The 57,671-nt window shown below is 61.7% G+C and carries 49 protein-coding genes, 5 tRNA genes and 2 pseudogenes (1 of these 56 running past the window's edge); 43 read left to right on the top strand and 13 right to left on the bottom strand.

Annotated elements, in window-relative coordinates:
• Positions 1 to 2,001 carry the 5' portion of a phosphoketolase gene (locus tag BE0216_RS02350; RefSeq protein ID WP_094636106.1) on the bottom strand. 477 nt of this gene lie to the left of the window's left edge, so 2,001 of the gene's 2,478 nt are visible here — the first part of the coding sequence; the start codon lies at positions 1,999 to 2,001; its stop codon lies off the left edge, out of view.
• Between the two features lie 450 nt (positions 2,002 to 2,451).
• On the opposite strand from BE0216_RS02350, the gene guaA reads away from it, so the two are divergent.
• The 9 genes from guaA (at position 2,452) to BE0216_RS02305 (ending at position 12,120) form a co-directional block, all read left to right on the top strand.
• Positions 2,452 to 4,014, top strand: a complete 1,563-nt coding sequence (guaA, locus tag BE0216_RS02345) for a glutamine-hydrolyzing GMP synthase (RefSeq protein WP_072724158.1) — start codon at positions 2,452 to 2,454, stop codon at positions 4,012 to 4,014.
• A gap of 103 nt (positions 4,015 to 4,117) precedes the next feature.
• Positions 4,118 to 5,362, top strand: coding sequence for an ATP-binding protein (locus BE0216_RS02340; protein WP_094636107.1), 1,245 nt, complete (start codon positions 4,118 to 4,120; stop codon positions 5,360 to 5,362).
• A 176-nt stretch (positions 5,363 to 5,538) separates the two neighbouring features.
• Positions 5,539 to 6,822, top strand: coding sequence for an ATP-binding protein (locus BE0216_RS02335; RefSeq protein WP_211279911.1), 1,284 nt, complete (start codon positions 5,539 to 5,541; stop codon positions 6,820 to 6,822).
• A gap of 170 nt (positions 6,823 to 6,992) precedes the next feature.
• Positions 6,993 to 8,357, top strand: coding sequence for an ABC transporter permease (locus BE0216_RS02330; protein ID WP_094636109.1), 1,365 nt, complete (start codon positions 6,993 to 6,995; stop codon positions 8,355 to 8,357).
• A gap of 32 nt (positions 8,358 to 8,389) precedes the next feature.
• Positions 8,390 to 9,022, top strand: coding sequence for a response regulator transcription factor (locus tag BE0216_RS02325; RefSeq protein WP_274536725.1), 633 nt, complete (start codon positions 8,390 to 8,392; stop codon positions 9,020 to 9,022).
• A 70-nt stretch (positions 9,023 to 9,092) separates the two neighbouring features.
• Positions 9,093 to 10,256 (top strand): sensor histidine kinase, encoded by a 1,164-nt coding sequence (locus BE0216_RS02320; RefSeq protein ID WP_143249263.1) that lies wholly within the window; start codon positions 9,093 to 9,095, stop codon positions 10,254 to 10,256.
• 54 nt (positions 10,257 to 10,310) lie between these two features.
• Positions 10,311 to 10,910, top strand: a complete 600-nt coding sequence (locus BE0216_RS02315) for an ABC transporter permease (protein WP_094636112.1) — start codon at positions 10,311 to 10,313, stop codon at positions 10,908 to 10,910.
• Positions 10,911 to 10,922: 12 nt separating this feature from the next.
• Positions 10,923 to 11,555, top strand: a complete 633-nt coding sequence (locus tag BE0216_RS02310) for an ABC transporter ATP-binding protein (protein WP_094636113.1) — start codon at positions 10,923 to 10,925, stop codon at positions 11,553 to 11,555.
• Positions 11,556 to 11,700: 145 nt separating this feature from the next.
• Positions 11,701 to 12,120 (top strand): peptide deformylase, encoded by a 420-nt coding sequence (locus tag BE0216_RS02305; protein WP_094636114.1) that lies wholly within the window; start codon positions 11,701 to 11,703, stop codon positions 12,118 to 12,120.
• A gap of 25 nt (positions 12,121 to 12,145) precedes the next feature.
• On the opposite strand, the gene BE0216_RS02300 is transcribed toward BE0216_RS02305, so the two are convergent.
• From BE0216_RS02300 to BE0216_RS02290, 3 genes are all read right to left on the bottom strand, one after another.
• On the bottom strand, positions 12,146 to 12,937 hold the full coding sequence (locus tag BE0216_RS02300) for a YdcF family protein (RefSeq protein WP_094636115.1): 792 nt from the start codon (positions 12,935 to 12,937) through the stop codon (positions 12,146 to 12,148).
• 59 nt (positions 12,938 to 12,996) lie between these two features.
• Positions 12,997 to 13,809, bottom strand: a complete 813-nt coding sequence (locus BE0216_RS02295) for an oxidoreductase (RefSeq protein ID WP_158217169.1) — start codon at positions 13,807 to 13,809, stop codon at positions 12,997 to 12,999.
• Positions 13,810 to 13,899: 90 nt separating this feature from the next.
• Positions 13,900 to 14,655, bottom strand: coding sequence for a carboxymuconolactone decarboxylase family protein (locus BE0216_RS02290; RefSeq protein WP_094636117.1), 756 nt, complete (start codon positions 14,653 to 14,655; stop codon positions 13,900 to 13,902).
• A gap of 155 nt (positions 14,656 to 14,810) precedes the next feature.
• On the opposite strand from BE0216_RS02290, the gene BE0216_RS02285 reads away from it, so the two are divergent.
• The 10 genes from BE0216_RS02285 (at position 14,811) to BE0216_RS02240 (ending at position 23,399) form a co-directional block, all read left to right on the top strand.
• Positions 14,811 to 15,449, top strand: a complete 639-nt coding sequence (locus BE0216_RS02285) for a TetR family transcriptional regulator (RefSeq protein WP_094636118.1) — start codon at positions 14,811 to 14,813, stop codon at positions 15,447 to 15,449.
• Between the two features lie 315 nt (positions 15,450 to 15,764).
• Positions 15,765 to 17,606 (top strand): acyltransferase family protein, encoded by a 1,842-nt coding sequence (locus BE0216_RS02280; RefSeq protein ID WP_094636119.1) that lies wholly within the window; start codon positions 15,765 to 15,767, stop codon positions 17,604 to 17,606.
• Positions 17,607 to 17,802: 196 nt separating this feature from the next.
• The gene (locus tag BE0216_RS02275; protein WP_072724181.1) at positions 17,803 to 18,825 is read left to right on the top strand and encodes a ribose-phosphate diphosphokinase; all 1,023 of its coding nucleotides are present in this window, start codon (positions 17,803 to 17,805) and stop codon (positions 18,823 to 18,825) included.
• Between the two features lie 115 nt (positions 18,826 to 18,940).
• A tRNA-Gln gene (locus tag BE0216_RS02270) sits at positions 18,941 to 19,011 on the top strand.
• 103 nt (positions 19,012 to 19,114) lie between these two features.
• Complete coding sequence (gene glmU, locus BE0216_RS02265; protein ID WP_094636120.1) at positions 19,115 to 20,500, top strand: bifunctional UDP-N-acetylglucosamine diphosphorylase/glucosamine-1-phosphate N-acetyltransferase GlmU; 1,386 nt, start codon at positions 19,115 to 19,117, stop codon at positions 20,498 to 20,500.
• A 2-nt stretch (positions 20,501 to 20,502) separates the two neighbouring features.
• The gene (rsfS, locus tag BE0216_RS02260; RefSeq protein WP_072724185.1) at positions 20,503 to 20,910 is read left to right on the top strand and encodes a ribosome silencing factor; all 408 of its coding nucleotides are present in this window, start codon (positions 20,503 to 20,505) and stop codon (positions 20,908 to 20,910) included.
• 48 nt (positions 20,911 to 20,958) lie between these two features.
• Positions 20,959 to 21,657 carry a histidine phosphatase family protein gene (locus tag BE0216_RS02255; protein WP_094636121.1) on the top strand — a complete coding sequence of 233 codons (699 nt, stop codon included), beginning with the start codon at positions 20,959 to 20,961 and terminating at the stop codon, positions 21,655 to 21,657.
• A gap of 136 nt (positions 21,658 to 21,793) precedes the next feature.
• Entirely contained in the window at positions 21,794 to 22,993 is a 1,200-nt protein-coding gene (locus BE0216_RS02250) for a hypothetical protein (protein WP_094636122.1), read from the top strand.
• Positions 22,994 to 23,169: 176 nt separating this feature from the next.
• Positions 23,170 to 23,242, top strand: a tRNA-Ala gene (locus BE0216_RS02245).
• Positions 23,243 to 23,326: 84 nt separating this feature from the next.
• Positions 23,327 to 23,399: transfer RNA gene (locus BE0216_RS02240), tRNA-Ala, on the top strand.
• A gap of 171 nt (positions 23,400 to 23,570) precedes the next feature.
• Here the strand turns inward: BE0216_RS02240 and BE0216_RS02235 are convergent.
• On the bottom strand, positions 23,571 to 23,789 hold the full coding sequence (locus BE0216_RS02235) for a helix-turn-helix transcriptional regulator (protein ID WP_072724191.1): 219 nt from the start codon (positions 23,787 to 23,789) through the stop codon (positions 23,571 to 23,573).
• Positions 23,789 to 24,178, bottom strand: coding sequence for a DUF6442 family protein (locus tag BE0216_RS02230; RefSeq protein ID WP_094636123.1), 390 nt, complete (start codon positions 24,176 to 24,178; stop codon positions 23,789 to 23,791). Before BE0216_RS02230 ends, BE0216_RS02235 begins: the two co-directional genes overlap by 1 nt.
• A gap of 219 nt (positions 24,179 to 24,397) precedes the next feature.
• On the opposite strand from BE0216_RS02230, the gene BE0216_RS02225 reads away from it, so the two are divergent.
• From BE0216_RS02225 to BE0216_RS02210, 4 genes are all read left to right on the top strand, one after another.
• On the top strand, positions 24,398 to 25,510 hold the full coding sequence (locus BE0216_RS02225) for an NAD(P)/FAD-dependent oxidoreductase (RefSeq protein WP_094636433.1): 1,113 nt from the start codon (positions 24,398 to 24,400) through the stop codon (positions 25,508 to 25,510).
• Between the two features lie 96 nt (positions 25,511 to 25,606).
• Complete coding sequence (locus tag BE0216_RS02220; RefSeq protein ID WP_226805677.1) at positions 25,607 to 26,377, top strand: DUF1287 domain-containing protein; 771 nt, start codon at positions 25,607 to 25,609, stop codon at positions 26,375 to 26,377.
• 133 nt (positions 26,378 to 26,510) lie between these two features.
• Positions 26,511 to 26,915, top strand: coding sequence for a pyridoxamine 5'-phosphate oxidase family protein (locus tag BE0216_RS02215; RefSeq protein ID WP_094636124.1), 405 nt, complete (start codon positions 26,511 to 26,513; stop codon positions 26,913 to 26,915).
• 261 nt (positions 26,916 to 27,176) lie between these two features.
• On the top strand, positions 27,177 to 28,217 hold the full coding sequence (locus BE0216_RS02210) for a hypothetical protein (protein WP_143249264.1): 1,041 nt from the start codon (positions 27,177 to 27,179) through the stop codon (positions 28,215 to 28,217).
• A 21-nt stretch (positions 28,218 to 28,238) separates the two neighbouring features.
• On the opposite strand, the gene BE0216_RS02205 is transcribed toward BE0216_RS02210, so the two are convergent.
• Complete coding sequence (locus BE0216_RS02205) at positions 28,239 to 29,492, bottom strand: class I SAM-dependent methyltransferase (RefSeq protein WP_094636126.1); 1,254 nt, start codon at positions 29,490 to 29,492, stop codon at positions 28,239 to 28,241.
• 128 nt (positions 29,493 to 29,620) lie between these two features.
• On the opposite strand from BE0216_RS02205, the gene BE0216_RS02200 reads away from it, so the two are divergent.
• From BE0216_RS02200 to leuS, 3 genes are all read left to right on the top strand, one after another.
• Entirely contained in the window at positions 29,621 to 30,913 is a 1,293-nt protein-coding gene (locus BE0216_RS02200) for an Mbeg1-like protein (protein WP_094636127.1), read from the top strand.
• 170 nt (positions 30,914 to 31,083) lie between these two features.
• Complete coding sequence (locus BE0216_RS02195) at positions 31,084 to 32,034, top strand: magnesium transporter CorA family protein (RefSeq protein WP_072724205.1); 951 nt, start codon at positions 31,084 to 31,086, stop codon at positions 32,032 to 32,034.
• A gap of 78 nt (positions 32,035 to 32,112) precedes the next feature.
• On the top strand, positions 32,113 to 35,058 hold the full coding sequence (leuS, locus tag BE0216_RS02190; protein ID WP_094636128.1) for a leucine--tRNA ligase: 2,946 nt from the start codon (positions 32,113 to 32,115) through the stop codon (positions 35,056 to 35,058).
• An 81-nt stretch (positions 35,059 to 35,139) separates the two neighbouring features.
• Here the strand turns inward: leuS and BE0216_RS02185 are convergent, their stop codons facing one another.
• The 4 genes from BE0216_RS02185 to BE0216_RS02170 are packed head-to-tail and all read right to left on the bottom strand — an operon-like array spanning position 35,140 to position 38,049.
• Entirely contained in the window at positions 35,140 to 35,820 is a 681-nt protein-coding gene (locus BE0216_RS02185; protein WP_094636129.1) for an ABC transporter ATP-binding protein, read from the bottom strand.
• Between the two features lie 11 nt (positions 35,821 to 35,831).
• Complete coding sequence (locus BE0216_RS02180) at positions 35,832 to 36,533, bottom strand: hypothetical protein (RefSeq protein ID WP_094636130.1); 702 nt, start codon at positions 36,531 to 36,533, stop codon at positions 35,832 to 35,834.
• Between the two features lie 12 nt (positions 36,534 to 36,545).
• A complete protein-coding gene (locus BE0216_RS02175) occupies positions 36,546 to 37,247 on the bottom strand; it encodes a hypothetical protein (protein WP_143249265.1) in 702 nt (233 codons plus the stop codon).
• Entirely contained in the window at positions 37,234 to 38,049 is an 816-nt protein-coding gene (locus BE0216_RS02170) for a hypothetical protein (protein ID WP_094636132.1), read from the bottom strand. Before BE0216_RS02170 ends, BE0216_RS02175 begins: the two co-directional genes overlap by 14 nt.
• Before the next feature lie 259 nt (positions 38,050 to 38,308).
• Between BE0216_RS02170 and BE0216_RS02165 the strand changes: the two genes are divergently transcribed.
• The 13 genes and pseudogenes from BE0216_RS02165 to BE0216_RS02110 all read left to right on the top strand — a co-directional run bounded on the left by BE0216_RS02165 (position 38,309) and on the right by BE0216_RS02110 (position 49,919).
• Positions 38,309 to 39,463: a sensor histidine kinase gene (locus BE0216_RS02165; RefSeq protein ID WP_094636133.1), complete on the top strand. Its 1,155-nt coding sequence runs from the start codon at positions 38,309 to 38,311 to the stop codon at positions 39,461 to 39,463.
• 1 nt (position 39,464) lies between these two features.
• Positions 39,465 to 40,166, top strand: coding sequence for a response regulator (locus tag BE0216_RS02160; RefSeq protein WP_094636134.1), 702 nt, complete (start codon positions 39,465 to 39,467; stop codon positions 40,164 to 40,166).
• 674 nt (positions 40,167 to 40,840) lie between these two features.
• Positions 40,841 to 41,038, top strand: a pseudogene (locus BE0216_RS12290) (ComEA family DNA-binding protein); the annotation flags it as partial.
• Positions 41,035 to 42,600, top strand: a pseudogene (locus BE0216_RS12115) (ComEC/Rec2 family competence protein); the annotation flags it as partial. The pseudogenes BE0216_RS12290 and BE0216_RS12115, both read left to right, overlap by 4 nt.
• Before the next feature lie 172 nt (positions 42,601 to 42,772).
• Positions 42,773 to 43,753, top strand: a complete 981-nt coding sequence (holA, locus tag BE0216_RS11925; protein ID WP_226805676.1) for a DNA polymerase III subunit delta — start codon at positions 42,773 to 42,775, stop codon at positions 43,751 to 43,753.
• Positions 43,753 to 44,334, top strand: coding sequence for a tRNA (adenosine(37)-N6)-threonylcarbamoyltransferase complex ATPase subunit type 1 TsaE (tsaE, locus tag BE0216_RS02145; RefSeq protein WP_094636138.1), 582 nt, complete (start codon positions 43,753 to 43,755; stop codon positions 44,332 to 44,334). The genes holA and tsaE overlap by 1 nt, the downstream gene beginning before the upstream one ends.
• Positions 44,331 to 45,155, top strand: a complete 825-nt coding sequence (gene tsaB / locus BE0216_RS02140) for a tRNA (adenosine(37)-N6)-threonylcarbamoyltransferase complex dimerization subunit type 1 TsaB (RefSeq protein ID WP_094636139.1) — start codon at positions 44,331 to 44,333, stop codon at positions 45,153 to 45,155. Before tsaE ends, tsaB begins: the two co-directional genes overlap by 4 nt.
• A gap of 9 nt (positions 45,156 to 45,164) precedes the next feature.
• Positions 45,165 to 45,689, top strand: a complete 525-nt coding sequence (gene rimI, locus BE0216_RS02135) for a ribosomal protein S18-alanine N-acetyltransferase (RefSeq protein ID WP_094636140.1) — start codon at positions 45,165 to 45,167, stop codon at positions 45,687 to 45,689.
• A complete protein-coding gene (tsaD, locus tag BE0216_RS02130) occupies positions 45,686 to 46,729 on the top strand; it encodes a tRNA (adenosine(37)-N6)-threonylcarbamoyltransferase complex transferase subunit TsaD (protein WP_094636141.1) in 1,044 nt (347 codons plus the stop codon). The genes rimI and tsaD overlap by 4 nt, the downstream gene beginning before the upstream one ends.
• 169 nt (positions 46,730 to 46,898) lie before the next feature.
• A tRNA-Asn gene (locus tag BE0216_RS02125) sits at positions 46,899 to 46,971 on the top strand.
• A 44-nt stretch (positions 46,972 to 47,015) separates the two neighbouring features.
• Positions 47,016 to 47,091: transfer RNA gene (locus BE0216_RS02120), tRNA-Asn, on the top strand.
• 222 nt (positions 47,092 to 47,313) lie between these two features.
• Positions 47,314 to 48,093, top strand: coding sequence for a M23 family metallopeptidase (locus tag BE0216_RS02115; RefSeq protein ID WP_226805675.1), 780 nt, complete (start codon positions 47,314 to 47,316; stop codon positions 48,091 to 48,093).
• A gap of 14 nt (positions 48,094 to 48,107) precedes the next feature.
• Positions 48,108 to 49,919, top strand: a complete 1,812-nt coding sequence (locus BE0216_RS02110; RefSeq protein ID WP_094636142.1) for an AMP-dependent synthetase/ligase — start codon at positions 48,108 to 48,110, stop codon at positions 49,917 to 49,919.
• A gap of 2 nt (positions 49,920 to 49,921) precedes the next feature.
• Here BE0216_RS02110 and BE0216_RS02105 read toward each other — a convergent pair whose 3' ends face one another.
• Both BE0216_RS02105 and BE0216_RS02100 read right to left on the bottom strand, forming a co-directional pair.
• On the bottom strand, positions 49,922 to 51,631 hold the full coding sequence (locus BE0216_RS02105; RefSeq protein ID WP_169714242.1) for a substrate-binding domain-containing protein: 1,710 nt from the start codon (positions 51,629 to 51,631) through the stop codon (positions 49,922 to 49,924).
• A gap of 144 nt (positions 51,632 to 51,775) precedes the next feature.
• Positions 51,776 to 52,996: an NADP-dependent isocitrate dehydrogenase gene (locus BE0216_RS02100; protein ID WP_072726151.1), complete on the bottom strand. Its 1,221-nt coding sequence runs from the start codon at positions 52,994 to 52,996 to the stop codon at positions 51,776 to 51,778.
• Positions 52,997 to 53,135: 139 nt separating this feature from the next.
• Between BE0216_RS02100 and BE0216_RS02095 the strand changes: the two genes are divergently transcribed.
• The 4 genes from BE0216_RS02095 to def all read left to right on the top strand — a co-directional run bounded on the left by BE0216_RS02095 (position 53,136) and on the right by def (position 57,594).
• Positions 53,136 to 54,260, top strand: a complete 1,125-nt coding sequence (locus tag BE0216_RS02095) for a GuaB3 family IMP dehydrogenase-related protein (protein ID WP_094636143.1) — start codon at positions 53,136 to 53,138, stop codon at positions 54,258 to 54,260.
• 125 nt (positions 54,261 to 54,385) lie between these two features.
• The gene (locus BE0216_RS11920) at positions 54,386 to 54,910 is read left to right on the top strand and encodes a hypothetical protein (RefSeq protein ID WP_226805674.1); all 525 of its coding nucleotides are present in this window, start codon (positions 54,386 to 54,388) and stop codon (positions 54,908 to 54,910) included.
• An 89-nt stretch (positions 54,911 to 54,999) separates the two neighbouring features.
• A complete protein-coding gene (locus BE0216_RS02085) occupies positions 55,000 to 57,105 on the top strand; it encodes an AMP-dependent synthetase/ligase (protein WP_169714243.1) in 2,106 nt (701 codons plus the stop codon).
• Between the two features lie 3 nt (positions 57,106 to 57,108).
• Positions 57,109 to 57,594, top strand: coding sequence for a peptide deformylase (def, locus tag BE0216_RS02080; protein WP_094636144.1), 486 nt, complete (start codon positions 57,109 to 57,111; stop codon positions 57,592 to 57,594).
• The last annotated feature ends 77 nt before the right edge of the window (positions 57,595 to 57,671 follow it).

The following is a 57,671-nucleotide window of genomic DNA, read 5'->3' as shown; positions in this document are numbered from 1 at the left end:
GACGCCCAGCTCGTTGAGCTTGTCGGCGGCGGCCATGATCTCCTGAGCGGGGACATCGCCGGCGGAGGCGAGCACGATCTCGGCTTCGTCGTTGGAGGCGGCGGTGGAGGCCCACTTCCACTCGGCGGCACCCTTGGCGAGCTCCTCACGGGCCTCGTCCAGGGTCAGCCAGGTGGCGGCCGGCTGCTTGCCGGCGATGATCGCGTTGATCATGTTGGTGGACTTGTAGCACTTCTCGGCGACGGCCAGTAGCATGTTGGAATCCACCGGGAAGTAGATGCCGATGACGTGGTCGTTGTTGAAGCACTTGTTCAGCAGCACGGAGGTCACGCCCGGATCCTGGTGCGAGAAGCCGTTGTGATCCTGACGCCACACGTGCGAGGAGACCAGCAGGTTCATCGAGGAGATCGGCTTGCGCCACGGGATCTCACGGACGGTGGCCTCGAGCCACTTGGCGTGCTGGTTGAGCATGGAGTCGATCACGTGCACGAAGGACTCGTAGGAGCTCCAGATGCCGTGACGTCCGGTGAGCAGGTAGGCCTCGAGGAAGCCTTCCATCTGATGCTCGGACAGCTGCTCGGTGACCTGGCCGGTGACGGCCATGTGCTCGTCGACCAGCTCGGAGAGGTAGCCGGCGTCCCACTGCTTGTTGGTCACCTCATAGGCGGCCTGCAGACGGTTGGAAGCGGTCTCGTCCGGTCCGAAGATGCGGAAGTCGTCCGGGTTGTTCTTGATGATGTCGCGGGTGTAGGTGCCCAGGCGACGGGTGGCCTCGAGCTGGCCCCAGCCGTGGCCGAACTCCTTGACTTCCTTGACCTCGTAGGCGTCGAGCTCGGGCAGGACCAGATCCTTGCGGATCACGCCGCCGTTGGCGTTCGGGTTGGCACCGATACGCAGCTCGCCCTCCGGCATGAAGGCGGTCACATCGGCCTTCACGGTGCCGTTGGCGTCGAACAGCTCTTCCGGCTTGTAGGACTCGAGCCAGTTCTTGAGGACCTCGAAGTGGGCCTCGGTGTCGCGGGCGGAGGCCAGCGGCACCTGGTGCGAACGCCAGGAGCCCTCGGTCTTCTTGCCGTCGATGTACTTCGGGCAGGTCCAGCCCTTCGGGGTGCGGAAGATGATCATCGGGTAGAACGGACGATGCATGTCGTCGGTCTGGGCCGCGGCCTTGATGTCGCAGATCTCGTCGAAGACGGTCTCGAACAGCTCGGCGAAGCGACGGTGGATCGACATGTGGTCCTCATCGTCGAAGCCGGCGACGAACTCGTAGGGCTCGTAACCCATGCCGTGGAAGAACTCGTGGAGCTCCTCGTCGGAGATGCGGGCCAGCAGGGTCGGGTTGGCGATCTTGTAGCCGTTGAGGTGCAGGATCGGCAGCACGATACCGTCGGTGCGCGGGTTCACGAGCTTGTTGGACTGCCAGCCGGTGGCCAGCGGGCCGGTCTCGGCCTCGCCGTCGCCGACGATGGCGGGCACGAAGAGGGACGGGTTGTTCATCACGGCGCCGTAGGCGTGAGACAGGGCGTAGCCCAGCTCGCCACCCTCGTGGATGGAGCCCGGGGTCTCCGGAGCGTAGTGGGAGGGGATGCCGCCCGGGTAGGAGAACTGGCGGAAGAACTTCTGCAGGCCAGCCTCATCCTTGGTGATCTTCGGGAAGGTCTCCGTGTAGGTGCCGTCGAGGTAGGACTGCGACGTACCCGCCGGGCCGCCGTGGCCCGGGCCCATGATGATCACGGTGTTCTGGCCGTGGTCGGCGATGAGGCGGTTGATGTGGCCGATGAGGAAGTTCAGACCCGGGGTGGTGCCCCAGTGGCCGACGAGACGGTGCTTGACGTCTTCGCGGGTGAAGGGCTCCTTCATCAGCGGGTTGCTGCGAAGGTAGATCTGGCCGATGGACAGATAGTTAGAGGCGCGCCAGTACTTGTCAACGCCTTCCAGGGCTTCCTCGGAAACCGGGGTGTCCAGCTTCTTCCAGGGGGTGCCAATAACAGGATTCGTCATGTGTACTCCTGTACTCCTGCACTGTGTAGTGCTGTTGGTTATTATGGTTCGGTTGCGAGCCCCTAGAAACCGTGTGGTTTCGCGGATTCTCACTCCCAATCGCTCATAATCCTACGGGGACAACACGACTTTTGGCAGTTTTTTTGCGTGTGTGTTCGAAAATGTTGCGCTTTCTGCGCATTTTGTGCGATTCGAGCGGATGATTGTCCATATTGGTTTTTGCCCTGAAGAGTGGAGAAATGGCTCTATGACAACGAAAATCAGCTGTCGAACGCGTTTGTTCACGTTCGTTTCGAGATGTGAAGATTCGGCGTGTTGTGGTGCGGCTCGTATGGATATTGTTCGTTTTGCGAACACGCGCGTCGCCTTTTATCGCCTTGTCGTGTTGGCCGACGATAATCGTTGGGTTACACCTTAAGAACCATCCCGATGAACGTTAGGGGAATACCAATGGCAAACGGTCCTGTGCTCGTCGTCGACTTCGGCGCCCAGTACGCCCAGCTCATCGCCCGCCGCGTGCGCGAGGCGAACGTCTACTCCGAGCTGGTGCCACACTCCATGCCCGTCGACGAGATGCTGGCCAAGGATCCGAAGGCGATCATCCTGTCCGGCGGCCCGGCCTCCGTGTTCGAGCCCGGCGCGCCGACCATCGACAGGAAGGTGTTCGACGCCGGCGTTCCCGTGCTCGGCATCTGCTACGGCTTCCAGGTCATGGCCCACGAGCTCGGCGGCGACGTCGACAAGGCCGCCCTCGGCGAATACGGCAAGACCCCGACCGCCATCGACAAGGCCGACGGTCTGCTCGCCGGATCCCCGGCCGACCAGAACACGTGGATGAGCCACGGCGTGGCCGTCAAGCAGGCCCCTGAAGGCTTCGAGGTGCTCGCCCACACCGAAGGCGCGCCCGTCGCCGCCATGCAGGACCCCGCCCGCAAGCTCTACGGCGTGCAGTGGCATCCGGAGGTCAAGCACACCCCGCTCGGCCAGAAGCTCATTGAGACCTTCCTGCACGAATGCGCCGGATTGGGCGACGATTGGGACGCCTCCAGCATCATCGAGGACCAGGTCGCCAAGATCCGCGCCCAGGTCGGCGACGCCCAGGTCATCTGCGGCCTGAGCGGTGGCGTCGACTCCGCCGTGGCCGCCGCCCTCGTGCACAAGGCCATCGGCGACCAGCTCACCTGCGTGTTCGTGGACCACGGCCTGCTGCGCAAAGGCGAGGTCGAACAGGTCAAGCACGACTTCGTCGAGGCCACCGGCATCAAGCTCATCGCCGTCGACGCGGCCGACGACTTCCTCGAGGCGTTGAAGGGCGTCTCCGAGCCCGAGCGCAAGCGCAAGATCATCGGCGAGAAGTTCATCCGCACCTTCGAGAAGGCGCAGCGTCAGGTCATCGCCGAGGCGGGGGAGAGCGGCAAAGAGGTCAAGTTCCTCGTGCAGGGCACCCTCTACCCGGATGTCGTCGAATCCGGCGGTGGCGACGGCGCGGCCAACATCAAAAGCCACCACAACGTCGGCGGCCTGCCCGACGATCTCAAGTTCGAACTCGTCGAGCCTCTGCGCACCCTCTTCAAGGACGAGGTGCGCGCCATCGGCACCGAACTCGGCCTGCCCGACGAGATGGTCTGGCGCCAGCCGTTCCCCGGCCCGGGCCTGGGCATCCGCATCATCGGCGAGGTCACCAAGGAGCGCCTCGACCTGCTGCGCGAGGCCGACGCCATCGCCCGCGAGGAGCTTTCCAAGGCCGGTCTCGACCGCGACATCTGGCAGTGCCCGGTCGTGCTGCTGGCGGACGTCCACTCCGTCGGCGTGCAGGGCGACGAGCGCACCTACGGCTCGCCGATCGTGCTGCGCCCCGTCAGCTCCGAGGACGCGATGACCGCCGACTGGTCGCGTCTGCCCTACGATGTGCTCGCCGCGATCTCCACGCGCATCACCAACGAATGCCGCCAGATCAACCGCGTCGTGCTGGACTGCACCTCCAAGCCCCCGGCAACCATCGAGTGGGAATGACGAAATCATCAGTTATCGGCATATAAATTGATGGTAGTGAAAAATATACCCCAATAAACGTAATATTTGATATACTGGCTTCAATTGGAAGATTGGAGCCAGTATGCGTTTATTCAAACGTGAGGACTACCTTCGAAAGATTCGCGGGTTCTACCACGACGACGGGATGATCAAAGTCATCACAGGGGTTCGCCGCTGTGGCAAGTCGTGTCTTATGCAGTGCATCGTCCAGGAGCTCAAAGACGGAGGTATATCCGACGACCGCATCATTCACCTTGATCTTGACCGGTACGGGTTCCGATCCGTTAGGACTCCGGACCAGCTCGAGGCTCTTATCGAACCCGCCCTTGAGATTCCGGGAATGAAATACCTCTTCATCGACGAGGTTCAAAACATCGACGGCTTCGAGGAGGTCATAAACGAGTTTCGCAACGAGGGTGACTTCTCGATTTTTATAACCGGCTCCAACTCGTACCTGCTCTCGGGCGAGCTTTCGACCAAGTTGACGGGACGCTACGTCGAGTTCGAGATGCAGACGCTGAGCTTCAAAGAATACTGCGACATGAAGCGGTTCCTCGGCCTATCCGTCGATGCGAACCTCACGGCAGAGCTTGACCGCTACATCGTGGAAGGCGGCTTCCCCAAGGCGCTCGACTATCCCGATATGGCGGATAAGCGCACGTACGCGCAATCGGTCATCAGGGAGATCTTCGACAAGGACGTCCGTGGTCGCGTGAAGGTTAAGAACGTATCGGTGTTCAACCAGGTACGGGACTACGTGATCAACAACTTCGGCGCGACGACCTCGCTCACGAACATCCTCGATGACCTCAACAAGAAGCAGGGCGTGAAAATCAAGCGCGAGACGCTTCATAGGTATCTGCAGATACTCGAGGACGCCAAGATCATCAGCAGGTGCACACGATTCGATATGAAGTCGCGTAAGTCGCTGCAGGGTGAGCAGAAGTACTACCTCGCCGACCTGAGCTTCTACTTCGCCCTGAACACCGACAACCGCATCAACTATGGTCCGGTGCTGGAGAACGTCGTCTACAACTACGCGCGCAGCCGCGGCTACGAGGTAAGCGTGGGACGCATCGGAAACCTAGAGTGCGACTTTATCCTGCGGGACAGCGAGATGGGGTATGCGTACGTCCAAGTGGCGATGACTATCATGAACGACCGTGCGACCGAGGATCGCGAATACCGTCCTCTAGAGAACATCAAGGACAACTACCCCAAGTTCGTCATCACGCGCAACGACCCCATTCAGAGGCGCAGCGGCATCGTGCACGAGAACATTACGGAACTGATCGGAGGGGGACGAGGGTTCTCGCCGGGCGAATGAGTGGACTTTTAGGAGGAAGGGCAACCATGACGGAGTCGATTCCCGTCATTAAGCGGAAATGAACTCCGCCTGAAAAATGTGGAGAAATACAAAAATACGTCCTTATTAATGTGATTTATTCCTATAATAAGGACGTGTTTTCATATTGAGAGGAGTGCGGTATGGAGCGATCCCTTATGCAGGAGCTTGTCGGTTGGAAGGACAGTCCGCGCCGGAAACCCCTTATCCTGAATGGCGCGCGTCAGGTGGGCAAGACGTGGCTGCTCAAGCGCTTCGGATCGGAGTGTTTCGAGAACGTCGCCTACGTGAGTCTCGATAACGACGCGCTTGCCCGAAGCTATTTCGATCCCGATTTCGACGTGCGTCGCATCATCTCGTCGCTTTCACTCCAGCTTAATGTCGACATTCTGCCGAATAAGACGCTTATCGTCCTCGATGAGATCCAGTCGTGCCCCAAAGCCATAACGTCGCTCAAGTACTTCTGCGAGGATGCGCCGGAATATGCCGTGGCGGCCGCTGGGTCACTTTTGGGCATTTCCGCGAACGAGGGTACCGGTTTTCCTGTGGGTAAGGTGGATACGTTCGATCTTGGCCCCATGACGCTTCTCGAATTCATGGAAGCGACGGGGGAGGGGCGTTTCGTTGACCTCGTGCGCTCGGGGGACACCATCCTCATGAACCCCTTCAAGGACCGAATCTCCGAGATTCTCAAACGCTACTATGTCGTCGGTGGAATGCCCGGCGTGGTCTCGGTGTTCGCGGAAAACGGTGACTACCGTGAAGTGCGTATTCTGCAGAGCCAGATCCTTGCCGATTATGAACGTGACTTCGCGAAGCACGTCCCTGCGAGGCTCCTACCGCGTATGATGCTCGTCTGGGAGTCAATCCCGCGTCACCTTTCTCAAGAGAACAAGAAGTTCGTCTTCGGACAAGTGCGCAAAGGGGCCCGCGCGAGCGACTTCGAGGAGGTGCTTGTCTGGCTCGCCCAAGCGGGGCTCATCACCAAGGCTCCTCGTGTCGACAAGCCGGGGCTCCCGCTTTCCGCGTATACCGACAGCAAGGCGTTTAAGGTGTTTCTTGTCGATGTGGGACTTCTGGGAGCGATGAGTGGTCTTGCGCCCGAGACGGTGCTCGAAGGTGATCGGGTCTACACGGAGTTCAAAGGCGCCTTGACGGAGCAGTACGTGTGCCAGCAGCTCGTGGCGTTGGGCCTCAGAGTGTTTTACTGGTCGGCAGAAAACTCGAGCGGTGAGATTGACTTCCTGACTCAGTCCGATGGTGCCGTGTATCCCATCGAGGTCAAGGCCGAGGAAAACCTCCATTCCAAGAGCCTTCGCGCTTTTGCCAAAAAGTATGAGGATATGCGATGCCGCAGGTTTAGCCTCGCTGGTTTCCGTGACGAGGGATGGATGAGGAACGTTCCGCTGTGGACGATCGGATGTGTGGACAACTGGCTGTAGTGGGGTTGTCTTAATTGGAACAAACGCGCGGTCGGGAACGGGAATCAAGTCGGGAGAAAACGCCGCTGGTATTTCATATACGTTTCATATTGCCGGGATAGCCTGCGTGCAGTGTGTGCGGATATCAGGTTGAGATATGCCGCAGAAGGACGCGTATAAGGAGTGCGGCAATGGTGAAACGAGCGTGGCTGTATATAACGAGGAAGAGGATCAAGACGTTGGTTCTGCTTCTGGTGCTGTTCGTGATGGGAACGTCGCTGATCAGCGCGTTGGCCATTCAAAAGGCGGCGGCGGTTTCGGAGGAGCAGATGCTGGAACGGATCGGCTCGGGCTTCACGATTTCCAACAATCTGCAATACAACTTGGGCACAAGCCGGGGCGAGGGCACCGTGCCGGCGCAGGCGATTGACGCGATCTGCGAGGTGGAGGGCGTCACGAAGTGCCTGAAGCGGATGAACGGCATCGCCGACATGGAGAACGCGAAGCTGGTCCCGCTTTCCGGAGCGACGGGCTGGTCGGAGTCACAGGAATACGAACGGGTGCTGGCCTTCACCGGGGAAAACGATTCCTCCCTGGACAAGAATTTCACGGGAGGCGTTCTCAAGCTGGAACAGGGGCGGCATCTGCGCGAAGGGGACCGCAATAAGATGCTGGTGCACGAAACCTTCGCCAAACAAAACGGGTTGAATATCGGCGACGTGCTGACCTTGTCGCCCAGCGCATATGATCAGGAGAACGACAACCAGTCCGGACAGTCGGTGGACGTGGAGATCGTCGGACTGTTCTCGGGAACCAATCCGATAGCGCCGACCATGCGGGAGGAGATGTGCGAGAACACCGTGTTCAGCGATCTCGATACCGTCAAACAGCTGTATGCGTATGAGGAGGGCGAGGAGATCTATCAGGACGCGACCTTCTATACATCGAGCGTTTCCGCCACACCGGAGATCATGAACAAGGCGAAAAAGCTGGACGTGGATTGGAAGTCCTATGAACTGACGCAAAACGGAAGCGATTATGTGGCTCTCGGCGAGTCCGTCGAGACGCTGGGCAGGATGATCCGCCTGATGCTGGGCGGGAGCATCATCGTCGGAATCGTCGTGCTGTCCTTCTTCCTTGTCATGTGGGTGCAGGGGCGGAAGAAGGAGATGGGGATCCTGATCTCCATAGGCATCTCGAAGGGGAAGATCGCAGGACAGCTGTTGTGCGAGACGTTGCTCATCGGAGTGGTGGGATTGGGACTGTCCTACTTCGGCGGGCAGGCGATCGCAAAGTCGATCGGAGCGTTTTTCCTGGAACGGGTATCCCAGGAAAGTGTGGCCAATTTGAATAACGGACTTGGCGGTATGCTGGGAGCGGATCTGGAATCGGCCGCCACGGCGCAGACGATAGACCATCTTGACGTTATGATCGGAAACGAGGAGGTTGTCGCTCTCTTCGCGATCGGTCTGGTCGTGATTATGGTGGCGGTCGCCGTCTCCGTCATACCGATCCTAAGAAAGCAGCCGAAAGAGATTCTGACGCAGATGAGTTGAGAGAGGTGCAGCGCGGAATGAGAATATTGGTCGTGGAAGACGAGGCGCCGATTAGAGAGGGAATCAGCGAATTTCTGCAAAGCCAGGACTATGAGGTGGCGGAAGCCTCGGACGGCATGGAAGGACTGGAGGTTTTTCGCAAATTCCAGCCGGATCTCGTGATCCTCGACATCATGATGCCGAGAATGGGCGGGCTCGCCATGCTGAAGGAGATTCGAAAAACAAGCCGCTTGCCGGTGCTGGTCCTGACGGCGATGAGTGATGAGAAAACCCAGGTGGTGAGTTTCGACGCTTTGGCGGATGACTTTATCAGCAAGCCGTTTTCCCTGCTTATTTTGAAGAAACGAGTGGAGGCGCTGCTTCGCAGAAGCGGCAAATCCGAATCCGTGTGGACATGCGGAGAGGCGAAAGTCGATTTCGACGGATTCCAAGCCTGGTATCAGGGTGAGGAGGCGGATCTGAAGCCGAAGGAGATCCGCCTGCTGAAATATCTGGTGGAGCATAAAGGGCAGGTGCTGAGCAGACAACAGATGTTGGATCAGCTGTGGGACGTGGAGGAGGCGCCGTTCGACAGAGTGATCGATGTCTATATCAAAAATTTGAGGAAAAAACTGCATCTGGAATGCATTACGACAGTGAAGGGAGTCGGATATAAAATCCAGTGAGAAAAAGTACAAGGATCTGTTTCGAAAAACATTTCTTTGGGTTCTGCTTCTGTTCGGATGCATCATCGCGGTGGTGCATCTGGCTTTTTACGTCCTGTTTCCGGTCTTTTACACGCAGCAGATACGGACGGGACTGGACCGCGATGTGGCGGTCATAGGGGAGATGCTGCGGACAAGCGACCGGGAGTCGGGCGAGGAATTCCTCCGGACCTATGCGAAGAGGAACCAGCTGGGCGTGCTTGCGGAATTCGATGGTGAGACGGTGTCCTTTCAGGAGGGGACAATCGCCGTTCTGGATTTTCTGGACTCCGGAGAAGAGCTGTCCGTGCAGGGGAGCGGAGAGGTCGAGACGATCCTGACCGCGCATGGGGAAGAAGAGCTGACGGACGGAACAGCCGTGCGGTTCCAGGTTATGGAAAGCACCGCGCCGGTGAAGGAGGCGGGGCGGATCACGCGTCTTGTGCTTCCTGTGACGGTTCTGCTGTCGCTGGCGATATCGTTCGCGTTCTCATGGCTGTATTCCAGAAAGGTGACCCGACCGGTGCTGGCCATGATGGAGGAAACAAGGGAGATGAAGGTGAATTTCCTCCGCAGCGCATCCCACGATTTGAAGACGCCGCTGGCGGCGCAACGGATTCTTCTGGAAAACATGCTTTTGGGCGTGGGGAAATATCAGGATCGGGATAAGTACTTGGAAGAGGCGATCAAGCAGGTGGATCAGCTTACCGACATGGTGAAGGAGATCCTTGATACCTCCAGAATGTCGGAGATTTATCAGGAGACGAGCCGCGTTTCCATTACGGGCAAGCTCCATTCCATGGTGAAGGAGCAGGAAATGCGGATCCAGCGGAAAGGGCTTGAGGTGGAACTTAAGCTTCCGGAACGCTATGACGTCACCATGAATGAGACGCTCGCCGACTGTATACTTGGAAATCTCATCGACAATGCGGTGAAATACTGCGACGATGGCGGACGCGTGGAGATCGCGTTGGAGGAGAATGTCCTGCGGATCCGCAATTCCTGCGTGCCGCTTCAGGAGGAGGAGCTGGAACAGATCTTTGAGGCCTTTTACCGACCGGAATATTCGAGGCATACGCATGCGGAGGGGAACGGTCTCGGACTCTATGTGGTGAGGGAAGGATTGAGGCTCTCGGAGATCCCCTATACCTTCCAAGCGGAAGAGGACGGCATGTGTTTTCAGATGAATTTAAAAACGGTTCGGAATTTCATATAGGTTTCATATACGCAAGTTAGCGTTCATATCGGAATACAGCAAGGAGACAAGTGTATGACGGTATGGAGGCAAGCCTGGTGCTATGTTGCCAGGAAACGGGAGAAAACCGTAGTCGTGGCGGCGATACTGGTCACGATCATGGTTTTGCTCAGCGCGGTTCTGACCATGCGGCATGAGGAGTCCAGCAGTCGGCTGGAAGCCGGGCAAGGTGTGCAGCGCTTTTCGACTCAAGTGGACATGACGCAAGTCGAGACGGTCAAGGCCGTGGAAGAGGCGAGCAGTACGATGCAGTCCCTCCTCCAGATCATGGTGTTGGTTCTGGTCGTCATGAGCGTCGTCGTCGTGTCGTGTCTGTTGTTTTTCCGAATTCGAGAGAGAAAGTATGAGATCGGCATTCTCATTTCGATAGGAAGAGGAAAAGGCCGAATCGTGGCGCAGCTTGCGGTGGAAATGCTCTATCTGATGGGGATGGCGCTTCTCCCGGCATTGATCGTGAGCGTGGGCCTGTTGAAACTGTTGGGCTATGGAATTCACCCGATATGTTTTCTGGAAGCGATCGGCATTTGGCTCGGGACGGTGTTGGTGTCCCTCGTCGTGTCCGCTCTGGGAATCATGACCAAAAACGCGAAAACGATCTTGACGCAAATCGATTAGGAGGATGGCAACATGTTGCAGTTACGGCAAGTGGGATACAGCTACCACAACGAAGGTGGGAAACAGGTTCTGAACAATGTGACGCAGACCTTTGAGCCGGGGAAATTCTATGCGATCGTCGGAAAGTCCGGCGCGGGAAAGTCGACGCTTCTGTCGCTTCTTGCGGGACTTGATGAACCGACCACCGGAAAGGTGCTGTTCCGCGGAGAGGACATCGCGCAGGGCGGATTCGAGCGGCATCGCAGAGAGCACGTGTCCTTGGTTTTCCAAAGCTACAATCTGATCGATTATCTGACGGCGTTGGAGAACGTGCGTCTGGTGCAGCCCAAAGCCGGAGTCGAGGTTCTGGAAAAGCTGGGAATCAGCGCGGAAGAGGCCAAGCGGAACGTGATGCAATTATCCGGCGGCCAGCAGCAGCGAGTGGCCATCGCGCGGGCGATGGCGGCCGATACGCCGGTGATCCTGGGGGACGAGCCGACCGGAAATCTGGACGAGCAGATGGCGGCGGAGATCATCTCCATCCTTCAGAAGCGCGCGCACGAGGAGAACAAATGCGTGATCGTCGTCACGCATAGCAGTCAGGTCGTCAAAGGCGCGGATGTGGTGCTGGAGCTTGCGAAGAAAACGCTGGTTCCCCGTTCCTGATTTGCCCCAGACACCGCGGCGGGAGATCCTACAATGCCTCATTGTTCGGAGGCGTGGGATGCCATTCCATCATTTGGTGGGATAGCATGGGACGGTGCCGTTTCGTACGGCTGATTCGTGACCGTCGTCAAGGCAAGGAGTGGTGATGCAGCGCCCGATTATGACCTCCCGTTCGTTCCTGCGCATGCCGTGCGCCGAGGCCGGTCCCGGCGATGAGTCCGTGGCGCGGGATCTGGTGGATACGCTGGAGGCCAACCGGTCGCGCTGCGTCGGCATGGCGGCGAATATGATCGGAGTGGACAAGCGGATCATCGCGTTCGTGGATGAGGAGATGGACGGGCGCATCAGCGTGATGTTCAATCCGGTGATTACCGCCTGCGACGGCGCGTTCGACACCGAGGAAGGCTGCCTGTCTCTGGACGGCGAACGCCGCACACTACGCTACCACCGCATCGAAGTCGACTATCAGGACCGTCGCCTGCGTGCGCGCCACGCCACCTTCACCGGTTGGACCGCGCAGATCATCCAACACGAGGTCGACCACTGCAACGGCATCGTCATCTGAATCCGCGGGGCGGCGAAGCGGGCCGTCAGCCGGCCAATGAGCGCAGAAGGAATTTGATCTCGGCGAAGAACTCGCGCACCATGTTGTTGACCAGCATGTCGGGAGGGGAACCGGCCGGCAATCCCTGCGCCTGCGGCAGTCCTTGGGCGTGCGCGATCTGCAGCGCGCGGAACATATGGAAATTATTGGTGACCAGCCCCACGGAGGCATCCGCCGGGCCTGGAGCCCCGTCAGCCGACGCTTCATCTATCAGTTTGAGGCTGTATCGGATGTTCTCCTCGGTGGTGGTGGATTCGCTCTCCTCAAGGATGCGCTCGCCGCTGATGCCGTGTTCCTCGAGATATTCCGCCATGCCCTGCGCTTCGGGGAACGGTTCGTTGGCGCCCTGCCCGCCGGAGACGACGCATATGGCCTGAGGATTGTCGTTCAGATAGTCGATCGCCGTGTCCAGTCGGTACCTGAGCACGCGGCTGGGTCCGCTTTCGCGCACCTGTGCACCCAATACGATCACATAGTCGAGTCCGTCAGCGGCGGTGGTATTCATCGCGGCGATGATGCGCGCCTCCACCACGCCGAAGCACAATGCGCCCACAACCAGCACCGCGACGATCGCATTGCGCGCGAGCTTCGGCATCATCGCCCACCAATGGAACGGAAAACTGAACCCCAACAACGCGAAGAACACGGCGAACGCCAGCCAGGCCATCCAGAAGCCGGTGCCGGAATTCGTGCCGAGCACGGCCATGGCGTAGACGACACACGCCAGCGCCAACACCATACACCCAATGAATACGATACGGCTGACGATCTCCCCCATAACGATCAGACCTCCTTGCGTTCCGAGCCCAAGCCTAGCACCGGCAGGCGCAGAACATACTATTGGCCCATGGCGATGGAACCTATCGCGTCAAATGCCTTATCGGGGAGCGTCTTCTTCATAAAAGACAACAGGCTCGCGCCGGCCACCTTGTATCTTGTTTTCGGCCTATCGCTGGTCACCGCCTTCACTATTGCCTCTACCACCACTTCGGGAGTGGGGGCGTTCTCGTAGCTTCGGATAAAACTGTCTTTGAATTTCAGCGCTTGTTCCTGATATGCCTCACCGTGTTTCAATGCGTTGAAGTGCCTCATCGCTACGTCCATGAATTCCGTCTTGACGGAGCCCGGCTCGATTAAGGAGACGTGGATGCCGAACCGTTCCACTTCGCATCGCAAAGCATCACTAAGGGCTTCCACCGCATGTTTGGATGCGGAATACCAGCCGCCCATGGGGAACGTCGAAAAACCCGCTCCTGAGGATAGGTTGACGATGTTGCCGCCGTTTTCCCTCATATGGGGCAATACGGCTTTCGTGACCATGGCGAGGCCGAACACGTTCACGTCGAACTGTTTGCGGGCTTCCTCCAATGGCACGTCTTCCATCGCCCCATATCCGCCGTATCCGGCGCTGTTCACGAGCGCGTCGATACGTCCGCTTTGCCTCATGATCGTTCTTATCCCCGCATTGACTTCGGCTGGGTTGGTGATATCCATGGGAAGGGGGATCGCGCCTTCTTGTTCCAGATCTTTCAGACGGTCCAGCCGTCTTGAGCTTGCGTATACCACGTAGTTTCTGTCAAGGAGCGCTTTTGCCGCGCCTTTGCCAAATCCGGAGCTGGCTCCGGTGACCAAAACGACTTTTTGCGACATCGATGATTCCTTTCGTTGATTGTCTGATGGCGATTGGGGTCTCGTTCCCATATGACTCGCGTGCCGTCCTGTTGAGACCGCCGGAATGTTTTAACTGAGCTTGTCGTACCAATCGTCGTCCACGGCTTCAAGCCATTCGGTCGAAGCGTTCGTGCCGTCCGGGCAGAAGGCGATATGGCTCATCCAACTGTCCTTTGCGGCACCGTGCCAGTGCTTCGTGTTTGCGGGGACGAAAAAGGCCGTGCCGGGCGAAAGCTCCACGGCGTCTTCGCCTTCCAGTTGCACCCATCCGCGACCGTCGGTGCAGAGGAGAATCTGTCCGCCTCCTTCGTCCGCCTTGTGCACATGCCAGTTGTTGCGGCATCCGGGCTCGAATGTGACATTGGCCACGAATTGCGTGTCTTTCGGATTCGTGAGCGGATTCACATAGGACGTTCCGGTGAAATACTTCGACAGCATGTCGTTGGCTTGGCCGAGGCCGAAGACGCCTCCGTGTGATTCGGGGGAGTCGCCGCCCGCTGGGTCGTTGCCATAGATCTTCAGGGCTTCGGCGAAGGTGCCCCATGCGTTCGGCCAACCTGCGTAGAAGGCGAGTTGGGTGAGCATTGCCGCCATCTCTCGTCTGGTGACGCCGTTTTTCCTTGCGGTTTCGAGGTGGCCGCCGAGTGCGGGACCCACCATGCCTTTTCCGACAAGGGTTGAGATGGTGATGATCGAGCGTGTCTTCTGGGAAAGGGTGTCGTCGCTCCACACTTCCCCGAAGAGCACGTCGTCGTTCAACGTCGCGAATTGGGGTGCGAAATCCCCTCGGATCTCATGTCCTGCCGTCTGCCTGATTTTTGCCATGGCCGTTCCTTCCGGGCGTCTGGGTTTGTTTATGCGGGTTGAGTAGCCGACGTGGTGTCGGTTATTTCAATCTAGCAAATAACCGACATGACGTCAAATAATAACCGACGCTGTGTCGACAAATATGGTATGATGGTCGCCGAAGGAGACGCACGATGACTTTTCAAAGAGCCCGAACCAAGGAGCAGACCGACAGTAGGCGAGAGGAGATACTCAATGCCTGTGCGAAGCTTTGCGGCAGTATGGAATTCGATGAGATAACCCTCAAGGCGATATCGGCGGAGACCTCCGTTTCACGTACGACGCTTTATGGGTATTACAAGACAAAAGACGAGATTCTACTTGATCTGTTGAAACGTGAATATCTGCTCTGGAACCAGCGGCTCGAAGAGGCGTTCGCGAGTGACGAGTGCATGGGGGCCGAAGGGTTCAGCCGCACCATAGCGGCGTCCCTCGTCGATAGGGAACTCTTTATGCGGCTTCTGTCCGTCCAGACCACAACCATTGAGCGAAATTGCTCGGTCGAACAGCTCGCCAAATTCAATACGGAAGTGCAAGTGGCAATGGAGACGCTGGCCAAAGGAATCGACAAAGCGTTCGAAGCGGCCGACGAAAAGGCGAAGGAGCGGTTCCTTGTGGAACTCCTCGTCTATCTTCTGGGCCTTTACCCCTACACCCATCCCACCCAAAAACAGTTGGAGGCGGCGAGACTGTCCGGCTTGGCCCATCCTCGTTCGGATATCAATACGCTATGTCTTGAGGGTGTCGCTCATTTATGTGCGACCGTGTCATGACCTGTCTTGGGTGGGCGCGACTGTGGCGAGATGATATGCGGTGATTGTCGGTGGGTGGCCTCAGAGGACATTCGCTGGACTGGGTCGCCGTCGTCGGATATTTCGCAGATCGGCTTCAAACCGTACCGGATGCTCTCATCGACGAACTTGGATGTGCAGCCGCTGCAGGAACGGGCCGGTTTGCGCAGCGGTGGAAAGAACGCCGGTATATGTACTCAAAAACGGTGGTTTGCGGTGATCGCAACGCCGTGCGATATGCCCGGTGGTGTAGGCTCTGGCAAGGTTTGAGTGGGATAGAGAATAAGGACTACGGACGTGACAAGCCAGAGGTTCGTCGGATTGGATGGCATCAAAGGATTTGCCCTGATCGCCATCGTACTGTATCACTGCAAGCAAAGCGTGCTGCCCGGTGGATTCTACGGCGTGGACGTGTTCTTCGCCGTATCCGGATTCCTTACGGCGTTGGGACTGGTGCGCGCCCTCAATCGGGGGAAGGGACTCGACCTCGCCAAATATCTGCACCGCCGCGCCACACGCATCTACCCGGCTTTGCTGTTCATGCTGCCCGCCGTCGTCACCCTCGCCTGGCTCGTCGACCGCGATCTGCTCGTCGGCATCCGCGACCAGCTCATCACCGCGGCTTTAGGCTGCTACAACTGGTACGCCATCGCCAACGGACAAAGCTACTTCGAACAGATGAGCCCGCAGATCATGCGCCACCTATGGTATGTGGGCGTGCTCATGCAGTTCATGCTCGTACTGCCCCTGATCGTCGGCGTGATGTGGAAGATCCGCCGCACGCGGCTGTCCTTGCTGATCCCCCTCGGATTTGCCGCGGCCAGCGCGACGGCCATGTGGCTGCTCTACACTCCCGGCGGCGATCCCACACGCGTGTACTTCGGCACCGACACCCACGCCTGCGGACTGATGCTCGGCGTCGCGCTCGCATGGATCATCGCGTACGACGGCGAACCTTCCGCGCCGGACGGCGAACCCTCCGAGTCGGACGGCGAGCCCCGTCCCGGCCTTGGCACACGAATATGGCGCGCGCTCGCCCCCGCGCTGGCGTTCCTCAGTCTGATCGCGCTGATCGCGCTCGCAGTCACCGGCGACCAGAACGAATTCGCCTTCCGCGGCGGCATCATCATCGCCAGCCTGCTCGCGGTGCTGCTGATCGCCGGCACCATATCCGCGGACTCGTGGATGCAGGATCTTATGGTGTTCAAGCCATTGGCCGCATGCGGGCGTTACTCGTACGGCATCTACCTGTGGCATTGGCCGATGTGGCTGCTCAGCCTCGCCATCATCCCCCGACTCATCCCCACTCCCGGACCTTGGGTATGGGCCGTCGCCGCGATTCTCACCGCCGTGGCCGTGGCCGCGTCATGGAAGCTGGTCGAGCAGCCGGCCGGCGCATATGGCGCGGCGTTCGTGCTATGGCCGGGCAAAGGTTCCACGAGCCGGCAGATCGCCCGCGCAGTCATCGTGGCGCTGCTGCTGGTGGGATCGATCGCGGGATGCGTGCAAGGCGTCAAGGACGCGCCCGCCAAAACCTCGATCGAGATCCAGCTCGAACAGCAGGCGGCGGAACTCGAACGCATGCGGGAGCTGAACGGCACCATGGTAAGAACGGCCGTGCCCCAGCCGCGCAAACCCAAGCACACCATGCCATCCGGCGGTGAGATCACCGCCATAGGCGACTCCGTCATGCTCGCCAGCAGCAACGGATTGAACGCCGTATTCCCTGGCATACAGGTCGATGCCGCAGTCTCCCGCGGCATGGGCGGTGGAATCGATCTGGCACGCAAACAGCTCGACCAAGGCTCGATGCGTCAATGGGTGGTGCTGGGAATCGGCACGAACGGCTCCGCCGATGCCGGCCAGCTCGACCAGATCAGTGGGATCCTCGGCCCCGACCGTGTGATGGTGCTGGTGAACGCGCACGGCGACCGCTCGTGGATCCCGCCGAACAACCAACTGTTCGCCGACTACGCCGCCTCGCATTCCGACTCCGTGGTGCTCGTCGATTGGAACGCCGCAGCCGAGCGGCATCGTGATGATCTGGCCGCGGACGGCATCCATCCCAGCATGACCAACGATTACTACGCGCAGGCCGTGCGTCGGGCCATCGAGCAATGGATCGCCGCCGGCCACTGACGGATGATGCGGGAGGGGTCATCATGTCCGGTCCGCGCCTGCGCTCGGCATGGCGGGAGCGGGATATCCGGTCCGACACGGGGACGCGCCGACGAAACAGGATGATGACGGGAAGCGACGCGGGAGTCGGGCTTTCCCGTCTCGCGCCGTGGTTAGACTGGGGGCTGCACTTCAACGAGACCGCACGTTGGGAGACATGGTGAGCGCAATCCTCGAAGGAAAGCCCGATAAGAACCTGATTCTCGTCACTGGACGAATCCACCCGAAGCTGGCCCAAGACGTCGCCGAACAACTCGGCATCGATGTGTTGGAGACCACCGCCTACGATTTCGCGAACGGCGAGATGTATGTGCGATACACCGAATCGGTGCGCGGCGCCGACGTGTTCGTGCTGCAAAGCCACTACCAGCCGATCAACAAGGCCATTATGGAGCAGCTCATCATGATCGATGCGCTCAAGCGTGCCTCGGCCCGCTCCATCACCGCCGTGTGCCCGTTGGTCGGCTATTCCCGCCAGGACAAGAAGCATCGCGGACGCGAGCCCATCTCCTGCCGTCTGGTGTTCGACCTGCTGAAAACCGCAGGCGCCGACCGCATCATGTCCGTGGACCTGCACGCCTCGCAGTCGCAGGGCTTCTTCGACGGCCCGGTCGACCATCTCATCGCCATGCCGGTGCTGGTCGACTATATGCGCGACCGTTTCCAAGGCCAGCTCGACAACGTCGCCGTCGTCTCCCCGGATGCCGGCCGCATCCGCGTGGCCGAACAGTGGGCGCAGCGTCTTAACGGCGGCCCCCTCGCCTTCGTGCACAAGACGCGCGACATCACCCGCCCCAACCAGGCCGTGGCCAACCGTGTGGTCGGCGATGTGGAGGGCAAGGACTGCGTGCTCGTCGACGATCTCATCGACACCGCCGGCACCATCGCCGGCGCGTGCAATGTGCTCAAGGACGCCGGCGCCAAGTCGGTGACTGTGGTCGCCACGCACGGCGTGCTGTCCGGCCCGGCCGTCGACCGTCTGAAGGCGTGCGGCGCGCGCGAGGTGGTGCTCACCGACACCGTGCCGATTCCCGAAGAGAAGCGTTGGGACGGACTCACCGTGCTCTCCATCGCCCCGCTGCTGGCCGCCGCCATCCGCGCCGTGTTCGACGACGGTTCCGTGGCGGAGCTGTTCGACACGTACCCCGAGCATCACGGACAGGGTTTCCTGTTCGCCTGACGTCTTGGAATGACTGGCTTTGGGTGCCGTCCGCGACATGGCGGCGACACCACTGCCGCCATCCGGTCAAGAGGTATGGCATAATGAACACTTGGCGGGATTGCCTCCCGCCGATTCCCCCATGGTGTAATGGCAGCACACGGGTCTTTGGAACCCTTTGTCTTGGTTCGAGTCCAGGTGGGGGAGCGAGCCTGACGGCCGACCGCATGCGATGCAAACGGTCGGCCGTCACTTGTTTATCCCGCGGAAGATCTCCACGGTTGTGATGTTTAGAACTGGAGCAGGCCCCATGGCACTATCCGCCGCAATCATCCTCGCCGCCGGTGAGGGCACCCGCATGCGTTCGTCCAAGCCGAAGGTGCTGCACACCTTCTGCGGTAAGACCTTCCTCAACCGCGTGATGACCGCCGTGCGGGCGCAGAATCCGGAGACCCTCGCCGTGGTGGTGCATTTCCAGGCCGAACGCGTGGCCGAAGCCGCGCGTTCCTATGATGCGGACGTGACCATCGTTAACCAGGACGACGTGCCCGGCACCGGCCGCGCGGTGCAGTGCGCCATGGCCCAGCTGGGGCGGACGCGCGAACTCGACGGCCCCGTGCTCGTCGCCGCCTCCGACATGCCCCTGCTCGACGCCGCCACCCTCGAGCGGCTGCTGGCCTACCATATCGACAGCGGCAACGGTGCCACCGTGCTCACCACCATCCTCGACGATCCGACCGGATACGGCCGCATCATCCGCGACCGCGACGGCAACGTGCTGCGCATCGTCGAGCAGAAGGACGCCAACAGCAGCGAACTGGCCGTGCACGAGGTGAACACGTCCGTGTACGTGTTCGACGCCAAGGTGTTGGTCGAAGCCATCGCGGGACTGAAATCCAACAACGCGCAGGGCGAGTTCTATCTCACCGACGCGTTGGAGACCGCCAAGGCCGCCGGCGCCGTCGGCGCGTTCGCCGCGCCCGACCCCTTAAGCGTGGAAGGCGTGAACGACCGTGTGCAGCTGGCCGCGCTCACCAAGGCGCACAACCGCCGTATCTGCGAGCGGTGGATGCGCGAAGGCGTGACCATTCTCGATCCGGACAGCACTTGGATCGAGGATGACGTGCGTATCGCACGCGACGCCACCATTCTGCCGGGCTGCTTCCTGCAGGGCGAGACGGTGGTCGGCGAGGACGCGCTGATCGGCCCCGACACCACGTTGATCGACGCCGTGGTGGATGCCGAAGCCGTGGTCGAGCGTTCCCGCGTGCAGGAATCGCATATCGGCCGCGCCGCGAACATCGGCCCGTGGACCTATCTGCGCGCCGGCAACGAGTTCGGCGAGGGATCCAAGGCCGGCGCGTTCGTCGAAATGAAGAAGGCGCATATCGGCAACGGCACCAAAGTGCCGCATCTGAGCTATGTGGGCGACGCCGAAGTGGGCGACGGCACCAACATCGGCGGCGGCACCATCACCGCGAACTACGACGGCGTGCATAAGAACCGCACGCGCATCGGCGCCGGCGCCCATGTCGGCGCGGGCAACCTGTTCGTCGCGCCCGTCGAGGTGGGGGACAATGTGACCACCGGCGCCGGTTCCGTGGTGCGTCATGACGTGCCGGACGACGCCATGGTGTATTCCGAGAACACGCAACATATCGTGGAGGGCTGGAAGCCCGCCTGGGAGAGGAAGTGAACATGCCCGCAGTGCAGGAATCCATCGACGAGATCCGCATCGCCGCCGAAGCGGCCGACCGGCTGAAGGCCACCGACATCGTGGCCTTCGACGTGACCGAGCCGCTGGCCATCACCGACATCATGATGATCGCAGGCGCCTCCAACGAACGCCAGGTGCTGGCCGTGGCCGAAGAGGTGGAGAAGGATCTGTACCTCAAATGCGGCAAGCGCCAGCCGCGTTCGCGCGAAGGTCTGACCGAGGGCCAGTGGGTGCTGCTCGACTACGGCGACTTCGTGATCCATATCATGCATGACGAATCGCGCGAGTTCTACAATCTGGAACGCCTCTGGCGCGATTGCCCGCAGATCGAACTCGAGCTGGAGCATCCGGAAAGCTCGCTCGAAGCGGGCGACGAGACGGACGCCTGATCCGTTCCCAAGAACCGACCCTCGCGACCTCAAGGAGCTGATCGACCGATGCCGCAGCATGTCCGTTCCATCACGCTGGTGCGTCACGGACGCACCGCGTACAACGCCGAACGCCGCCTGCAGGGGCAGATCGACATCCCCCTCGACGAAGTGGGCCGGTGGCAGGCCGGGCAGACCGCCGCGGCGCTGAAGGAGCTCTACGTCAACCGCAGGCCGGATGTGACGAACCATCTGGTCGTCTGCTCCGATCTGGGTCGCGCGGTCGACACAGCGCGAGCCTTCGCCGACCTCATCGGCGTCGAAACGCATCCCGACGCGCGCGTGCGCGAACGCAACTTCGGCGAATGGGAAGGGATGAGCGGCGAGGAGCTGGCCGAACGCTATCCGGAGGATTTCCGCCTGTGGCAGGAGCACCGCGACGGCGAACTCAAACATGGCGCCGAACCGAAAATCGAGGTCGGGCGCCGGGGCGTCGACGCGCTGCTCGACTGGTCCGCGCGCGGCGGCGGCGACACCGACCTGTACGTGTTCTCACATGGGGCATGGATCTCCGAAACCCTGCAGACGCTGATGGGATTGGACGTCACCTATCCGGATTTCGCCAGCATCCTGTCGATGCGCAACGCCCATTGGAGCCGCCTGATTCCTTTGGACTTCGCGGACGGCGGCGTGCGCTGGCGGCTCGCCGACTACAACCATGGCCCCCAGGCCGCGCGCACCGATCAGTGGGAGCATCCTGCGCTCTGACGGATGGGGAGCATGCGCCAAACGGCCTGAAACGCGCGCGGACGTAGAGGTTTTGCGCACACAAGGTAAAAACATGGTGACGTTCACCGTCGGCGCAGCGCGTTTCTAGCGTTTGCCGGTACGGTTTCGTGGTGTGATGAAATTTCTTAAGGGTATCTCATTCGCGCAGCTCGCCGCCGGCGCGCTCGCCGCGGTGACCTCGTTCCTCCTGTCGAGCAAAATCGGCATCGCAGGATCGGTGATCGGTGTGGCCGTCGGTTCGGTGGTGTCCGCGATCTCGTCGCAGGTCTACCAGAACGTGCTCAAAGCGTCAGGGGAGAAACTGCAATCGGCGTTGCCCATTCCGGATGACGGGAATGGGGACTCCGACGATGGTTCTGGCGAATCCGCGGCGTCCGATACGCGGGATGGGAATGAGTCCGTCGAAAGATCCGCTGAGGAATCCGCCGAGACGACGGTGGTCGCGCCTGCGGAAGATGCGACGGCGCAGTCGTCCGAGACACATACGCAGCGGGCCGTCGAGCTTGAAGACGTTGAGGATGCGCAGACGTTGGCGAGCACCATGGCGCTGGCCGATGCGACGGCGGATTTGTTGGATGAGGCGATGACACTCGACTCCGCCTCCGGTGGACGATCCGTTTCCGGACGGGCCGGTGTCAATACGAACATGCAGACGCATGATAACAAGAGCCTTAAGGATTCCGATCTCATCTCCAGTCGGCATGCCAAGCGCAACGCCCTGATCGTGGCCATCGTGAGCGCATTGGTGGCTGTGGGACTGACCGCCGCGGTGATCCTGCTGATCACCCGAGGCGAAGGCACCGACACTGTGGTGCGTGATCTAGTGCAGCATCCGAGCGTGCAGCAGACGCCGCAGACCACGCAGGAACCCTCCCAAGAGCCGGAAGACAGCTCCGGAACGACCGATTCGTCCACCGATAAGAAGAACTCCTCCTCGACGGATGACACGACAAGCGACGCCGGCGAATCGGAAGGATCGGAGGCAGCGAGCGGCACCAGCGGTTCCGGCGAGACTGACGACGCCAACGGCACCAGCGGTTCGACCAGTGGGTCCACCGGCGACTCATCCACCGGATCCGGATCGAGCTCCACGGATTCCAGCGGTTCCGGAAGCTCCTCCGGAACCGATTCGGGAACGACTTCCGGCAGTGGCGGGTCAACAGGAACCGGAACGGGCGGCTCGACCAGCTCGGGAACCGGAACGGAAAGCGGAACAGGCAGCGGATCCTCCTCCTCAGGCACGTCCAGTGGATCCAACGGTTCCGGCTCGTCGACGGGCGGATCATCCTCGAACGCGAACGGATCGAACCAGTGAAGTCCTCGCCGCCAGTCGCCGTGAACGGCGGTTTGGCGCGGCTGATGCCTTGGATGTGGCGGATGTGTCCCGTGTCGTCAAATCACATCGATGATATTTGGCGACACGCCGGTCTTGCCGAGTGAGCAAGTCCGTCGTAAACTATCCAAGGTTCAAAACGAACGACAACTGAATACGGGGCTATGGCGCAGCTGGTAGCGCATCTCCATGGCATGGAGAGGGTCAGGGGTTCGAATCCCCTTAGCTCCACTTCGAGGTGTTTCTTACGGAATATCTCACCACTGGCTTCGTCGGGCGGCATGTTCTGCTCGCGAAGTCCAGATAATTGCAAACGGGGCTATGGCGCAGCTGGTAGCGCATCTCCATGGCATGGAGAGGGTCAGGGGTTCGAATCCCCTTAGCTCCACAGATTGAGAGGCTTGGAAAACGTTGGATTCCAAGCCTCTTCTCATATTCACGCCGCCTCCGACAAGGTCTGCGCGACCCCGGTTTGACCACTCATCATGTCATTCGTCTGTTTCCGGGTTTGCGAAGTCGTGGTCGTCTCCGTCTCCCATCAGCTCGAGGTGGGCGGAGGCTAGAAATAGAACACATCCTCGAATTTTTGGTCGAGCGCGACGCATAGGACAAGCGCGAGCTTGGCGGTGGGGGTATATTGGCCGGTTTCGATCGAGCTGATCGTATTGCGGGAGACTCCGACAAGTTCCGCCAGCGCGGCCTGGGAAAGGCCTCGCTCGGCGCGAAGTCGCTTGAGGTTGTTGTGCAGGACGAGTTCGTCCTCTCCACTCGGTCTCATCAGGCCGCCAGATGAACCATGAACAGCACGAGGAAGACGGCGGAAAGCAGCAATCCTCCCACCGTGCGCACCAGCCACGTGCGCTGCCGGCCACGCCCTTGGTATAGCGCCAGACTCCTGCCTGAGATCATGGCCAAGGACAGCGCGAAGAACGGGGCGAGCACGCCGAGAAGATCCAGGTAACTGTGATCCCCCGTCCAATACCAGACGATGGCGAACAGTATGACCGCGAGGATTTCGATGGCCGCGAACAACGCCTCGTAATAGTTGGAACGGTTCGCGATATGAAGCTCCCCCTCGTCCGATGCCTCATGCCGGCTGCGTGCGAGGATTTCCGCGCGGTCGAGCTTGGCGGCGGATGTGGTATCGAAGCCGTGACGCCCAGTCATAATGCCCTCCCTTGGGTATGACAAGTATATTTGGCAATATCAGTATGCGGCTTGCATAGTGTACTTGTCAATACTGTTGACGTTTCCATGAAAAGATCTCCGGACATGCGGTTCGGCAAACGCGGATCGCCGCCGTGAGCTGGAGGCGTAAACGGCATGGGACGTGCGGTAGTGTGGGGTCGTATATGAACGACGGAACGACGACGGATGGGGATCGCCATGACGGAGGAAAGAAACACGGTCGAGGGACGCGGGACGGTTGACGCGCTGATCATCGGATCGGGACCAGCCGGGTATACGGCGGCCATCTATCTGGGACGTGCCGGATTCGCGCCGCTGGTGGTCGCCGGCGCGCTGACGCCGGGTGGCCAGCTGGTCAACACCACCGAGGTCGAGAACTATCCAGGCTTCCCGGACGGGGTGATGGGGCCGGAACTGATGGAGTCCATGCGTCTGCAGGCTGAACGGTTCGGCGCGGAGTTCGTCTATGACGACGTGGTTTCGGTGGATTTCGGCGACTCGCTCAAAACCGTCACGTTGGCATCGGGCCGGACGATCCGCGCGCGTGCCGTGATCGTGACGACCGGCTCGCAGGTGCGTAAGCTGGGCGTGCCCGGCGAAGAGGAGTATTCCGGCCGAGGCGTCTCCTATTGCGCGACCTGCGACGGCTTCTTCTTCAAAGACAAGCCGATCGTGGTGGTCGGCGGCGGCGATTCCGCGATGGAGGAGGCCGACTTCCTCTCGCGCTTCGGCTCATCGGTGACCCTGATCCACCGGCGTGACGAGTTCCGTGCATCGAAGATCATGCTCGACCGCGTGCGCGACAATCCGAAGATCACCATACTCGCCAACACCGTGGTCACCGCGGTGCGGGGAAGCGGCGTCGCGCCGGCCGGCGTACCGAGCGTCTCCGCACCCTCGCTCGAATTGCGGACGGGACTGAATGCGGCATCATCGGGTCGGAGCATCGGTCTGGCCTCGAACGCGAACGCGGGCGGCCCTGCAATCGGTCTCGGTCTCTCCTTGTCGAAACCGGCCGACTCGGTGGCTTCGATCGACATCCGCGACACGGTGAGCGGGCGGACCGGCACGATGCCGGTCAACGGCCTGTTCGTGGCCATCGGACACACGCCAGCCACCGGATTCCTCACAGGACAGGTCGCCATGGACGATGACGGCTATGTGCTGGTCGAAGGCGCGGGCACCCGCACCTCGACGCCGGGAGTGTTCGCCGCGGGCGACTGCGTGGACCGCGTCTACCGACAGGCCATCAGCGCCGCCGGCATGGGATGCCGTGCCGCCCTCGACGCGCAGGCCTACCTCACCGCATAGGATTGTTCGTCGGCGATAAAGGATGCGGTGGCGATCCAGGCACGAACCCCATGCGCCCAAGCTTGATACGATGTGACGAATGATGAAATGAGGGATATGGCGCAGCATGTCGGTATGAGTGGGGGAGTTCCGCGCACGCGCCGCTGGCCTGTGGCGGTGTCCGTTATGGCCGTGGTCGTGGTGATCGTCGTGGTGGCGGGAACGCTGGTGTGGCGGCATTTCGGCGGCGTGCCGCCGGTGGACGGCATGGTCGCCGCGCCGCAGAGCGAGACGGACTCCCGATATCCCAAACTCACGTCGGGCGTCGACTACGACGGCGACGGCATCGATGACTACACCGACATCCGCCAAGGCGCGCAGGCCGATTCGGCCGCCAAACCCACCTACGATTCCGGCTACTACGACGGCGGCTATCCTCCGGACGACCGCGGCGCGTGCACCGACGTGGTATGGCGCGCGTTCGCCAACGCGGGCTACGACCTCAAAGCCATGGTCGACGCCGATATCGCGGCCGACCCCACGGCCTACGCCGAGGTGGTTTCCACGCCGGATCCCAATATCGATTTCCGACGCGCCGGCGTGCTCAACGTGTTCTTCGGCAAATACGCGCAAAACCTGACCACGGACACCACGGACCATGCGCAATGGCAGCAGGGCGACATCGTCGTGTTCCAAACGGTCAAACACATCGGCGTCATCTCCGACAAGCGCGACCGGTCCGGCACCGCGTTCGTCAACCACAACATGGGTCAGGAACAGCGCGAGAACGACTATCTCGCGTTCACGACGCATATGGCCGTCACAGGACATTACCGGTGGGATACGAGCCAGGTACCCCAATCCGTGCTGCGGGCATGGCGGGAATGAAGAACCGCGGACGGTGGAAGGGCGAATCCGGGTGGACGGAGGGTGGTGAGGTTCGTCACACTCGCCGTGAAACCCGCGCGATCCTTGGGGATGTTCGCTAGTCTGGAGGGACGAGCTTTGAAAGGAGCCTGTTATGGCAACACTCACCGCTGAGATGAAAACCTTCATCGAGAATAATCTGGGCTGGGTCGCCACCGTCTCCAAGGACGGCGAGGTCGATCTGGGGCCGAAGATGAGCATGTACGTGCTCGACGACAACCACATCGCCTACCACGAGCGCACCGCCGGCCAGATGTACCGCAACCTGTTGGACGGCTCCCAGCTGGTCATCGCCGTCGCGAATCTTGAGACGAAGACGGGCTACCGCTTCCGCGGCGACGTCGCGCTGCACGTCGACGACGACATCTACGACGCCCAGGTCAAGGTGGCCGAGGAGAACGGCACCAAGAAGCCGGCCGTCATCCCCGTGCTGGAGGTCACCGAGATCCAGGACCTCACCGCCGGCGCCAACGCCGGAAAAACCATCGTCAAGGACTGATTAGACGGTTCCGTTCCATTCGATGGCGACCCGTGGGCGGCAAGCCCGCGGGTCGTTTCGTTTCCGTGGGCGGGTGGAGCGTGGAGAGTGCTCCGCTTTTGTGGATGGCGGTGGATAGCGCGCAGTTGTCCACCGCCATCCACAGGTTTTTCAGGGCGCTTGCACGCGGCGGAACGACTATGCGATGCTGTCTGCGATCGGGCGAAGACGCCCGGTTCCCGGCCCTGCGCCGGGAAAGTCAAGGAAAGGCAGGCGGTGAACATGGACGAGACGAACGAGATGGAGGACAACCCGTGGGTGAGGCGCTTCCTCGATGATGTGGACACCCAACGCGTGTCCGAGGAACAGGTGCCGCGTGTGGAGAAACTGCTCCGGCTGATCGCCGACGAGGGCATGCGCCGCGGATACGCCGTATTGCGTCCGGATGACGCCGAGATGATGGACAAGCATCAGGAGGATCTGGCCTGGGCGCATATCGCGATACGCAAGGAGGACGTGACATATTTCATGCAGATCAGCGAATCCTCCCAGCCCGGCATGCCCGCGCGGGAGCCGTTCTCACGCAAACCCGGGCAGACGGGCGAATGCCCGGCATGGATGGACGCGCGTAACTATGAATTCGCCGGCACAGGCGTACTGACGCTGGCGATACGCAGCGAAGTCTCCCAATGGCATCAGCGCACATGCAAGGATTCCGACCGCACCCACATCGAGGATCGGCTCGGCAAAGTGTTCGACTCCTTGGATCTCGGCAGCAAGCGCCGAGAGCAGGAACGCCGGTATCAGGAGGACCGCGAACGGCGTAAGCGGGAGATGCATGCGGCGTACCGGCTGGAAAAACTCATCGAAACGTTGAAGCAGCGCTCCGGCGACTATCAGGAATGGCTGCAGCAGGGAGAATATCTGAACATGCTCGAACGTGCGGTCCTTCGGCAGGATGGCGGCATCTCGACGCCCTTCCAAAAGGACCTCGATACGCTGCGCGAGCATCTGCGCGCCTCCAACCCATGGAACGACACGGACAATCTCCGCTTCGAGATTCCCGAACCCTCGGACTACGAGCTGGAACTGTTCGAACGCCATCACGACGGCGCTCGCCACCCATACGGATTCGATTCGTTCGTCACGAACAACGCGGCCTCATCATATAGGGATGACGCTTGGTCGTATCCGTCGAACGGCGCGGACCGATACGAGTGCGGCGGCACCATGTCGGCGCAGCGGCGCGCTGAGCGCGGATACTCGCCGGTGCCGGTCACGGTGAACCATATCGAGCCGGAATACGACGAGGTTCCCTTCTGACGCCTCCGATGTCTTCGACGGTCAGACGAGTTTATGGGTGCGGATGACGCGATGGACGCCGGCGGAGTCGGTGGTGGCGAACAGATAGTCGTCGCCGCCGTCGTTGAGCTTGAGTTTGGCGCGCAACTGCGGGGCGTTGAGCGGAAAATTGCGCACGGCGATATTCGCGTGCGTGAGTCCGCCGAGCGTCCGCTTGAGTTCGCGCTTGTTCATGGTGCAGATATCGTCGATGACGAACGCGCGGCCGGGGAATCCGGCCTGCGGTTCGGCCGCGACGAAAAGGTGGCTGTTCGGCGCGATCTGGCATACGGCGAACAGCGCCGACAGCTGCGCGAAACAGCCCGCCTTCATAATCGAGGCGTTCGGCTCGTACAGATACCGCCACGAAGCGGGATCTGCGGGGTCGGGAAGTTCGCGGTCGCGCGATGCGGAGCGTCGCCGGGCGGCGGCACCCTCGCCATCCGACATGTCGGATATGGGCGATATGGGTTCGAACACCTCGTCGTCGTTGACGCAGACCATGCGTGGGGTGGCGTGGCGTTCGCGCGACAGCACAAGCAGCAGCTCCTTGCATTCGTTGGCCGTGGAGACGATATGCGTTTCGGCCACGAGACCCGCGAAATCCTCAACGGTTTTATGCCAGTCCAGCATGGGGGAGAGCTTGACCATCACATGCGGCGCTTTGCCGAGCAGAGCGTCGCACAGGCCGAGCACATCCGGCGCGCAATCCTGGATGGCGTAGGTGCGCGCGCCATGCGCGTCGCGCCGCGCGGGATCGAGGAAGATGAGGTCGACCGGCTCCATCCCGCGCAGGAAATCCTCGGCGTCGCCGTTGACGACGCGCACATGGTCCAAACCGAGCGCGGCCATATTATGTTCGGCCAACGCGCACAGATTCGCCTGACGTTCGACGTATACGGCATCGTCGAATTCGCGCGCCAGATACGAGCAGTCCACGCCGAACCCGCCGGTCAGATCCGCCATGGATGTTCGACGCGACCCGTCGGAGGCGACGAGCCGACGCGCGACCCGCCGCTTGTATTCGGCCGTGGCCTGCGACGAGCACTGCTCCATCGACAGATGCGGCGGATACAACACCCCATCGCATGCCGCCCATGCGGGAAGTTTGGCGCGCGCGGTCTGCCATCCGGCGATCTGGTCGAGCGCGAACGGCAGATCCAACCCCTCGCCGCGTTTGGCGCGCAACGCCAGATCGCGCACGTTCTCGGTGCGGTGCCGGCGGATGAACGCCAGCGTCTCGTCGGAAATATTCACCCCATCATTGTATGGGACGCCATACGCGGCGGATGGGCCGACCGCGCGAAGGGCATGTGCGTGGGTCGGAGGCCGGAGGGAAACGTCCATCGGCGACGTGATATTCCGTTCGCGTTACAGTGGAGGGCATGGGCACCATACTTGATTACGCGCGCGTGGAATTCCGCAGCTTCGCCGAACTGCCGTTCAGCGCGGTCGACTCGCTGATATTGTCCGAACTCGCCTACATCCGCATGCCTCGGGTGGTGCCGGTGTTCGCCGCGCACGCCGGCGGATCTGCGCCATCCGGCGACATCGCCGGACGGGACGCCACCCCGTCGGATCGCGGGGAGCGGGGCACGTCCGAGCGGGGGACGGGCATCATGCCGGGTGTTCCTATCACGGCGTTGCTGCGCGCCGAGGACTATCCGGACATGTTCGTGACCGGATCCAAAGACGTGAACGACTACCGCCGCCAGCTGCTGGTCGCGGTGGCGGAAAGCCCGCGATGGCGGAACCTGCGCGTGGGCGGCTATAGCGAACGCACGGACACGGACAGCGAGACCCAGTTCGCGGCCATGACCTTCGACCTGTCCGATTGCGCGGGATTGCGCGCCGAGGACGATCCCATGCTGTACGTCGCCTTCCGCGGCACCGACGGCACGCTGGTCGGATGGAAGGAGGATTTCAATATGGCCGTGCGCTGCCCGGTGCCCTCGCAGATCGCGGCCGCCGACTATCTCGCCGCGCTCGCCGCCGGGTCAGGCGAGGGCGCGCGATCGCGTCTCATGGTCGGAGGCCACTCCAAAGGCGGCAATCTGGCCGTCTACTCCGCGCTGATGCTGGCGCGGGATAACGAGACCGCCTTCGGCCGCATCGAACGCGTGTTCACCCATGACGGTCCGGGACTGCCCGCGGAACTCATGCAAGGAGAGACCTTCGCCGCCGTGAGACGGCTGATCGACAGCACCGTGCCCGAATCCTCGGTGATCGGCATGCTGCTCGAAACCACGGACGACTACACGGTGGTCGCCGCCGACGCCGTGGGTATCATGCAGCATATGGGACGCAACTGGCGGGTCGCGGACGACGGCGGATTCGACACCGTGCCCGAACTCAACGCGAGCGCGCGCTTCCTCGACCAGACCATCGACATCTGGTTGGACCGTTTTAGCAAGGAGCAGCGCGAACGCGCCATCGACCAGATCTACGGCATCTTCGCCGCCGCGGGCTACGAGACCTTCGCGGAACTCGCCGCGCACTGGAGCGAGGCTCTGCCGAAGATCGCCAAAGCCGCCAGACGCACCGACCCGTCCACGCGCGCCCTGCTCGCCGACGTCGTCAAGGCGTTCCCCGCCACCGCGGTGCGTTCGCTGGGCGAACGGGTCGGCGACGGCGCGAAAACGCAGCAATCCGACGCGGCGCAGGTGAACGGAGACTGAATTCCTCCGCGGGCGCGGGCAAAGTCGGCACGCAGGGGCTATTCTTAAGGATGGCTTATGTGACGAGAAGACGCGGCCGCGGTGGAACGGCCGCCGGGCGTGCGTCGCGCATAAGGGCGATAGCGAAGAGAAGACGAGACGGTACGCGTATCGGAAGGCGGTGAGAGACGATGTTGAGGATGTTCAGCACCATGAACGGTCAGGTGGAGCAGATCGAGAAACCGGAGAATGGTGCGTGGTTGTGTTTAAGCGACCCCACCGACGTGGAGCTCGCCACCGTCGCCTCCCAGACCGGTATCGACCTGGCCGACCTGCGCGCCCCCCTGGATGACGAGGAACGCTCGCGCGTCGACGTGGAGGACGACTACACGATGATCATCGTGGACATCCCCACCGTCGAGGAACGCAACGGACGCGACTGGTACGAGACCATCCCGTTGTCGATCATCATCACGCAGAAGCTCATCATCACCGTCTGCATGCAGGACACCCCGGTGCTGCACCCCTTCATGGAAGGCACGATCCGCGGCTTCAACACGTATATGCGCTCGCGGTTCATCCTGCAGATTCTCTACCGCAACGCGACCATGTACCTGCGCTACCTGCGCATCATCGACCGCGAAAGCGACAAGCTGGAACTGAAGCTGCGCCATTCCATGCAGAACCGCGAGATCCTCATGCTGCTCGAACTGAGCAAAACCTTGGTCTACTTCACCACCTCGCTCAAATCGAACGAGATCGTGATGGAGAAGCTGACCACGCTTTCGCGCATCAAGCAGTATCCGGAGGACGAGGATCTGCTCGAGGACGTCATCACCGAAAACAAGCAGGCCATCGAGATGGCGAACATCTACAGCGGCGTTCTCGCGAACATGACCGACGCGTTCGCCTCCGTGGTGTCGAACAACCTGAACAACGTGATGCGCATCTTCACCATCATCTCGATCACCCTGTCGATTCCGACGCTGATCTTCTCGATGTACGGCATGAACTTCGACGGCAATATGCTCGGCATGCCCTTCACCGACAAGCCGTGGGGATTCGCGCTCGTCATCGTGCTGTCCATGGCGATATCGGCCGTAGTGACGTGGTTCCTCACCCGTTCGCGCCTGTTCAAGTGACCGGTCGAAGCCGGGCCGTCCCACACGCCGGTCCGCGGGGTCGCCATGTGTCCAGTTGCGCGGCTAGTTTGCTGAGTTATGAGTGAGAACGCAACCGACGAACCGATGTACCGCTACAACGCGCGTCTGGCGCAGGACATCGAGACCAAATGGCAGAAGATCTGGGATGACGAGGGCACCTTCTGGGCCGCGAACGTGAACGGCGACCTGAAGGACGGCAAGGGCCGCAACGCCGAGGGACGCCCCTCGTATTTCGCGATGGACATGTTCCCGTACCCCTCCGGCAAGGGCCTGCACGTCGGCCATCCGCTGGGCTATCTGGCCTCCGACGTGGTGAGCCGCTACCACCGCATGAAGGGCGAGAACGTGCTGCACGCCATGGGCTACGACGCCTTCGGCCTACCCGCCGAACAGTACGCCGTGCAGACCGGCCAGCATCCGCGCGTGACCACCGAGGCGAACATCGCCAACATGAGCCGCCAGCTGCACCGCATGGGCCTGAGCTTCGACAACCGTCGCAGCTTCGCCACCATCGACCCGGGCTATGTGCGTTGGACGCAGTGGATCTTCTCGCGCATCTACGACTCCTGGTACGACGAGACCGCCGACAACCGCGACGGCGGCAAGGGCGCGGCGCGCCCGATCGCCGAACTCGTCGAACAGTTCGAGAACGGCTCCCGCCCGATCCCCGGTTTCGAAGGCAAGAGTTGGGGCGAACTGAGCCAGGCCGAACAGGCCGACGTGCTCAACGACTTCCGCATCGCCTACATCTCCAAGTCGCCGGTCAACTGGTGTCCGGGCCTGGGCACCGTGCTCGCCAACGAGGAGGTCACCGCCGAAGGCAAGTCCGAACGCGGCAACTTCCCCGTGTTCCAGCGCGAGCTGCGCCAGTGGTCCATGCGCATCACCGCCTACGGCCACCGTCTGATCGCCGGCCTCGACGGCATCGACTGGCCGGAGAAGGTCAAGCTCATGCAGCGCAACTGGATCGGCGAATCCCACGGCGCCTCCGTGCACTTCGACGTGGACACCCCGGCCGGCGTCAAGGATATGGAGATCTACACCACCCGTCCCGACACCCTGTTCGGCACCACCTTCGCCGTCGTCTCCCCGGAGCATCGTCTGCTGGCCGACGTGCCCGCCGAGTGGCCGGCCGAAACTCCCGAAATGTGGAAGGGCGGCTATGCCACGCCGCTCGAGGCCGTCGCCGCCTACCGCAAGGCCGCCGAGGCGAAAACCGCGAAGGACCGCGTGGACGCGGCCGGCGAGAAAACCGGCCTGTTCACCGGCCTGTACGCCGTCAACCCCATCACCGGCGCCAAGCTGCCGCTGTTCACCGCCGACTACGTGCTGATGGACTACGGCACCGGCGCGATCATGGCCGTGCCGGGCGGCGACCAGCGAGACTACGATTTCGCCGTCAAATTCGGCCTGCCGGTGATCTACACCGTCCAGCCGCTGCCCGAATCCGGCGATGATCTGGCCGACTACGAAGGCAAGGCCCCGTTCGTGAGCCACGACGGCATCGTGATCAACTCCGCCGTCGAAGCCACCAAGGCCAACGGCGAGCCGCTGAGCATCAACGGACTGCGCGTCGACGACGCCATCGACAAGGTGAACGCGTGGCTGGAGTCCGCGGGCGTCGGCAAGGGAACCGTGTCCTACCGCCTGCGCGACTGGCTGTTCTCCCGCCAGCGCTACTGGGGCGAGCCCTTCCCGATCGTCTACGGCGAGGACGGCACCCCGCACCTGCTGCCCGACGACCAGCTGCCCATCAATCTGCCGGACGTGCCGGACTATTCACCGCGCACCTTCGACCCGATGGACGCCGAATCCAACCCCGAGGCGCCGCTGAGCCGCAACGAGGATTGGGTGAAGGTCGAACTCGACCTGGGCGACGGCGTGAAGACCTACTACCGCGACACCAACACCATGCCGAACTGGGCCGGCTCCTGCTGGTACTACATGCGCTACATCGACCCGACCGACGCCGAACATATGGTGGAGGGCGCGGAATACGACTACTGGATGGGGCCGAACCACAACCGGTATTCGGGCGTCGAAGGCGGCGTGGACCTGTACATCGGCGGCGTCGAGCACGCCGTGCTCCACCTGCTGTACTCGCGCTTCTGGCACAAGGTGCTCTATGATCTGGGCTATGTGAACTCGTCCGAGCCGTTCCACAAGCTGTTCAACCAGGGCATGATCCAGGCCTACGCCTACACCGACGACCGCGGACAGTACGTGCCCGCCGCCGAAGTGGTGGAGGGGCCGGCCGACGAGAACGGCGAGCCGACGTTCACCTGGAACGGCGAGCATGCGAACCGCGAGTTCGGCAAGATGGGCAAGAGCCTGAAGAACATCATCACGCCGGACGACATGTACGACAACTACGGCGCCGACACCTTCCGTCTGTACGAGATGAGCATGGGGCCGCTCGACGAGTCCCGCCCGTGGAACACGCGCAACGTGGTCGGCGGCATGCGCTTCCTGCAGCGCCTGTGGCGCAACGTGGTCGACGAGACCACCGGCGAGGTGCGTGTGAGCGAAGACGAGCCGGACATGAAGACGCTCAAGCTGCTCAACAACACGATCGCCGACGTGACCGTGGAGATGGAGGCCATGCGTCCGAACACGGCCATCGCCAAGCTCATCGTGCTCAACAACCATCTGACTTCGCTGGACGCCGTGCCGCGCGCCGCCGTCGAGCCGCTGATCCTCATGCTCGCGCCGATTGCGCCGCATATCTGCGAGGAGATGTGGAACAAGCTCGGCCACGGCGAATCCCTGTCCGCCGAACCGTGGCCCGTCGCCGACGAACGGTACGTGGGCCAGGACACCGTCACCGCGGTGGTGCAGATCAAGGGCAAGGTGCGCGCCAAGCTCGAGGTCGCGCCCGACATCGACCCGGCCGAGCTGGAACGGCTCGCGCTCGAGGCCGTCGCCGACCGTCTGGGCGGCAAGGCCCCGCGCAAGGTGATCGTCAAGGCGCCGAAGATCGTTTCGATCGTGCCCGCCGAATAAGCGCGATTTCCTCCGTTGACCGGCGTGCCCCTATGACCTTTCCGAGGTCATAGGGGCACGCCGGTCATGATTTCGTTTGTCTTATCGCACGGCTCGGTCAAGCGAGAGCGAAGCGATCTCATCCGGTGCCACCCGCCGTTCGATCATGCCGTTGCCCATGAGCAGGGCGTCGTCCACGATGCCGCCAAGCTCATCGTTATGATGCGACGCGATGATGATGGTATGCCCCTGCTCGCGCTGATGATTCACTTCCTCCATGAACCGTTCCACGGAACGCCAGTCGAGGCCGTTGGTCGGCTCATCCAACAGCACCAGTCGCTGATGCTCCATGAACGCCTGCACGATGGCGAGCTTCTGCCGCATGCCCAGGGAATACGATCTGACCTTGTCGTCGCGATGATCCCAAAGGCCGAACGCCCGCATCAGCCGTTCAACCTCCGTCGCATCGAACGCATGGTTGATATCCGCCAGATACCGCAGGTTGTCCATTGCGCTCCGTGACGGGGTGAATCCCGGCGTCTCGATGATGATGCCGATGTTTTCAGGCAGCTTGCGATTAAAGGTCACGGGTGTTCCATTGATGGTTATGGAGCCGCCGGTTGGTTTGATGAAGCCGCAGAGGGTTCTAAGCAGCATGGTTTTGCCCGAACCATTCGGCCCGAGAATGCCGTATACCTTGCCGCGTTCGAATTGTGCGCTTACGGCGTTGAGCACTGTTTTGCGCCGAATGGTTTTCGATACGTTGTCGACGTTCACATACATGAGAGATCTCCTTATAGGTGTGATGTGAGTAATTCCGTATGCTGATAAGCGATGGCGATTGCGATGACCAGTGCCGCTATCACCAAGGGGAATAGCAGCACCCAATTGGGTATGGCGAGAGGGTTCGCGTCCATAAGCGCATGCTGTATGGCGGGCAGGATGGCGCACAAGGCCACAATCGCCAAAATCCACAGCCAGCCCTGCTCACGGTGGCCAACCAGTGTGGCGAATATGTCGTTGAGCAGCAGAATGAGCAGCATCAAGGCAGCCCAGATCGCACCCGCCGCCAGAGCAGCGGAAGAGAAGCCGCGCGCGTGGTAGGGGAAGGCCTCGGCAGGCAGCATGGCGAAGAGCATCACGGTGATGACAAGCTGCGCGCCGGCGAATACCACGCAGTAGCCGCCGGTCGTGGTGAGACATTTCGCCAATCTTCCCCAGCTTCGTCCACGGCGTATGAATACGAATGGATTCGGCCTCATAAGATATTCGGCAGGCTGGCCAAGCGAGAGCAGCGTGCCGAACAGCATGAATACGATAAATCCAAGATTGTCTTCCATACCAGTGACGCCGGCGTATTCGGCGATATGCGGCGCGCCCACGAATACTGCGGGATCCGGCGACAGGACGAATCGTGCCATCAGCGCGCAATACAGTATGCCGAGCAGCGTGCGGTAAACGGTTCGTCCTCTGATGGCAAGCGTATGGTGCGGCATATCATCGTCTCGCTATTCCTTGAGATGATCGCGTCGAGCATGTGCGATCGCGTTGGCGGCGATGAGCATCGCGAAGAGGACGAGAAACGGCAGCACTCGTTCCTGTATCAGTTGCGATGCGGTGTGAACGGGAAGCGTAAACAGAAAAAGCCAGTCCAATACACGGGGAGCGGCTGCGCTGAACACCCAATCCGCCAAAGCAAACACAATGATGAATGGAGGCGCGACAAACCCCCATGATATGCCGGCGCTGATGGGTAGAAACGCTGCCAAACCTATCGCTGTCAATTCCATGAACACTTGTGCGATGATCAATGGCAGTGGCGCGAGCGAAGATGAAAGGAAAGCGGACGGGGTCTGTGGCGTTATCGCCCACGCGATGATGGCGGCCAGCGCGGGCAATAGTGAGGTAAGCAGCGCCGCAACCAGCATCCATATCAGGTTGAGCCTCAACTCTGAGCGGGGATCGGTTCGCACTCGCTCGAAACTGGAGAATCGCGTCGAACCAAAGCAGAGCAACAGCAGAAACAGCGGTATGAGATTGTATCCCAGTATGTTGGTGTTCAGCATGACCTGCTGCCAACGGCCCTCGAGATCAGGGCGCGCATAAGACAGCGTATAGGTCGTGATCGCCAGTGCCGTGCAGGCGAGCATGGCCAACTTCGCCAAAGGAACGGCTCTGGCAAGCGGCATGAGAACATTACCATGCTTCACGACGCACCTCCAACGGATAGCACGCCGCTATCAGAATCATCAGCGCAGGTAACGTGACGGTTGCCCCTAGGGGGCTGCACGCTTGATTCGCCGCGCGGACACTCAGAAAATCAATAAAGCTCAAACCGGCCAGAGACGTTCCGTTGGTGGCCATCCACACGGTATACGACAGCACCAGAGGAACGATGACTTCCACATACCGATGCCGTGTCCAGAATGATACGCATATGGACAGGCATGCCAGCAATCCCGAGAGCGCGAATACGTAAAGCAATATGGCCGCCAGCAGCGCGACCTGATTCCGCTCGTAGAATCCGTACACCCACGAGTCGAATGTGATCAACGGGTATGATCCGTCGTTGGTGAAATGCCCGTCCACAAACCGCATATGGGGCTCTCTGACGACCGCGACCAGCAAGCTGAGCATCAATGGTGCGGATCCTCCCAGGCCGCCCAACAGAAAACCGGAAACCAGCGATGAACGCACGATCAGCGGTCTTGGAATACGTGTCTGCAACAGGGATAGCCGATTGTTATGACGTTCATTCGCATAGATGCTGCCGCCTGTCAGAGCCGCCAGAAACGGAAGGAGGAACAGATACAGATGGGTTCCCGAGCCGAAATAGTTGAAGAGAAGCATGTAATTGAGAAAGGTCGGTCCGATATCGGGCAGCCGCCAGACACTGGGGAAAGATGTGACCTGCTGCACGACCAGCAAGGCGATGGAAACGATGAGCACCGCAATCCATCGCACGCTGCGGCAACCATCGCAAAATTGTTCTTTCCACAATCGTGTGATCATGTCCCCTCCTTGGTGAAGCGTCATCGCTACCTGACTTCACTCTAGGGAGCGTTTGCGGGGAAGACCACCGCGGGCATACGCGAAACGTGTACATGATTGCTTCCCATCCGTGCGCGGATCGTTCTACGGTGGAAGCGCCGGCGAACGGTTCCAGACGTAGTATTGGTGGTTGTGGGGTTGAATACGACGGACACATCCGACGGCATCTTGTCCTTGGACGCTGCGATGGTCCGCGGGCGAATCGGAGAGAATGGTGAGTATGGGAAACAAGGCGGGTGATAATCCGCCGCAAGGCCGAAAAGCGCTGATCGTCGTCGCCGCGCTTGCCGCGGCGTTGACTTTATATACCGTCGCTTGGCTGGAGACGTTGAGCGTATTGTCCTCCATCGTCTGCGCTGCGTATATTGTTCTGCTGCTTGTTATTCCTTGGTGGCCTAAGACTGCCAGCGTGGTGTTGCTCATGTCCGATCCGTTGCTGTATTTTTTGTTCACGGATGTTGCGTCGATTTCTTATTTCGGTAATCTGGTGGCTATTGCGGTTCTTGCATATGAAATCACCAACCGTTCGGCTGCCCTCATGCTCGTAGTATGCAGTTGCGTGCAACTCTTGGAGAATCTGCTGCCCAACACCTATGGAATGGATATCCGAACATATCCGTCGTTTGTGATCATGGACATATTGGCCGCTCTTATGGGGTGTTCGCTTCGATGGCATAAACAATATTTCGAGATGCAACGGCGAATGGAGAATCATGCGGCGCAGGTCGAACGCATGCGCAATAACGAACGGATTGCGCGAAACATCCATGATTCGGTGACGGGAGACCTGTCGTTTATCGTGCGTAAGGCACATCAACGGTCGGAGAACGACGATTGGAGACAAGTGGGGGACGCGGCGTTGACGGCGTTGTCTTCGGTGCACCAAATCATCGACAAGCTGGACGAAGGATCCTCCGCGCCGTCCATCGATTCAGATTGGGAATCCTTCGTTACCAGGCTTACCGACGCGTTGCGCGTTCATGATCGTCGCATGTGTCAGATTGGCCTTCAAGGGGTCAGCAATGTTCATGTCGTACGGCATCCCGCCGTGTTGGACAGTGTGCGGCAGAACGCCACCGTCGATTGTCTCAACGAGGTGTTCTCCAATATCATGCGACATTCGCAGCCGGAAGGCGGCTATCAGGTCTCGGTGGAACTGGGGCGTGAGGGCGCGGCGATAATGGCGGTCAACGATTGCCCAGACACAGGCACGGCGATGGACCTTCCCGGTGGCACCGGGTTGGAACGCTGGCGGCGCATGATATGCGAGGAGTATCATGGCTCGATGGATGTTGGGGAAACCGATGGACAATGGCGGTTGCATGTGTTCATTCCGGGGAAAACGGCTTCGATGATCGCAGAAGGGGGCGAATGATATGAATGACCGGAATGCTTGGGCAGGTGATTCGGTTGAAGGCCGCGACGGCCGGTTCCGTCGGTATCCGGTCAGTTATCGTATCGCCCTGTTGGACAATGACAGGCGAGCGTTGCTTTCCCTGCAGGAACTGGTCGAACAGCATCTGGCGCCATCGCAGGTGATATGGACGGTCGAGCGAGGCGAGGACGCCATCGGACGATGCTGCGACGCTCGGCAGACGCCGGATCTGCTGGTTGTGGATATGTCATTGGAAGGACTGCAGGGGAGCAGCGTATGCCGACGGATACGCGCCCAATCCACGCGGCCGGCCATACTGGGAATCACCAGTTTCTCATTGAACTGGTATCGGCAAAAAGCCTCGGTCTGCGGCATGCAGGGACTGATAGGGAAAAGCGATGACCAGGAAATCGCGCAGGCGATGCGAGTAGTGGCCGCCGGAGGCGCGCTTCCCGGATTCGATACGGCCCAGATGGCGCATCTGCGACTGAAAAACGACCATTCCCTCAATCTGCTGCTCACCATGCGCGAGGAGGAAATCATCACGTTGTCGGCGGAACGAGGCATGAGCAATCAGGAGATCGGCGATCTGCTGGGAATCGCTGATGCCACGGTCAGAAAGCATATGCAGCATATCGTTGCCAAGCTCAACGCGAACAGCGTGCGTCATGCATCGGCCATCTGGCTCAATCAGGCGGAATAACGTCCGCAGGCTGTGTGGCTCCGTGTTCCTACTGGATGCATGCGTCGCCAAGCTGCATCGCCGATGTGGATAACCGCATAGGCTGGAACCACATCACCCCGTTCGACTGGACAGAGCGCCCATGACTCCCCCACAGTGGGAGTATGGGCGCTTCGCATATCCAACGGGACGCGCATACGCGGCTGCGCGACCTGACGCAACAGCGGAGAGGCGGTGACGTTCCCCCTCCGCCGCCTCCGCCTGCCCGTGCATCGAGATCCGACGCCAATCGGGTGGCGTTGGAAGATTTGGTCGGTGTCCGTCCGGATGACGGGCGAACGGAACGGGCCCGCCGCAAGCGCACCCAGCCTCGGATACGATTCATCTTCCGGCATATGCTGACCGCCGTTCTCATACTGACGGCCGCGTTATGCGCCAGTCTGACCCTGCTGGTGCAGCAGGGCGCGAATATGGCCGCATTGCAGGATTCCACGGCCTCGCAGACAATCGCGCGACTCCCGGACGCATCCACGGATGCGCAAGACAGGCAAGCGGACGAATCATCCGACGGCTCCGAAGACGAAGCGACCGACTCCAGTCCGAACGGCACCAGTGGGACGAACTCCACGGATGAACCCCCGACGGAGAACCAGACTCCATCCGAGTCCGAAACGCCGGACTCGAATCCCACGGATGATGGTCTGATCGACCTCAACACCGCCGACGCGCAGGAACTGGACACCCTGCCCGGCGTGGGACCGGCGATCGCGCAACGCATCCTCGACCACCGCGCCAGCATCGGACGGTTCACCAGCGTGGACCAACTGCTCGACGTCAAAGGCATCGGCATGAAAACACTGGACAAGATGCGGGCGCAGGTGACGGTGCGATGAACGGAACCACACGACCTACGGAACGCGCGCGGCGGCGCGGCATGCCAGCATTCCAACGGGAGCAAGGCAGCCGCGACTGGCGGATGCTGCCGGTCGCCATCGCCATGTGGGCGGCAAGCCTCGGCATGCACACGGCATTCGAATGGGCGGTCGCGCAGCCGATGCCGCCGACGTTTACGGTCGGCGTCGCGGGATGCGCGATGGCGGGAGTCACGGCAGGCGTGATGGCGGTTCCCGCCATCCCACTGAAACCGCATATGCGCGCGATGGCGACGATGCTGATATGCGCCGCGATCACCGCGGGCATCGCCACGCTCGCCTTCGACCTGCACGCATGGCATGACCCTGCCTCCATACAGGCGCGCGGGACACCGGCCACCGTCACCGTGCACGCCCACATCGACGAACCCGTCACCGCCGCCGACCGGCGCGGCTACGACTGCCAGGCCACGGCCCAAACCCGCGTCCTCGACGACGGCATCGTACGCCGCGCATCCACCGCATCGATACGCGTATACGCCACCGGAGAAGACTGTGCGGGGCTGACACGCGGCGCCGTCATCGCATTCACCGGCACCATCACCCCGGCCGACTGGGGAAACGTGGCGCTCTGGCTCAACGTGCAGGGAACCGATCCCGTACGCCGCATCCGTGACCCAAGCATGGCCGACACAATGGCCACCGCCATACAGGAGGCCTTTTTCGCCGTCACCGAACGACTTTCCGACCAAGGACGCGTGCTCGTGCCCGGCCTCACCCTGGGACTGCTCGGCCAAGACCACATCGACGACGGCGCAGGACCCGCCATCGACGACACCTACGCCGCCACACTGGAAGACCAGTTCCGACGCGCCGGCATCATGCACCTCATGGCCGTATCCGGCGGGCACTTCGCCCTCATCGCCGAACTCACGCGCCGACTGGGCTCATGGCTGCTGCTCGACCGACGCATACGTGCGGCCCTGCTCGCCGCCACCTATATCGCGCTCGCCGCCCTGGTCTTCCCCTCGGCCTCGGTCACACGCGCCCTCATCATGGGACTGATCGCCTCGGCCGGCGTGGCGCTGGGCAGGCGCTCGCAACCCATCAGCGCATTGAGTTGGACGGTGGTCATCGTGCTCGTGGCCGACCCCGCCATGTCCCGCAGCTATGGATTCGCGTTGTCCAGCGCGGCCGTGCTGGGCATCGTCATCTGCTCGCCGGCGTTGGAGAAAGCGCTGCGCACGGCCATGCCGAAACCCTTGGCTCAGATGGTCGCGATGACCGTGGCCGCGCAACTGTTCACCCTGCCGATACAAATCCTTATGGAACCCGAACTGCCCATCCTGTCGGTGGCGGCGAACCTGCTGGTCGCCCCCGTCGTGGGATGGTCGACCATCACGGGATTGGTGGCGTTGCTGGCCGCATGGGCGAGCCCGGAACTGGCCTACGGATGCGCGTGGCTGTCCTCATGCGGCACCATAGTGATGGAACGCGCCGCGGTCTGGCTCGGCGGCACCGACGTGGTGACCCTGCCATGGAGCTCCGGCGTCGCCGGCGCGGTCTCCATGATCATCGTGGAAGCCGCAGTCGCATCGGGCATGGTCGTCTGCGCCCGCTGGTGGAAACGCCGACGGGTCGCGCAGCCAGGGCTGCCCGGAGAGCGTATCGGCGCCACATGGCGCAATCGACTGGCGATCTGGTTCGATGAGACGGAACGCGTGCTTGTCCAGCGATACGGCGAGATTGGAGACTATGGCCAAAACAGCAGCGGCGAACGCCCCGGTGCGCATCGTATCGGGAGGCGACGCCTATCTCAACGAGCAGACCGTGCGGGACCTGTGCCAGCGGGCTCTGAACGCGCGTCCAGGCAGCGAACTCATCGAACTGGACGCCACGCACGCCGACCGGTACGCCTTCGACGAGGCGGTGAGCCCCTCGCTGCTGTCCGACGTGTCCGTGGTGAAACTGCTCAACGTGCAGAACGCCGATGAGAAGCTCGCCGACGCGTTGGTCGACTACTGCAAGCAGGCCTGCGCAGATCCGGCCGGCTCCAGCGTGGTTGTCTGCCAGCATGAGGGCGGGGTCAAAGGCAAACGCCTGATCGACCAGCTGGTGAAGGCCGGCGCCGGCAAAGAGGAGGTCCCCGACCTCAAACGCGCCGACGCGCAGCTGAACTTCGTGCTGCAACGGTTCGACCGCAACGGCCGGCGCGTCGACCCGATGGCCGCCCAGCAGCTGGTTTCCGTGCTGGCGGGCAAAACCGGCGAACTGGCCGCCATGTGCGACCAATTATGCTTCGACTTCGACGACAATCCCATGGGATTGAACCGCGTCAACCAGTATCTGACCGCCAACCCTCAGGTCACCGGGTTCAATGTGGCCGACAAGGCCATGGAGGGGCGCGCCGCGGACGCGATCGTGATGATGCGTTCGGCCGTGGAGCAGGGCATCGACCCCATCGCGCTGATTGGCGCGCTGGCCATGAAACTGCGCACCATGGCCAAAGCCTCGGCCGTGAAGGCGGGCACGATCTCGCAGGCGGAGGCCAAAACGAATCCGTGGGTGCTGAAGAACGCCATGCGTCAACTTTCCGGATGGACCTCCGAAGGGCTCGGGCGTTGCATCCGGACATTGGCCTGGGCCGATGAGCAAAGCAAAACCAACGGCGGCGACCCCGTCTACGCTCTGGAACAGTCCATTATGCTGATCGCCGGAAAAGGACGGGCGTCCTGATGAGCGAGTTCTCCCACTCCATTCCCACCGACGAGGCGATGCGCGGATTCGGCATGCGAATCGCACATATGGTCCGCGGTGGCGACGTGCTGCTGCTGTCCGGCCCTCTGGGCGCGGGCAAAACCACCTTCGCGCAAGGATTCGGCGCGGGGTTGGGCATCGACGGGCCTATCGTGTCGCCGACCTTCACCATCGCCCGCGAACTGGACGGACGGTTCGTGGACGGCACCGCCGCACATCTGGTGCATGTGGACGCGTACCGTCTTGGCGGCAACGCCTACGCGCCCGGACAGAACAGCGCCGAACGGCTGCTCGACGAACTCGAATCCTTAGGACTTGACGAAGAGCTCGAGGATCCCAGCGACGACACCGTGGTGCTGATGGAATGGGGCGAGCAGATGGCCGCGGCCTTGGCCCCCGAACGTCTCGAAATCCACATCGAGCGTCCGTTGGATATGACTCGGGAGGCGGGCGGCGCGCCGACCAGCGAGGGGACTAGAATCGTGACGTTGGTTCCGGTCGGCAGCGACTGGCAATCGCGTATCGCATCATTCGACGACATCGGCAAGGAGCGGCAATGACCGAACGGGGAGAGCAGTCCAACACCAATACGTTGGTCATCGACACCTCCTATGGCTCCACCGTCGGCATCGTGGGTCGCGAGCCGATCACGGAAACCGATTCGCGCACGCATGTGGAACGTTTGCAGGCCAATATCGCCCGCGCCGTCGCCGAAGCGGGACTGAAGCCCGCCGATTTGGACGAAATCATCGTGGGCACCGGTCCCGCGCCGTTCACCGGCCTCAGGGCGGGCGTCGTGGCGGCCAAGGCGCTGGCCTTCGCCACAGGAGCGACGCTGATCGGCCACGACGTGTTGTCCGCCCAAGCGCAATGGAACCTGATCCGCCGTTCCGAGGCCGGCACGTTGGGCGACGCCGTTGACGGCGGCCGTCATGTGCTGACTTTGGCTGTGAACGACGCGCGGCGCAAACAACTGTATTTTCAATTGGAACAGGCTTCATTGACTTCGAAGCGGCCCGTCCAGGCGCTGATCGCCATGGACATCGACTATCCGGAGAACATCGTGGAACGGGTGAACGCCGCCGTGCGTGCGTTCGCCGAGGAACATCCCGGCGCGCAGGTCGTGGTGGACGTGATCGGCCATGGCGCGGCGAAATACGCCTCCGTGTTTGAGCGGATGGAGCATCTGGGTGATATCAGCGACGAATCCGTGCTCGACCAAGGAGCTCAGGGACTGTCGATCTTCTGGGAGGATGCCGTGCTCGCGCATGGTCTCCGGCCGGACGCTCCCGTGGAGCCGTTGTATCTGCGCCGCCCGGACGCGGAGATTCCGAACCCGCTCAAGCATGTGCTCGGCCACGCCGGCGCGGACAAGGCCTGAGGGATTCGCATGATCGCCGAATTGGAAACGATCGACCGCGATACGGCGGTGCGCGCCATCGCCGCGATGGAGGCCGAACTGTTCGGACGCGGCGCATGGAGCGAGCGCATGGTGCGCGAGGAGCTGGACGCGCCCGCCCGCACCTATGTCGTGGATATCGAGCCCGACGCCCCGACCGGATCGCCCTCAGCCATCCGTGGATACGCCGGATTCTGGTACGACGGCGAGGACGCCGAACTCATGACCATCGGCGTCGGCAAGGCCCACCAGCGCAAGGGCATCGCCGCCGCGTTGCTGCGGCGTCTGCTGGACGAGGCGTCACGGCAGGGCGCGCGGCGCATGCTGCTCGAGGTGCGCGTGGACAACGAACCCGCGTTGGCCCTCTACCATCGCTTCGGATTCGAACGCATGGGGTTGCGCAAACGGTACTATCAGCCCGAAGGCATCGACGCGTACACCATGAGCGTGGAATTGGCTCCGCGCATGGTGGGATTCGCGCGTGAGGAACACAGGAACGAAGGAGCGGCGCAATGAGCGAAGCGATCGTGCTCGGCATCGAATCCACATGCGACGAAACCGCCGCCGCCGTCGTGCGCGGACGCGAGCTCGTCTCGAACGTCGTGGCCTCATCCATGGAGGAGCATGCGCGCTACGGCGGCGTGATCCCCGAAATCGCCTCGCGCGCGCACGCCGAGGCCTTCGTGCCCTGCGTGTCCAAGGCGTTGGCCGACGCGAACATGACCTTGGCCGACGTGGACGCGATCGCGGTCTCCGCGGGGCCGGGCTTGGCCGGATGCCTCGCCGTGGGCGTCTCCGGCGTCAAAGCGCTGGCATGGGCCGCGAACAAGCCGTTGTACGGCGTGAACCACGTCATCGGGCATATCGCCGTCACCCAACTGCAATTCGGCGCGTTCCCGCCGGATACGATGGCGCTGATCGTCTCCGGCGGGCACACCTCCCTGCTGCATGTGGAGGATGTGGCGCGCAAAATCGACGTGGTCGGCACCACCTTGGACGACGCGGCGGGGGAGTGCTTCGACAAAGTGGCGCGCCTGCTCGGCTTCCCCTATCCGGGAGGTCCGCATATCGACCGCCACGCGCAGGCCGGCGACCCGCACGCCATCCGCGTGCCGCAGGGGTTGACGCAGGGCAAGGCCGGCGCGGCGCATCCGTATGATTTCAGCTTCTCCGGAGTGAAAACCGCCGTGGCGCGCTGGATCGAAACCGAACAGGCTTTGGGCCATGACATCCCCGTGGACGACGTGTGCGCCTCTCTGGCCGACTCCGTGGCCGACGTGCTGGCGAAGAAGGCCATGCGCGGATGCGAACAGTACGGTTCCGACACGCTTATCGTGGGCGGCGGATTCTCCGCCAACTCGCAGCTGCGGGCCAAACTGCTCGAATACGGCGAGAAACATGGCGTCGAGGTGCGGATTCCGCAACTCAAACTCTGCACCGACAACGGCGCGATGGTCGCCATGCTCGGCGTGAACCTCGTGGAGGCGGGCATCGCCCCCAGCGGACCGGATTTCCCCATCGACTCGTCCATGCCGCTGACCACGGTTTCGCTGTAGCGGCGCGCATCGAACCGTTAATCGTCCGGTTGATGGTTCGGGATGTCGGGAGCGAAACCGCTCGCTTCCGATGCTGCGACATGCCGAGGTGCGTTGATTTGCATTTGAGGGCAAATCATGTAAGCTATGTGACTTGTGCGCGAGAGAAATCGACCGCACGGGAACATATTCCTGCGTAGCTCAGTTGGCAGAGCATCCGACTGTTAATCGGACGGTCGCTGGTTCAAGCCCAGCCGCAGGAGCTCGAGATCGGAGATTTCGGTTTCCGGTCGAGAAAATTGAATATTCCTGCGTAGCTCAGTTGGCAGAGCATCCGACTGTTAATCGGACGGTCACTGGTTCAAGCCCAGTCGCAGGAGCCATAAACCCCTGAATTTCAGGGGTTTTCTTGTTTTCAGGCCAATATCGGTCGGCGGCGCGCGTCTTGTGCGGCGACACCCTCGAAGGGCAATGTGGATAACTCGAAGGCTGGAACCACATAACCCGTTTCGAGTGGACAACGGAGCGTCGCATTGCTCACAGTGGAATCACGACATCACGGCGAACACGTGAATCCACCACAAGAACCCCAAGGAGCGATGACGATGAACCGACATATCGGGCGATGCGGCGAATGCCACGACCAAAGCCGCGCCAGAAAAACACGATTCGAATACGAACGCCGACGGGTCCAAGAGGAGCGGCTCCGCGCCTTGACGTCGGCCTTGGCGATATTCGCTGTGATGGTGGTGCTGTTGACCTGCATCCTTGCCACGGGTGCGGGGCAAGAGCGGTACATGCTCGCCGATGAGCGGAAGGACTGCGGGACGGCGACCCCCATCGCCTTCACGGCATTGGCGGTCGATATGAGCGTCTCCAGTTCCTCCGACGAGTCGCGCTGCCAGTCCGTGTTTGATTGGCCGGTGGCCCAGGTCAGCCTCGAACAGGAGTTCCGCAGGCCTCCCACGACGTGGTCCGCTGGCCATCGAGGTGTGGATTTGCTCGCCGAAGAGGGGACGGCGCTGCTCGCTCCCGCGGATGGCGTGGTGAGCTTCGCCGGCGTGGTGGCGGGTAAGGATGTGGTCAGCGTACGCCATGGCACGATCCTCTCGAGTTTCGAACCGGCCACCACCGACCTGAAGGTCGGCACAAGCGTGCGGCGGGGCGAGGGATTCGCCGTGACGGGCGGAGGATCGGACCATTGCGGAAACCGGTGCGTGCATTGGGGGCTTCGACGCGGCGCCGATGATTATCTGGATCCGGGCGCGTATACGGCGCGTACGGTCATCTCCCTCAAAGCCCACCGCTCGACCGGTCGCTTAACAGATGATTCCACCTTCTTCAGCACTGGGTCGTTATACAATGCGAGACGGAGCATAACGTAAGAGACAGGAGCAGCATGCTCAAGGAATACACCCGCCCTCTGGCGGCCCCCATCGACTACGACCAGAACATCTTCTCGGTGCTCGAACACCGTGCGGAACGCACACCTGAGGATTCGCTGGTGGAATACAAGGGGGACGGCGGCGATTGGCTGTCGTTCTCCGCCGTGGAATTTCGCGACAAGGTGATCGCCATCGCCAAAGGACTGATCGCGCGCGGCATCATGCCCGGGGACGCCGTATCCGTGATCTCCAAAACACGTTGGGAATGGACCGCCCTCGATATGGCGATCATGTCGATCGGCGCGCTCACCGTGCCCGTGTACGAGACGAACTCCGCCGCGCAGGTCGCCATGATCTTCAACGACTCCCGCGTCAAAATGGCCTTCGCCGAGAACGACGCGCAGCGCGACAAAATCGAATCCGTACGCGGCGAATGTCCGAACCTCGACGACGTGTATGTGATCGACTACGGAGCGATCGACACCATCGAGGAATACGGCCGCGGCGTGACCACCGAGGAGTTCTACGAACGCGAACACGCGGTGAAGGGAAGCGATCTGGCGACCATCGTGTACACCTCCGGCTCCACGGGCACGCCGAAAGGCATCGAATTGAGCCACGGCAGCTTCGTGTTCATCACCTACTCCGGCATCAACTCCATGCCCGACATCGCGATGAAACCGAACCGCCGGCTGCTGCTGTTCCTGCCGCTCGCGCATGTGTTCGCACGCTACATGCAGTTCTTCTGCTTCGCCGGCAACGTCTCTCTGGGCTTGTCGAGCAATCTGAAAACCATTCTGGCCGATTTCGCCAGCTTCCAGCCCACCTTCATCCTCGCCGTGCCGCGTATTTTCGAGAAGATCTACAACGCCGCCTCCCAGAAGGCCGGTTCGGGCATCAAGGGACGCATTTTCGCGAACGCCACCGTCGTGGCCAAGGAATGGTCCGCGGTGCAGCAGTCCGGCGAGAAGATGCCTCTGTTGCTGAACTTGCAGCATGCGGTGTACGACAAGCTGGTCTACTCCTCCATCATGAGCGTGTTCGGTGGCCATGTGGAATACGCCGTGTCCGGCGGCGCGCCGCTCGACTCGTCCATCGCGCATTTCTTCAACGGCGTGGGACTTCCGCTGCTGGAAGGCTACGGTATGACCGAAACCTGCGCGCCGACCAACGTGAACCCTACGGAAGGCTACAAGATCGGCACCATCGGACTGCCCCTGCAGGGCGTGACCGTGGGCATCGCCGAGGACGGCGAACTGTGCTTCAAGAGCCCACAGGTGTGCGCGGGCTACCACAACCAGCCTGAGGTCACCGAACAGCAGATCGTCGACGGCTGGCTGCATACCGGCGATCTGGGCGATCTGGATGATGAGGGCTTCGTGACGGTCACCGGCCGTAAGAAGGATCTGATCATCACCGCAGGCGGCAAGAACGTCTCTCCGGGCATGTTGGAGGCCTCCGTGATGACCTCGCCGGTGGTGAACCAGTGCGTGGTGCTCGGCGACCGCAAGCCGTTCATCGCGGCCATCGTGGCTTTGGATTTGGCGGAAACCAACACCTGGCTCAAAGCCCAAGGGGCCACCGAGATGGAGGACCTTGCCCAGGCGGCGAGGAACCCGATCGTCTACGCCGAGGTGGAACGCGCCGTGAACGCCGCCAACGAGCTGGTCTCCCGCGCCGAATCCATCCGCAAATTCGAGATCGTGCCCGATGAGTTCACCGAGGACAACGGCATGGTGACGCCGAGCCTGAAGGCCCGTCGCGCCGCGATCACCGAACACTACCGCGAGCTCATCGACACGGTGATCTACGCGGGCAAGAAGTAGTTCTATAAACCGGCTTCGGCCATGGTGATATAGCCGGGCGTGATGAGCTCGGCCTTGAGATTGGAAGCGCTGACCGCCAGCAAAGCCTCGCTGATGGTCGGCGTTTCCTTACCCGCGATGGTTGTGGTGCTTACCGATTCCATATCGTCCAAAGTCGTTCCGGTGTTCAGCCGCACGCAGGCCTGGGCGGTGGCCTCTGCCAACGCCTTGCGGTCCTCCAGACCGGTCATCCACTGCTTGCCACTGACCAGATCCGGCATGCTGTCCACATACGCGCCATAGCCGGTGACCAACGGCCACTGCGCGTCGCGTTCCGCCTCGTCCTGCGTATCGGCGTCCGTGCCGTCGGTATCGGGGGCTTTGATGGGATCGGGCACGGCTTCGCGGGCCAGGTCCTTCTTGCCGGTGATGTTGTCGACGATGCCGGAAATGGTGATCGACGGATTGATATCCGCGGCGGAACCGGTATAGCCCAGCGCCTCCAGCTCATCGATCACATCGGAGGCCACATAGTCGTTCATGGCGATCACGCCGTCGATGCGGGTGTGTCCGGAATCGCTGTTCTCCACATCCAAACGGTTGGCGAGCTCGCTGCCGGTCGCGTCGTCCTCGGAGGCGTCATAGGCGACCAGCCTCCAATCGTCGGCGGTGGTCGACGCGGTGAGAATGCCCGACGGGCTGCGCAGCACGCCGGACTCGAAATACGGTCCCAACACGCTCCAGATGCCGGCGAAGGCCTCTTGAGCGAAGGAGGCGGATGTGTCGGCGTCATCGGCACTGGCCGCATCATCGGTGTCAGCCGAAGAGGACTGCGGATCGTAGGGCAGCATCACCTCGACGTATTTGGGATTGTCCTCACTGACCTTGTCGAGCTCGAGTTTGGTCACCATTTTCTCCGCCTGCAGCTGCCCTATGGACCGCGCGTCGCTGAATGAGACGAACGCGTCAGGGGAGTAGCCTTCGATGGTGCTGGCCATCAGTACCACATGCATGCCGGAATCCTGGGCGAGACGCAGCGCGGACACCAGCCTGTCGGCGGCCTGACGGTTTTCCTCGACGATTCGCTCGGCTTCGGAATCCTCGGCGTCTTCGGTGGAATCCGTCCCATCGGCTTCGGACGTTCCCTCGGAGGCATCGGCGGACGAATCACCATCGTCCGCCGAACCGGTGTCGGACGTGTCGGACGTGTCGGAGGCGTCGGCATCGTCGGCCGTGTTCTCGTCGTTCTCGTCGTCGTGCGCCAGTTCCTGACGGATGTAATCGCCGTATTGTCTGGTGGAATCATCGGTCTGAACCACCGGCGCCACCAGCAGCGTGGTGTGCTGCGCCTCGATGTCGTCCTCGTCCGTCGCGGAGAGATGGTCGACCACGTAATCCTGCACGGTACGGCTCTGCCGATCCAGCGAATCGGAGGTGAAGGATTCGATATGGTCGCCGGACATGCCCTCGGCCTCCAGCGCGTCGGTGATCTCCGGTACCAGCTTCGCCCACTTGTTCAATGGGGTGTGTTGGGAGATGGTGATGCCGTCCGATGGGGTGAAGATGGCGACGGCGCCGTCCTTCGCCCCGGTGGAGACCGTGGTGCTTGACGAATCGGGATCCTCGGATTGTCCGTTGTCCGCCGAAGAGCACGCCCCCAACCCGACAAGCAGGCCGGCCGCCGCCATAAGCGCGGTGAGACGTGCTGCGAACGAGGAATTGCGCGTGGTCATGTGGGGAGGGTCCTTTCCGAAAGGGCTTGTCGGTTCCTTGCGATGCTGCTTGCCGATTGTAGTCGCTGGAGTATGCAAAAGGCCCGAATATCCGGGTGTTCTCACGGGATATTCGGGCCTGAATTCAGGATGTGGCAGGGGAGACTACGCGGCGAGCGCCTTCGCGAGCTCCTCGTCCAGCGCGTTCATGAATCCGTCGGTGTCGAGCCATGCCTGGTCGGGGCCGATCAGCGTGGCCAGATCCTTGGTCATACGGCCGGATTCGACGGTGGAGACGATCACCTGCTCCAGCGTGTCGGCGAAATGCGCGACCTCGGGGGTGCCGTCGAGCTTGGCGCGGTGGCGCAGGCCGCCGGTCCAAGCGAAAATGGAGGCGATCGGGTTGGTGGAGGTCTTCTCGCCGGCCTGCCAACGGCGGTAGTGGCGGGTCACGGTGCCGTGCGCGGCCTCGGCCTCGACGGTCTGTCCGTCCGGGGTCATGAGCACGGAGGTCATCAGGCCGAGCGAGCCGAAGCCTTGGGCCACCGTGTCGGACTGCACGTCGCCGTCGTAGTTCTTGCAGGCCCACACGTATCCGCCGCTCCACTTGAGCGAGCTGGCGACCATATCGTCGATGAGGCGGTGCTCGTAGGTCAGTCCTTCGGCCTCGAAGCGCTGCTTGTACTCGGTTTCGAAGACTTCGGCGAAGATGTCCTTGAATTGGCCGTCGTAGGCCTTGAGGATCGTGTTCTTCGTGGAGAGGTACACCGGGTAGTGGCGCAGCAGACCGTAGTTGAAGCAGGCGCGCGCGAAGCCGCGGATGGACTCGTTCACGTTGTACTGCACCTGGGCCACGCCGCCTTCGGCGGGATAGTCGTAGACCACGTGCTCGATCGGCTCGGAGCCGTCATCGGGGGTGAAGGTGACGGTGAGGCGGCCCGCCCCCGGCACCTTGAAGTCGGTGGCCTTGTACTGGTCGCCGAAGGCGTGGCGGGCCACGACGATCGGCTTGGTCCAGCCGGGCACCAGACGCGGCACGTTGCTCATCACGATCGGCTCGCGGAAGATCGTGCCGCCGAGGATGTTGCGGATGGTGCCGTTGGGGGACTTCCACATCTTCTTGAGGCCGAATTCCTTGACTCGCGCCTCGTCGGGCGTGATGGTGGCGCATTTGACGCCCACATGATGCTTCTTGATGGCCTCGGCCGAATCGATCGTCACCTGGTCGTCGGTGGCGTCGCGGTTCTCGATGCCCAGATCGTAGTATTCCAGATCCACATCGAGATAGGGCAGAATCAGACGGTCCTTGATGTCCTTCCAGATGACGCGGGTCATTTCGTCGCCGTCGAGTTCGACGACCGTGCCTTCGACCTTGATTTTGGCCATGCTTCCTCCTCTATGGGTGCGTGGGGTCTTAGGGCTATTCATAGCGCATGTTTGTAAACGGAACGTGCCCGCGTTCGGCTATGTGGACACCTTCGACGCGGACTTGTCCCCGTCTGCGCCGCGCATTAGCCTAGAAGCCATGTCTCAGGAAATTGAAATCGGTTTGGGCAAAAAGGCCCGTCTCGCGTATTCGTTGGATGATGTGGCCATCGTTCCCTCCCGTCGCACGCGCGACAGCGAGGATGTGTCGACCTCATGGCAGATCGACGCCTATGAGTTCGACGTGCCGGTGATCGGCGCTCCCATGGATTCGGTGACGAGTCCGGCGACTGCCATCGCCATGGGGCGTCTCGGCGCGCTCGGCGTGCTCGACCTCGAAGGCCTGTGGACCCGTTACGACGATCCGACCCCGCTGCTGGACGAAATCGCGAATCTGCCGGCGGAACGCGCCACCGCGCGCATCCAGGAGATCTACGCGGAGCCGATCAAGGCGGAGCTCATCACCCGTCGCCTGCATGAGATCCGCGACGCCGGCGTCACGGTGGCCGGCGCGCTCTCCCCGCAGCGCACCCAGCAGTTCTATTCAACCGTGGTCGAGGCGGGCGTCGACCTGTTCGTGATCCGCGGCACCGTGGTGTCCGCCGAGCATGTGTCGATGGGGCATGAGCCGTTGAATCTGAAGAAGTTCATCTACGATCTCGACGTGCCGGTGATCGTGGGCGGCGCCGCCAACTACACCGCCGCGCTGCATCTGATGCGCACCGGCGCGGCCGGCGTGCTGGTCGGCTTCGGCGGCGGCGCCGTATCCGCCACGCGCCAGACCATCGGCGTGCAGGCGCCGATGGCCACCGCGATCGCCGACGTCGCCGAGGCCCGCCGCGACTATATGGACGAGTCCGGCGGCCGCTACGTGCAGGTCATCGCCGATGGCGGCATGGGCGACTCCGGCAGCTTCGTCAAAGCGCTGGCGTTGGGCGCGGACGCCGTGATGCTGGGCGCGCCGCTCGCCCGTGCGGCCGAAGCTCCGGGCCAAGGCACGCATTGGGGCGCGGAAGCCCGCCATCAGACCCTGCCACGCGGCTACCGCACCACGGTGGGCACGGTTGGTTCGCTGGAGCAGATCCTGTTCGGCCCCAGCCATGTGGCGGACGGCACCACCAACTTCGTCGGCGCGCTGCGCCGCGCGATGGCCTCGACGGGATACGTCGACGTGAAGAACTTCCAGCGTTGCGGCATGGTGGTGAACCCCAACTCCATACGCTGAAGTTATCCACAGTTATCCACTTATGCACAGGAGCGTCCGGTCGGCTTGACTGGACGCTCCTATTGTGTTGTGCTGATGCATAGCCGCCGACGATGACGGCCTTGAGCAGAGAAGGGAAAGAACCCGTGCGTCAGTACAACCATGACTCCAGCCAGAACGATAACGATATCAGCGGGATTCTGCCCGTTCGCGAACGCCGGCCCATCCCTGCAAGCGACGGATTCATCGTCACCGAACTGTCCGAAAGGCCGGTGAAATACCATATCGCCCGCACCTTCCATGGAGGTCCGAACGACGCCGAATGCCATTCGTTGGCTATGTCGTCGTGCCGCATCGCCTGCTATGCGACGGATGCGGTGCGAGGCAAGATCAACGTCGAGCATCTGCACCGGGCCCTGACCTCGCAGTGCATAGACCGTCTGCAGACCATGGCCTATCTGGTCGACACCCATATGCTCACCCATCCCGAGTTGAAGGCGAGGTTCTGCTACCTTCCCGCCGTCCCGCACTGGATCACCGGCATGCTGATCAGTGACGACACCTTGGAGACGGCCGTGCAGCTGACCATCGGCCGTGACTCGTATCTGGCGAATATGAAATTGAAGATCATCGGCTCCCGATGGATGTGCACATACGCCGACCTTGGCTGAGTCGGTGTGGTCTCCCGCCCGCGTGGGCAGGGATATCGGCGGCGCGGCCATGCGCCGCCGATATCCGTGTCCGGCCTATAGTGGTGCGTATGTTGCGTGAATATATCTCCGATCCCCGGTACGTCACCACCGAGGAAGACACGATTTTCGCCCTGCTGGCCAACCGGGCCGGTGCGGATCCGGACGATCTTATCGCCCAGTGGCAGGATGAGGAGACCCGCCGTTGGCGGGATGTGACCGCAGGGCAGATGCTTGAGCGTGTGCGCGCCGTCGCCAAAGGCCTGATGGGGCTGGGCGCCAAGCCCGGCAGCATGGTGGCCATCTACTCGGCCACCTGCTACGAGTGGGGCGTGGTCGATTTCGCCTGCGCTGCCATCGGAGCGGTGAGCGTCCCGATCTACGAAACCGATTCAGCGAAACAGGCCGCCTCCATCATCGACGACACCACGCCGCTGATCGCGTTCGCCGGCGACTATGACCACGCCCAGACCCTCGAACAGATCAGGGTCGACCGCGAGCATCTCAAATACGTGTTCAACTTCAAGGCGGACGGACTCGACGCGGTGGCCGATTTCGGCGAACGGGTGGACGACGGCGAGCTCGACCGCGCCATCGCGCGCGTCAAAGCGGACGACATGTCCACCATCGTGTACACCTCCGGTTCCACGGGCAAGCCGAAAGGGGCGATGCTCTCGCACCGCAACTTCACCCATATCGTCCACAACGGCTATGAGATCCTCAACAACGTGCTCTACCAGCCGAACCGTCTGCTGCTGTTCCTGCCGCTGGCGCACTGCTTCGCGCGCTACATCCAGTACGTGGCCATCGGTGGGCACGGCGTGGTGGGATACGTGCCCAGCGCCAAGCATCTGCTCGCCGACCTGCGCTCCTTCAAACCGACCTATCTGCTCGGCGTGCCGCGCGTGTTCGAGAAGGTCTACAACGCCGCATCGCAGAAGGCCGGCGCCGGCATCAAGGGCCGTATCTTCGCCCAGGCGTTCGCGCATTTCGTCCAATGGTCGAAGGAGGAGCAGTCGGGTGCCGGACATTCCCTCGTCGCCCGGCTCAAGCATATGTTCTACATGCAGACCGTCGGCACGTCGGTGCGCTCCGCCCTGGGGCCGAACCTCAGGTATCTGGCCTGCGGCGGCGCTCCGCTCAACGCCGATCTGGCGCATTTCTTCAACGGCATGGACGACATCACGTTCATTCAGGGCTACGGTATGACCGAGACGGCCGCTCCGATGCTCGTCAACTGGGAGGACGACAACGTGGTCGGTTCCGTCGGCAAGCCGGGGCCGGGCATGGGCGTGCGTCTCGGCGAGGACGACGAGCTGCTGCTCACCGGTCCCAACGTGTTCCTCGGCTACTACAAGCAACCCGAACTCACCGCCGCCGCCATGACCGAGGACGGATGGATCCGCTCCGGCGATTTGGGCACCATCGACGAGAACGGTTTCGTGGCCATCACCGGCCGTAAGAAGGACATCATCATCACCGCGGGCGGCAAGAACGTCAGCCCCGCGCCTATGGAGGATGTGATCAACACCTGCCCGATCGTCTCCCACACGGTCGTCGTGGGCGACGGCAAGCCGTTCATCGCGGCGCTAGTCGAGCTTGACGACGAGATGACGCGCTCATGGCTGGGCTCGCAAGGTCTCAACGCGGATATGTCGATGGCCGAAGTCGCGCAAAGCGACGCGGTGCGCGCGTTCATCCAGCAGTACATCGACCAGGCGAATGCGAATGTGTCCCGCGCCGAATCGGTGCGTAAATTCGTCATTCTCGATGAGGAATTCACTCAGGAGTCCGGCACGCTGACGCCAAGTATGAAGATGGTCCGTCCGAAGGTGCTCGCGCGCTACGCCGATCTGATCGAGAACGAGCTGTACGCGCCCAAGGCTTCCTCAAGGCCGGTGCCGGCCACCGCCCGGATCATCGACCGCACCACGGAGACGGTGCAGCAGATGAGCGAATCGGTCAAACAGGCCTCGGAGAACATGAGCCCGAAGATGCGTCAGGCGTACGAGCGCACGCGCGCCAGCGTGTCGGATTCGCTTGCTACCGTGTCGGAGAAGATCAAAAAGCAGCAGCCGGACGGTTTCGAGGCGGACGATGACGCCCCGGCCGCCGGTGGAGCTGACGACATGCCCGCCGCCGACGACGCGGCCGGCGCGACCAACGAGGAGCAGTGAGTTTTGGCAATCCGTGAGATTCGTGTCGTACCCGATCCCGTGCTGCGCACGCCCTGCGACGAGATCAAGGAGATCACCCCGGCCGTGCGCCGCCTGGTCGACGATCTCGTCGAAACCGTGGACGATCCTGGTCGGGCCGGTCTGTCCGCCAACCAGATCGGTGTGAACCTGCGCGCCTTCTCCTACAATATCGACGGCAAGGTGGGCTATGTGCTCAACCCGGTGATCGAGGAGACCAGCGGCGAGCAGTACGGCGACGAGGGATGTCTGTCCGTGCCCGGCCTGTGGTACAAAACCCGCCGTGCCGACTATGCGCGCGTGCGCGGCATCGACCTCGACGGCAAGCCGGTCGTGCTCGAAGGGCATGGACTGATGGGCCGTATGCTCCAGCATGAATGCGACCATCTCGACGGCCATGTCTACCTCGACCGACTGGAGAAGGAGGAGCGTCGCGCCGCGCTCAAATACATGCGCGAACACGCCAAGTGAACTTCCGCGAAGACCCCGCCAAACGGCGGGGTCTTATGCTATCCTAAGAGTTTGTGTGTGCCACCCCGGTTTCCGGG

This window comes from Bifidobacterium eulemuris (genome assembly GCF_014898155.1).
Lineage (GTDB): Bacteria > Actinomycetota > Actinomycetes > Actinomycetales > Bifidobacteriaceae > Bifidobacterium > Bifidobacterium eulemuris.
The sequence above is the reverse complement of the archived record's forward strand: the minus strand, read 5'-3'. Positions and strand labels throughout refer to the sequence as shown.

Bases quoted from the DNA above. Each gene is read 5' to 3' on its own strand.
- tsaD (WP_094636141.1), top strand. From the start codon at position 45,686: ATGAGCGAAGCGATCGTGCTCGGCATCGAATCCACATGCGACGAAACC.
- rsfS (WP_072724185.1), top strand. From the start codon at position 20,503: ATGCCCGCAGTGCAGGAATCCATCGACGAGATCCGCATCGCCGCCGAA.
- BE0216_RS02275 (WP_072724181.1), top strand. From the start codon at position 17,803: ATGGTGAGCGCAATCCTCGAAGGAAAGCCCGATAAGAACCTGATTCTC.
- BE0216_RS02210 (WP_143249264.1), top strand. From the start codon at position 27,177: ATGGACGAGACGAACGAGATGGAGGACAACCCGTGGGTGAGGCGCTTC.
- BE0216_RS02165 (WP_094636133.1), top strand. From the start codon at position 38,309: ATGGGAAACAAGGCGGGTGATAATCCGCCGCAAGGCCGAAAAGCGCTG.
- holA (WP_226805676.1), top strand. From the start codon at position 42,773: ATGGCCAAAACAGCAGCGGCGAACGCCCCGGTGCGCATCGTATCGGGA.
- BE0216_RS02285 (WP_094636118.1), top strand. From the start codon at position 14,811: ATGACTTTTCAAAGAGCCCGAACCAAGGAGCAGACCGACAGTAGGCGA.
- BE0216_RS02335 (WP_211279911.1), top strand. From the start codon at position 5,539: ATGCAGGAGCTTGTCGGTTGGAAGGACAGTCCGCGCCGGAAACCCCTT.
- BE0216_RS02215 (WP_094636124.1), top strand. From the start codon at position 26,511: ATGGCAACACTCACCGCTGAGATGAAAACCTTCATCGAGAATAATCTG.
- BE0216_RS02315 (WP_094636112.1), top strand. From the start codon at position 10,311: ATGACGGTATGGAGGCAAGCCTGGTGCTATGTTGCCAGGAAACGGGAG.
- BE0216_RS02105 (WP_169714242.1), bottom strand. From the start codon at position 51,631: ATGACCACGCGCAATTCCTCGTTCGCAGCACGTCTCACCGCGCTTATG.
- BE0216_RS02230 (WP_094636123.1), bottom strand. From the start codon at position 24,178: ATGACTGGGCGTCACGGCTTCGATACCACATCCGCCGCCAAGCTCGAC.
- tsaB (WP_094636139.1), top strand. From the start codon at position 44,331: ATGACCGAACGGGGAGAGCAGTCCAACACCAATACGTTGGTCATCGAC.
- BE0216_RS02295 (WP_158217169.1), bottom strand. From the start codon at position 13,809: ATGTCGCAAAAAGTCGTTTTGGTCACCGGAGCCAGCTCCGGATTTGGC.
- BE0216_RS02170 (WP_094636132.1), bottom strand. From the start codon at position 38,049: ATGATCACACGATTGTGGAAAGAACAATTTTGCGATGGTTGCCGCAGC.
- BE0216_RS02300 (WP_094636115.1), bottom strand. From the start codon at position 12,937: ATGGGGGAGATCGTCAGCCGTATCGTATTCATTGGGTGTATGGTGTTG.
- BE0216_RS02085 (WP_169714243.1), top strand. From the start codon at position 55,000: ATGTTGCGTGAATATATCTCCGATCCCCGGTACGTCACCACCGAGGAA.
- BE0216_RS02305 (WP_094636114.1), top strand. From the start codon at position 11,701: ATGCAGCGCCCGATTATGACCTCCCGTTCGTTCCTGCGCATGCCGTGC.
- BE0216_RS02220 (WP_226805677.1), top strand. From the start codon at position 25,607: ATGGCGCAGCATGTCGGTATGAGTGGGGGAGTTCCGCGCACGCGCCGC.
- BE0216_RS02115 (WP_226805675.1), top strand. From the start codon at position 47,314: ATGAACCGACATATCGGGCGATGCGGCGAATGCCACGACCAAAGCCGC.
- guaA (WP_072724158.1), top strand. From the start codon at position 2,452: ATGGCAAACGGTCCTGTGCTCGTCGTCGACTTCGGCGCCCAGTACGCC.
- rimI (WP_094636140.1), top strand. From the start codon at position 45,165: ATGATCGCCGAATTGGAAACGATCGACCGCGATACGGCGGTGCGCGCC.
- BE0216_RS02330 (WP_094636109.1), top strand. From the start codon at position 6,993: ATGGTGAAACGAGCGTGGCTGTATATAACGAGGAAGAGGATCAAGACG.
- BE0216_RS02180 (WP_094636130.1), bottom strand. From the start codon at position 36,533: ATGCCGCACCATACGCTTGCCATCAGAGGACGAACCGTTTACCGCACG.
- BE0216_RS02310 (WP_094636113.1), top strand. From the start codon at position 10,923: ATGTTGCAGTTACGGCAAGTGGGATACAGCTACCACAACGAAGGTGGG.
- BE0216_RS02100 (WP_072726151.1), bottom strand. From the start codon at position 52,996: ATGGCCAAAATCAAGGTCGAAGGCACGGTCGTCGAACTCGACGGCGAC.
- glmU (WP_094636120.1), top strand. From the start codon at position 19,115: ATGGCACTATCCGCCGCAATCATCCTCGCCGCCGGTGAGGGCACCCGC.
- BE0216_RS02255 (WP_094636121.1), top strand. From the start codon at position 20,959: ATGCCGCAGCATGTCCGTTCCATCACGCTGGTGCGTCACGGACGCACC.
- BE0216_RS02110 (WP_094636142.1), top strand. From the start codon at position 48,108: ATGCTCAAGGAATACACCCGCCCTCTGGCGGCCCCCATCGACTACGAC.
- BE0216_RS02185 (WP_094636129.1), bottom strand. From the start codon at position 35,820: ATGTATGTGAACGTCGACAACGTATCGAAAACCATTCGGCGCAAAACA.
- BE0216_RS02225 (WP_094636433.1), top strand. From the start codon at position 24,398: ATGACGGAGGAAAGAAACACGGTCGAGGGACGCGGGACGGTTGACGCG.
- BE0216_RS02235 (WP_072724191.1), bottom strand. From the start codon at position 23,789: ATGAGACCGAGTGGAGAGGACGAACTCGTCCTGCACAACAACCTCAAG.
- BE0216_RS02195 (WP_072724205.1), top strand. From the start codon at position 31,084: ATGTTGAGGATGTTCAGCACCATGAACGGTCAGGTGGAGCAGATCGAG.
- BE0216_RS02250 (WP_094636122.1), top strand. From the start codon at position 21,794: ATGAAATTTCTTAAGGGTATCTCATTCGCGCAGCTCGCCGCCGGCGCG.
- BE0216_RS02095 (WP_094636143.1), top strand. From the start codon at position 53,136: ATGTCTCAGGAAATTGAAATCGGTTTGGGCAAAAAGGCCCGTCTCGCG.
- BE0216_RS02290 (WP_094636117.1), bottom strand. From the start codon at position 14,655: ATGGCAAAAATCAGGCAGACGGCAGGACATGAGATCCGAGGGGATTTC.
- BE0216_RS02200 (WP_094636127.1), top strand. From the start codon at position 29,621: ATGGGCACCATACTTGATTACGCGCGCGTGGAATTCCGCAGCTTCGCC.
- BE0216_RS02340 (WP_094636107.1), top strand. From the start codon at position 4,118: ATGCGTTTATTCAAACGTGAGGACTACCTTCGAAAGATTCGCGGGTTC.
- BE0216_RS02160 (WP_094636134.1), top strand. From the start codon at position 39,465: ATGAATGACCGGAATGCTTGGGCAGGTGATTCGGTTGAAGGCCGCGAC.
- leuS (WP_094636128.1), top strand. From the start codon at position 32,113: ATGAGTGAGAACGCAACCGACGAACCGATGTACCGCTACAACGCGCGT.
- tsaE (WP_094636138.1), top strand. From the start codon at position 43,753: ATGAGCGAGTTCTCCCACTCCATTCCCACCGACGAGGCGATGCGCGGA.